The organism is Streptomyces sp. NPDC096013 (assembly GCF_044763565.1).
In the GTDB taxonomy this organism is placed as follows: Bacteria; Actinomycetota; Actinomycetes; order Streptomycetales; family Streptomycetaceae; genus Streptomyces.
The window spans coordinates 1-57,421 of sequence record NZ_JBIWGK010000025.1; the positions used below are offsets into that span (position 1 = coordinate 1).

Sequence of the window (57,421 nt, forward strand, 5' to 3'; positions counted from 1 at the left end):
CGACGCTGTATGCGTACTTCTCGGTGTCGAGCCGCATCTCGTCGATGAACTCGTACTTGCTTGCTACCGGGGATCCTTCGCGAAGTACGCTGCGGCTTTTTTCAGGAAGGTAACTTCCATCTCCAGCTCGTGGTTGCGTCGTTCGAGTTCCTTCAGGCGCGCTCGCTCGTTCACCGTCAGTTCCGCATCCGGGGCCGGTTCCTGCTGCTTCTGGTACTTCTTCACCCAGCCGCGTAGCGTCTCCGAGTTCAGCTCAAGCTCCCGGGCGACTTCGGAGATCGTCTTGCTTGACCTCAACGCGATCTGGACTGCTTCCTCGCGAAACTCCGGAGAGTACTTACTGGGTGGCGCCACTTCTTCCTCGTTTCCTTGTTCAGGACAACCCTATTGGGTGCCTGTCCGGAAACTTCGTGGCCCCTCACCATGGCGGTTGCTCCTTGTTCGTGTGGCGCGCTGCCCTCGCGCACGATTCCTATGCTCTTGCACGCTAGAGGTGACCTGCTCGATCGCACAAAGGGATTGGCAGGTGGACCAGCCGCCTTCGGCGAGAGTGCGCCGAATCTATCCACGTCATTTGCCGGTACGCCTCCGCCTGTCTGGATCACACCCGGTTGGCGGCTGCTGTCAAACCATGGCTGCGGCCCGGCGATGCCTTCTACGCGCTGCTGGATGTGCGTTACGGCACCGGGTCTGTGGGAGGGCGTCGGCGGCCAGGGGTGTTCGAGATCGAGCTGGTTCCGGGATGACTGGACGCTGTCGGCTCCGACTGGCCCCACAGGGCCGTGCACCAACTGAGCCCGACCAGAGTGGCGATCGTCCTGCACCCCCGTCGAAGTCGCGTCTGAGGAAGGAATCGTCGCTCCCTCGGTGCCTTTCCCAGGGTCGCCAATCTGCTGCCGGACGAAATGGTGAGCGACGGCAGCGAAGTTTCGGGTCATGTGATGCCGAACAGTTCCCCTGCGTTGTGCCGGTCTTGCCCTATGGACAGCTCACGCGCGTGCTTCGGTGCAACGTGATGCCATGCTCGATGCGTGACCACGGCTTGGTGGCGAGAGCCTTGACGATCCAGCGTCGAGCCTCGACGGCGCCCTCACCTTCGGCGCCGTACAGCCTTGAACTCGGGTTGTCGTCATGAGCAATTCGGGGTGGAAGGTGAGTTCCATTTCTGCGGCCGTCGAAGAGTGCTGGACGGTACCGGGTCCTGCGGGTCCCGGCGGACGGTGGCCACATCGGACGAGAATTCTGCGTTCAGGCCAGTGCTGAGCACAGTCTGTGGCGGTGGTCCGGAGCGAAATACGTACCAGCGCCTCACCGGATACGTGGACGTATCCACTGTGGCCACCTCGGTCTGGAGCACATCGGCACACATTGAGGCGGGCGCTCGCTTCTTGCCGAGGGGCACTGGCTTGTTCTCCCCTCGGAGGTGACGTGGGCCAGCGCTGAGACAGTCTGCGCGCGGGCGCATCTCGGTATGCCGATCTTGCTGTGGAATCGGGCCCCCGGCTGCTGAAGGTGCTGCACAATCTGTGAACGTGAAGAAGCGCAGTGAAGTGCACCAAGGTGGCCTGTCGCGCACGGGATTTTGTCACGTGGCCCCCGCAATTCGTATGCACCGCAAGGGAGTTGGACTTGGCGAGGTCGGCGCCGGTGTGCGCGTGCATGCGTCACGCCCCGAGGCGGAGGACGCCCCGAGCCGAGGACTTTCCTGTTCTGTGAAGGCTTCGCCTCTCTCTTTCGAGGGCGCCCATCTGCCGGTGCGGGACATGGTGGCTTCACCGGTTGTAGGCCCCACTAGGCCAAGCCGTCGTCCTTTGTCCTCACGTAGGCAGTCCCCCGGGCTCGCTCACTTTGAGGGAACACGAAGTCACGTACTTCGTCGCGGGAGCCTCACCCACTGCGAGATCTCCGAACACCCCGTCAACTTTGAACAGACGGCTGACATCGACGTGGAGCGCATCCTGTCCAAACTTGGGTTCACCGCCAGAAGTCATGCGATCGTCGACCGCGCCGAGCCTTTTGTCCTGGCATTGAGCAGAACGCGCGTCGAGCGTTCTCCCATGAAAGGTCGACTGGCAGAGGGGAGTGGTGTGCGCCGGCCCTACGGAACAGATGCAGAGTTGGAGAGATTCGGATTAGGAATTAGAAGAAAGGTTTCTTCATCCGACGCCTTGTGCCGTGCAGCCACGCCCAAGTTCGCCTGTTGCGGCCCGACCCACTTCGTCCGGTCAGCGCTCGTCGTCAATGCGTGCCTGCGCCCGGGGCAGACGTCCTGCCGCACCTGCCGTTCACACCGACATGTGTTCCTCGGCCGAACCGGAGGGTTGCCGCTGTGCCGGCAGTTTTTGAGCGTGGCTCAGGACGACAGCTTCAGTGACACTGCCTGGGAGATCCGCCTGCCCCGCGCCTCGGCCCCACTGGCTGCCCCTCGCAGTTGTGGAGGGCCTTCGCCGAACACGACGTGCTGGTGAAGCCGGCACTTTCCCCGGACGCCACGAACCTCGTCGCCCTGGAGGCTCAGGTCTGCGGACTGCCCGTCCTCTACCAGCCGACTGCGGCCTGTGCGAAGCCCTGGGAGCCTCCGCGATGACGACCGACTTCACCCACACCGCCGCCTTCGCGCGCGACATCGAACGACTGCGGACCGCCCCCGGACTGCTGTCTGCCCTGCGCAGCGCCGGGTACGCCAACGCCGCCCGTTACCCCCGCTCGACAACCGCCCGGATCCTGGACGAGCTCGGCCGCGAGTTTGCCTGAATCGATCCACTGGTACGCCGCAGGCGACCGCACGGCCTCATGCACAGCAACCAGGACCAACGCCCGCCTCCCCCCCCCCGCCGGATGTGTCTGGGCAGCCATGCCACACGCAGACCACGAGACCGAACGACCTGGCCCAACTCGCGTCCTGTACTCACCGATGGGCTGCCGACAGTCAACAGGAAGCCGTAAACAGCCAGGAACAACCGTCTGACACAAGGGACCTCGCGCCCCCGGCAGGCCGCGGATGCTCAATCCCTCACGCCTGACCCTTGCGGGCGGCGACAAGAAGACCAAAGGGCGCCGCACCCTGCGCCGAAGCCCGTCTTCACGGAACTCGTCGGCCAGCGGAAAACCGTCGGCCGACAGGTCCCTGTGCGGGCCGACACAGCGCAGATCTTCCGCAGCCGAGGCGGTCGAGGCCGGTTTCGACAGCCCCGCTCAGCCGAGCGCCTCGGACTGTTCCGGTGACAGAGCCAGTCATCGTCGGGTCCCCAGCCACCGAGCGCAACGCAGTTGTCCTGCTCGACAAACTGCCACACCACCAAGCCACAACTGCCACACCACCAAGCCGGAGTCCCCGACTGCGGCATGGGGCAAGAGCGAAACCAAGGAGAGACAGCCCGTGGCCCGACCGCTTCGCATGCTCGGAACGACCAGTGAGGAAGGCAAATGCCCCACACTCTACGAGGACCTCGACACCGGGGACATCATCGTGCAGGGCTATACCGTCACCGACCCAGACGACGTCGCCCAACTGGTCAATGTCCTCGACGGCGAGTCCTTCGTCATTGTGCCCCGTGACCTACTGACCCGCTACGCCCCCAAGGAATAGCAGCGGCAGTGGTGTTGACCCGCGACGCGGGCAGAGGTTCATGCCTCAGCCCGCGTCGCGCGGAGGCCGGATGCGGCGAAGGCTTCCTGCGCCCCGGGTCAGCCACCGGTTCACTCACATTCATGGACCAGCTTGATCCGTGGCGCACCGTCGGCGCCTCACCGGTAGCTTCGGATACGTGAGTACCGACTTCCAGCAGGCCCGAGAAGCCCTTGGCGTTCGACTGCGTGAGCTGCGCGTCGAGGCCGGCCTCAACGGCAAGGAATTCGCCGCCAGGATCGGCTGGCAGCCCTCCAAGGTGTCGCGCCTGGAGAAGGGCCGACAGACCGCAACGGCGGCTGACGTCGAAGCGTGGTCCCAAGCCGCCGGGGCCGTGGCTGTTGCCGACGAACTCGTGGGACGGGTTCGCGGTCTGGAGACCTCGCAGCGCAGTTGGAAGCGACAACTCGCGGCCGGACACCGGGCTGTGCAGGAAGGGCATGGCTTCCAGGAGCAGCACGCCAAGGTCATTCACATCTTCGAGGTCGGCATCATCCCTGGCATCTTCCAGATCCCCGAGTACGCACGGGGCGTGCTCACCGACGTTGCTGATCGCTACGGAATGCCCAGGGACATCGAGGACGGCGTGCGGGCGCGTATGAAGCGCCAAGAGGTCCTGTACCAATCACACCGTCACTTCCACGCACTCCTTTGGGAAGGCGCCCTCAATGTCGTGCGCTGTGCCCCGCACGCCATGGCCGCGCAACTGGATCGCCTCGGCTCTGTCATCGGCCTGGACACTGTGACGCTCGGCGTCATTCCGTTCGGCGTCCGCACCCCCTTCGCGCCGAAGCACGGCTTCTGGATCATCGATGAACGGCTCGTCATCGCCGACACGTGGAACGCGGAACTGTGGCTCGATTGCGACGAGGACATCACCTGCTACCGGGCGATGTGGCAGACGCTGAAGGAGTCGGCTGTCTTCGGCCAGCCGGCGTACAACGTCATCATGAGGGCGAGAGCACAGCTCGGAACCCTATGAGCAACCGGCATCAACTCACCGACCCGCGCGCGCAATCCGGCGCAATCGGCGAGCGTTGCCGCAACCACGCCTCTATGGTCTTCGCCATGGGCACCCGCACACGCCCGGGCGCCGTGCCGCGTGCACGCAGTGACTGGCCCGGCCCCGTGATGATCACCTACGACGATGCATGTCTTCCGAAGGGTTCGACAGCCTCTCTCACCCAAGCCAGCACTCGCTCCATCCGTGCCCGGTGCGCACCGCACGTCATCACGGCAAGTGACTTCAGAGACGTGACCGGATACACGGCGCAGGTATCTGTTTGCGGCTCGCCTGCCGACTGCCGCGGGAGCGCCCGCGGATGACGATCGACCCCGCCTGCCAAGTCCCCCGTACCCCTGAGCCGCAAGCCATCCCATTCGACGCCACAAGCGCCAACCGCCGCCCGACTGTCACCCAGTGGCCCGCGGCCGCAACGGAGGACCCGGACACGGCCTACCTGGAGCTGGCCGAGCAGGACATTGCTCCCCTCGGCTGCGCCACCCTCTGGAGGGCCATTCGTCTCGCCGACATATCGGTGCGTGCCGTTGCTTCGCTCGGCGAGTTCACGCTCCGTCCGATCGGCGTGGACGCCGATGTCCCCGCGAGTGCGCACTGAGGGTTCTGCATCTCGAAGGCGCCGTCACCGGCTGCCTGCCTCCTCCGGCAGACGGCCGGGATTCCTGCGGGTTCTTGTGGGCGCTGGGAGCGAGCCTGCGGCACGGAACAATCCGAAGGGGCCGCTTCCCGGAGGAACTGAACGTGGATTGCATTACTTAATTCAGGGAATTCAACAGACCTTTTACGCCTAACGGTCGACCGTTTGTCTGGACGTTGCGGATGGCTCGTTCGTGTGGATCAGTCGCGCGCGTGCTTCGAAATTCCTTTTCGACCCCTGCGGTTACGTCGAATTGGAGGCATCGAATAGAATCCCTTGCTGAATCTATGGAAGGCGAGTATGAATCGTAGGCGAATAGATCGCAAAATCGCGCGATTGATTTCCAGATCAAACTAGAGCGGCGGGAACTGGGGCAAGGCGCCAGTCGTCGCCGTAACAAGATCACTAGAGGCGCTGCAAATTCAGATGGACCGGTACGACGACAAAGAGTTCCGCACCCCGCAGTACCTCGCGGGCTCCGCGCACGCGACGGGGGATCCGTACGGAAGGGGGCCCGCCGCTGTCCATCAGGCCCAGGACGGGCGTTTCTGGGACGGCAAGGTGGTGGGCGCCACGCTGAGCCATGAAGACCTGGAGAAGGAACTGGCTCGGATGATCTCTGCGGAATCAGGGGAGAGGCCGCCTCTCGGCTCCGATGGTCAGCCGGCATCCAGGATCGACAGGCGGCGTGTGCGGCCGAAGTCGCCATTCCGTTCCGCTTATGAGCGCATCACCCAGGTGACGGTCCTCTTCGCTGTGATCACGGTGGGCGTGGCCTGCATGCTGGCTTGGTCAATCACTTACACATACCGCCAGCTCTGCACTGTCGCTGCTTCTGTCCTGCCCGTGAATGTCGCACACTTCTGGCCGCTCGCGGTGTACGGTCCGTGGTTCGTCGCAGCCCTGTCGATTCTGCGGGCCACCGCGCAGCGTCAGCCCGCGAATCGGTCATGGTGTGTCCTTCTTGCAACCTCGGCCACTGCCGTAGCACTGTGCGTAAGTAACTCGTCCCATTCAGTGCTGGCCTTCGTGACGCTCGGAGTCCCGCCCGTTACGTCTTTGGTGTGTTTCTGGGAATTCGTCGGCCAGTTTTCCGCCAAACACCACACCGTAAAGGGGGCCCATGCCCAGCGACGTTCCCAACCGTGACGCACCGAGGACCACGATCGACTGTGCGGCCACCACAGGGAGACTCTTCCTCCCGAGCGAGCATCGACTGGCCCGGCATGAGGCCTTCACCGTGGCGGCAGAGCGACACCCACCCATCTATGCCGCGCTCGTCATTGAGTGGCAAGCTCGTGACCGGATGGTCCCTGGCGCAGGGGATGCCCAATGGGACGCCCTCCTTTCACCCGGCCCGACGCCCAGTGGCCGAGGACCTCTGCGGACGGCCGCGGCCCCTCCAGGGCAGTGGGAGCGCGTGGTTGATCTGCCCACAGTGCGGCTGGCGCATCGAGCACCCTCCGTGGACGGACCTCGTGCGGTCGCCCTCCCGACACGCAGCTCCTTCACGAGGGGCTCGCTGGCGACGGCGGGGCCTGCCCTCATCGAGGACCCCCAGCCGGGGCCGACGGGCCCCACGTATCGGACGACGTTCTGGCCGGTTCGCCTGCGCCACGAGTTCGGCCGGACCACGAGGCAGGGCCAGGGCTTCACGTTTCTGGCAGGGACAACGCCACACGGGCCCTTCGGCTCCCGGCCACGCTTCCATCAGGTGGTGCTGTGACCGTACAGGCTCGCAGGGCCGACAGTTGTGGCGGTTGGATGCGCGCTGACATCCTGTCCGGCCGCTGGAGGCGCGGAGATCGAGCCTGTCCATGTGCCGGACTGACCGACCAGGAGGGGCCGCGGCGCAGCAGATCGTGCGCCGGGGCGGCACGAGTTCGGTGGGCTACCGGCGAGCGATGGTGCTGCTTGCCACGGCAGGCGGGAACCGAGTGCCGGTGACCGCCAAACTGGTCCAGGTCGACGAGGACACCGTCCGGGACGTGATGCACCGCCGCGGAACCGAGCACGGCTCCGGCCTGGGCAAGCAACAGTGGCTCGTGGAGCGCATGTTCGCCCGCCTGCACTGGTTCCGTCGACTGCGGATCCGCTGGGAGATCCGCCACGACATCCACGGGGCTTACCTCACCCTCGGATGCGCACCCATCTCCCGGCGGCGACTGCGCGTTCTGGCGAGCGATACGGGGTTAGTGCCGCAACAGGCACCGTTCCCCCTGTCGATGGCTACTCTGACGACGTGGCCGATGAGAAGGACAGTGGGAGTGGTTCGATCCGACGCCCCTCGTGGGACCACCCGGTAGTGGCCACCGTGGTGCTGGAACTGGGCGGCCTTGCTTGCTCCGGGTTGGTCGCTCTGGTGGGGTGGCCGTTCGGGTGGCTGCCCGACGCCGAGTTCGTCCTCGTCGTGACGGGCGTGTTTGCGATCGGGCCTGCGGCTGAGTTGTATCGCGAGGCGGGCCCGCCGCGTCGGCTTGCTGCTGTTGCCGCTCTCCTTGCGCTGGCCGCGGTGAGACTGCTCGTGGGTGCGGCAGTGAACTGGGCTTTTCCCGCGCTGGCTGATCCGGGCGTCGGTAGCCTCGTCGGCTACCTCGTTGCGATACCCATCGGCGTGGCTGTGTTGGCCTGGCTCCTCACCAGGGCGAAGGTTGCCTGATGCCGAACTCGTCAGCCGCCGTTGGCCGGTTGAGGTTTTCTTGGAGGTGAAGCTCCAGCCGACCAGGCGCGGACCGCTCCAGTTGATGCCGATCACGAACCCATCCTGGGCGGCATCAGGCAGCACGCGATCACACCAGCTGCCTATGGACACGGCCTCAACGCGAAGTCCAGGCCCCAACTCTCCGCCGCCTGCTGCCTGCTGCCTGCTGGACGCGGGGTGAAGTCGACCGGAACGGGAAAGCCACCACTCAATTCGTCAGGATTTCTCAGGCAGTTCACGATCGCCAACTCGAATTCCCCAGCCAGGCGTGCAGACGCGGGCCCCGCACGCCTATCTCCGCTGGCGCGACGCCAACACCCGCCGCTGCGACGTTCTGGCCGACGGACGCAAGGAACGCGCCCGTATCCGCAGCGAGAGGGGCATTCGCTGGGGCGGCCGATCCGCTCTCGCCGCATGTTCATGAGACATGGCGAAGGTTCAGGCCGCAGCGCGAACTCCGCCGCGGATCTGTCCGGCTACTTGACTAGGAGCTGTCCGGCCGATCACGGTGGTCGGCGGTCCGGCATGATGCTCGGGTGAGCATCACCATCGAGTTCTTCGTGGCTCCCGATGACGCGTCAGCGGCTCTGGTTCTCGAGACCGGGCCGCGACGCACATACGAGTCGCTTTCCCTCGGCAACTTCGATCCCGAAGAGGCTGTGGTCGAGTGGGAGTGCCTTTTCTCCGGCGGAAGTTTCGAGGAACTCGTCGGAGCCGGCGAGCCTCGTATCGTCGCCGACCAGGGCGACGACGGGCGCATCGTGTTCGCGATCTCGCATCGCCTGTCCGCAGCACTCGCCGAGGCTGAACGGCCCGAGTTGAAAGATGCCGCTGTCGCTTGGTCCTTGCAGCGCGCGGAGGGCGGTGAGGTTATCGACACGGAGATCGCCTTCGTGATCCTTAGTGATCTGGCCGTTCTCGTCAGCACCGCCCGGCGCCTGGGTCAAGATGTCTACTGCTGGGTCGCATAGGGTTCATGTTCGGAGCCAGATCGCGACGGACGCCGCTGTAGCGGTACCGAGGAAGACATAGCCGCGCTTGTCGTAACGCGTGGCGACCGCTCGGGACTGCTTCAGACGGTTGATCGCGCGTTCGACGGTGTTGCGTTTCTTGTAGCGGTCCTCGTCGAACCCGGGCGGTCATCCGCCCCGCGACCCTTTGCGCAGACGGGCGGCCTGACTGTCGCTCTTCTCCGGGATCGTGTGGCGGATGCCCCGCCGTCTCAGGTACTCGCGAATAGGGCCGTTGCTGTATGCCTTGTCGGCCGCGAGACTGTCCCGCTTCACGCGTGGCCTTCCCACGCCGGATCTCGGGACACGGATCTTCTCCAGCACGGCGATGAACTGAGTGCAGTCCGCCCGCTGGCCTGGAGTGACGATCAGGGACAGGGGACGGCAACAGCCGTCTGCGCTCAGGTGGAGCTTGCTGGTGAACCCGCCCCTCGAACGACCCAGGCCCTCACCTCCAGCACCACCTCCACCAGGCGGGCGACGAGGCTCTGCCACGGCGTCTCGCCCTGGTGTTCCCTCTCTTGGCCCCCCTTTGAACCGGGTTCCGACGGTGGATCGGTGGGGGCGCCGGCCGCATGCTGGTGCGCGCGGACGATGGTGGAGTCGACCGAGATGTCCCAGTCGATCTCACCAGCCGCGTCGGCCTCGGCCTGAACCCGCTGAAGCAGACGTTCCCAGGTGCCGTCGCCCGACCACAGCCGATGTCGCTCATAAACGGTCTTCCACGGTCCGAACCGTTCGGGCAGGTCACGCCACTGAACCCCGGTCCGCACCCGATGCAGAATCCCGTTGATCACCTGCCGGTGATCCCGCCACCGGCCACAGCGCCCGTTACTAACCGGCAGGAACGGCCGCAGCCGTTCCCACTCGGCATCCGTCAGATCACCCCGCCCCATGTCCACATCAACGACCCGGACAAGCAGCAGTCACATGATCGGCTGGACAAGTCCTAGCCGGAAGGCGGGGTTCTCAACCCAGGCCCGCAGGAACTCCGCCGTTCCCAGTGCCGTCCAGGCCTCGTCCGCGATCCCCGACACCCCTGGAGGGCCGGCGACGACCGACGCCTGTCCGTCCAGCAACTCGGCTTTGGCCACGCCCCCGATGACATCCATGACAGCCGCGGTCAGCAGGGCCGTGGTCACGTGGTCGATGCCGCGATTGCAACAGGCACTGACATTGACGGCATGAGTCGGCCTGAAGCCGAGAATGGCCTCCACCTCGAACTTGTCCGCGTGCTCAGCCTCGAAGAGGCTCTCGTCGCCGACACCCGGCCCCATCAAGTAGACCAGGAAAGGTCGACGCCAGTCCTCGCGCTGCGGATTGAATCCCACCAGGGCCGTGAGCTCCTCGTCCGCGACGGAGTTGCCGAGGAGTGGAAACGGGAACGGCGTCCGCCAGTCCTCCTCTCGCCTGTCCTTGACGCCCAGTCGCTCTGCGGGCACGTTGACGTCGAAGAACCCAGGCCGCTTCTCGTCGAAGTGGGAGGACAAGCCCCACCATCAATGTGCGGAACTCCCTCACCGAGTCCGGTGGTACGGGCACCGACCCCACCCGCCCGGCGAACCTGTGCGGTCAGTGCACAAGAGACTCCGCGGAGAGCGTTGTCACCGGACTACGCCCTTGTCCGTAAGAGCCCCCATCCGCTGGGACGAGCATCGCGCGGCCGGTAGTTCAGCGCGACCGCGTCGTGTAGCGCTCCGCGGAGTGGCACGGGCCGACGGACGCGGGGTGTCGCCGCCGGGCTGTTGCGGGGAGGGCGACTGCGCGGTGGAGACATCTGCCCCCCGCCGGGCCCTTCCGCGTCAGCTGCCCGCGCGGCCGTCATGACCGTACGGGCGATGGGCAGGCGCAGAGGCCTGGCAACTGCCGACGGCCGAGGCTCCCGCGTCCCGGCGAACCGGCTCAGCGAGCCGCATCACCTCCGGGCCGCCTCAGCGGTCGTACCGAAGGCGCTTCACGAGGCGTATTCGTTCGAAATCTCGGTGGCGTAGTTCTTCCAGAGCGGTTGCATGGTCTCGGCGTTGACCGGCTGTCCGGAATCGATCATGGCCTTGAAGTCGCGGAAGTACTGCACGTACAGGTCCGGCGTGAAGGTGTTCAGCATGACCGCGTTCTCGTCGCCGACGTTGGCGAACGTGTGCGGCGCCCCGGTCGGCACGATGACCCAGGTGCCCGGCCCGGCGTCGTATTGCTCCTCGCCGACGGTGAATCGGAAAGTTCCCGCCAGCACGTAGAAGCCCTCGTCGTGCTGGGCGTGGCGATGCTGCAACGGGCTCGGGGTGCCCGGCGGAATGGTGACCTCGGCGAACCCCAGCCGGTGGTCGGTGTGCTCGCCGTTCTCCAGGATGCGGATCTGCTGCGCCCCGCTGCCGAGAATCTCGCCCTCACCGGGGCGGACGATGTTTACCTTCGCCACGACTTCTCCTCTTGCTCTTGCCTGCCTTGGTCACCTCCATCCTTGTCCGGGCCGACTGTGCGCGTCCTGGTCGTCTGTGCACGGTTGCTGGTAACCAGCGCACGGGCGTTGTAGCCGTACGTCGCCTTGAAGAGCTTGCTGAAATGGGTGGGGTCGGAGAATCCCCACCGGGCGGCCACTGCGGTGACCGTACGTCCGCTTCCGGTCAGTTCGGCCCGGCAGCGCTCCAGTCGGCGACGGCGGATCAGGGCCGCGACGGTCAGCGGCTGGTCCTCGAACAGCTTGTGCAGTCGGCGTACGGAGATGTTGTGGGCGGCGGCGATGCCCGGCGGGGACAGATCGGGATCGGCCAGCCGGGCCTCGATATAGCCGGCGATCCGGCTCCGCAGCCACTCGTCCGGGGCCGGTTGTTCGTCGCCGAGCCGGGCCTCCAGCGCGACCGCGATCAGCTCGACGACGGCCGCCGCCGACCGCAGCGCCTCCGCCTCGCGGAAGCCGGTCGCCGACCGCGCCGACTCCCGGGCCAGCACGGAGACGAGAGCGCCCGGGCCGTGGCTGCCGTCGATGCGTACGCCGACGAGCCGGTCGATCTGTGCGGGCCGTATCCGAAGCTCCCGGCGCGGAACCAGGATCGTGACGTGCGTCGCGGCGGTGCTCTCGAACCGGAGCGTACGCGTGGGATCGAGCAGGACCAGGTCGGTCGGCCCGAGTTCGGCGTCGCCGCGCCCTTGCTCGATTCGCGTCCGGCCCCGGGTCATCACCTTGACCGCCAGGTTCTCGCCGTCGGAGGCGTCGCGCTCCCGCCCGACGCAGGCGCTCTCGGGCGTGTCGAGGGAGAACAGCCGCAGCGGCCCGAGGTCACGGGTGACGATCCCACCCCGGAAGCCGGCCCCGGCCTGCTTGTTGACCAACGGCGGAAACCCGCTGGCGGCCAACTCGTCCTGGAACGACTCAAGGTTGCCGATCACCGGTCAATGGTAAGGCGACACTTCTGCTCAGGCACGGTGTTCGGCGGGGGTCACCGCGGCGTCGGCCAACATCGGCTCCACCGGGCTCTGGTGCACGCGGTGGACGGTCGGTGCGTCACAGGCGGACGGTTCGACTTCCGCACTGCCCTACGTTGTCGTCGCCCCGGTTTCCCCGGTCAGTGCCGCCCGCCCAGGATGATCTTCCAGACGCGGGTGGCGACCTGCAGATTGAGCCGGGTGTCCACATCTGTCAGGTCGCGGTCGCTGATCTCACGGATGCGTTGGAGCCGGTAGCGCAGGGTGCTGCGGTGGACGCTCAGTGCGGCGGCCGCGTCGTCGTAGTTGCCTCCGCAGTCGAAGTAGCGCGAGAGCGTTTCCACCAACTCCGATTCGTGCTCCGCGTCGTAGTCGATCAGTTGGCCGAGCCACTCCCGTACGAAGCCTTCGAGCTCGCCGAGATCGTTTCCGGGCCCCAGGATCCGGTACAGCCCGAGGTCGTCGAAGAACGTCGTCCCGCTGCGCTCGCGGGAGTTCTGCCGTACTTCCAGGGCTCGCAGCGCCTCCTGATAACAGCGGGGAATGCCCTCCGGGGAGTCACAGCGGGTGCTCACCCCGATCGCTCCGCCGGGTGTCCCCAGCTCATGGGCCACCGCCGAGTGGACGGCATCGTCGTCGGGCTTCGCTTCGGTCAGCACGACCACGCGGTCGCCGCGACGGGTGATCAGCGGACGGGTCGCCGCGGTGGCTGTGGCCTGCTGGACGGCGCGGGTGAAGACATTGTTCGCGGCGGTGCCCGGCCAGTGCACCACGACCACGTAGTGAGGCCGTCGCAGGTCGTGGCCGACGGCCTCGGCCCGGGCGTAGGCGCTCGTCTCGTCAGTGCCCTCCAGCAGGTCGTCGATCAGCTGGCGGCGCAGCTGCATTTCGACCTCGGTGAGTTCGCGCATATGCACGAGCTCCTGGGCAAGCGACCGCTGGGCGTGATCCAAGGTGAACATGGTGTGCTCGTCGGCCGTCGACCCGGGGTCCTCGATGGCCAGTACACCGAGGATGTCGCCGCGCGGCCGGACCAGGGCGATCAGCCGGTCCTTGATTCTGACCGGGCCCGCTTCGCGCGCCACCTGGCTCAGCATCTCCTCCTGGGAGGTCGCGGACCGCACCGGATAGGGGACGGGCCGGTCGGGGCCGGCCCATGACCTCAGGTTGCCGAACCGGTCCTCGATGAGCGCCGACAGGCCGGTGAGCTCGTACAGCGCTTGGGTGATGGCGTCCTCGCCGCCGCCCCGGGCAGCGACACGGGCGAGGGTCTCGTGCACGGTCTTCTGCCGGTGCAGTTCGGATCGGACCGCGTCCAGTTGCCGCAGCGCGGTGTCCCGTTCGGTGCGGAGGCGGTCGAGCTCGGCGGCGTTGTCGTGCCGCGGGGTGCGCATGACCGTCAGCGACAGGGCCGCGGACGTCAGCCCCACGAGGGTGGAGAGGAGGAAGTCCCCACGCTCATCGGGCTCGGAGGGAGAGGAGACCACGATGTAGCCGAGCAGACCGCCGGCCTCGCGCAGGCCGAACGCCCAGTTCCAGGACCGCTCCGGAGAGGCTACGGAGCCGTCCGCCTCGCCCAGCTCCATCATGCCCGCGTCGTCGACCGTCGGCGCCCCCGCGTCGTGGCCGGGGACGCGGGACAAACCATCGTTCGTCGAGAGGTACCCGGCCTCGGCGCAGTAGGGGCCAAGGGCGCTGACGTGCCGCATGGCCAACCGCACGATCTCACTCTGCTCCGCGCAGGAGAACAGGGCCTGGGACAGCACCAGCAGTCCGTGCGGGTCCAGTGCCGCGGGCGGACGGAGGCCGTGCCGTTCGGAGCTCGCGGCGTTGCTCGGACTTGTGTGGCGGGTCGCCGTCTCTTCGGAGACCTGAGGGGAAAGCCTCCGTGAGGGATGGGAGGCCATGGTCACTCCGTTCTCCTCCGGGCATCGGAGGCGATCGAGCACGCCGTGGACCCACGCCTGGGCGTGCCATGAGCACCCAGCCTAGGCATGGCGATCCGACTTGTCCGGATGTGAGCCTTGTTCTCGTGGACCGACCGGCCGCGCCGATGTCTGACCTACCGGGTGCAAGCGGAGCGCGCTGTCTCTTGCAACGCTGGGTCTGCCAGGGATCGCCGGGCGTACCGGTGCCCGTGGCAGGTAGGACCGACTGATGAGCGAGCAGGCCCGCAGGATCGTCTTCCCGCAGGGGAGGTGGCCATCGGGCGAGGGTGGCCATCGGGCAAGACGTGCGTCCGGTTGAGCAGGTCCGGTGACCGGACGCAGAGGACAGCGGGGCCGCGCTGCGTGGCGTGCCCTGGCCGGCGTACTGATCGCGTGGATCTTCCGGCCGCTGATCTGACCGGACCCGGGCGTGTCGGGACCGCTCCTCGCCCTGTACGGGCCGGCTGTCGGAAGACCCGTCGGTGCTCGCCCGCGCCCGCCGGCGCACACGGCACGGTCGCCGAGGGCGGTGCGGCTGCCGGCCGAACTGCCCAGCGGGCCCTCAACCAGCACTGACAGCGGGGCCAGAAAGAGCAGCCGCCCGCGGAGCGGTCCCGCCGTCACCCGAGCGAGTGCGGAAGACCGGGCGTGCCTGCGAGGACGAACGAGGCCACCCGTCCCGGAAGGAGTTCCTCATGGCCAAGGCAGTAGGCATCGACCTGGGCACCACGAACTCGGTGATCGCCGTCTGGGAGGGCGGCGAGTCGACGGTCGTACCCAACAGCGAGGGCAACCGCACGACACCGTCCGTGGTGGCCTTCACCGACACCGGCGAGCGTCTGGTGGGCCAGCTGGCCCGCCGCCAGGCGATCCTCAACCCCAAGGGCACCATCTACTCGGCCAAGCGGTTCATCGGCCGGCACTTCGACGAGGTCTCCGAAGAGGCCAAGGCCGTCACGTACGACGTGGTGGAGGGAGACGGCGGCGCCGCCCGCTTCAAGGTGCGCGACAAGCTCTACGCTCCCGAGGAGATCAGCGCACAGGTGCTGCGCAAGCTGGCCGACGACGCCTCCAAACAGCTGGGCGAGAAGGTCACCGAGGCCGTCATCACGGTGCCCGCGTACTTCAACGACGCCCAGCGGACCGCCACCAAGGACGCCGGACGGATCGCCGGCCTCGAAGTGCTGCGGATCATCAACGAGCCGACCGCGGCCGCCCTCGCCTACGGCATGGACAAGAAGGAGCACGAGACGGTGCTCGTCTTCGACCTCGGGGGCGGAACCTTCGACGTCAGCATCCTCGACGTCGGCGACGGCGTGGTGGAGGTACGGTCCACGGCGGGCGACAGCCATCTGGGCGGCGACGACTTCGACCGCCGCCTGGTCGACCAGCTCGCCGACGGGTTCCAGCAGGAGAACGGCATCGACCTGCGGCAGGACCCCCAGGCGCTGCAACGCCTGTTCGAGGCCGCCGAGAAGGCCAAGACCGAGCTCAGTTCGGTGACCCAGACGCAGATCAGCCTGCCGTTCATCACCGCCGACGCCTCCGGGCCCAAGCATCTGACGACGACGATCATGCGGTCCACGTTCGAGCAGATCACCGGCGACCTGGTGGAGCGCTGCCTAGGCCCGGTGCGGCAGGCGATGGACGACGCCAAGGTCAGTGACAACGACATCGACGAGGTCATCCTCGTCGGCGGCTCCACCCGCATCCCCGCCGTCCAGGCCCTGGTGCGCAGGCTGACCGGCGGCAAGGACCCCAACATGAGCGTCAACCCCGACGAGGTCGTGGCGAAGGGCGCCGCGATCCAGGCCGGAGTCCTCAAGGGCGAGGTCAAGGATGTCCTGCTGCTCGACGTCACCCCGTTGTCGCTGGGCGTGGAGACACGCGGCGGCGTGATGACGAAGATCATCGAGCGGAACACCACCATCCCGGTGCGCCGTACCGAGACCTTCTCCACCGCCGAGGACAACCAGCCCGCCGTCGACGTCGTCGTCCTTCAGGGCGAGCGTGAGCTGGCTGCCGACAACCGGGTCCTGGGCCGCTTCCAGCTGGCCGACATCCGTCCCGCGCCGCGCGGCGAGACGCAGATCGAGGTCACCTTCGACGTCGACGCCAACGGCATCCTCAACGTCACCGCGCGGGACAAGGACACCGGAAAGGAACAGAGCATCACCATCAGCGAGAGCTCCAACCTCGACGGCAGCGAAGTCGAGCGGATGGTCGAGGAGGCCGAACGCAACCGCGGCCAGGACCAGTCCCTGCGCGAGGCGGTCGACGCGCGCAACGAACTCGACGCCATCGCCTACCAGGTCGAAAAGCGCCTCGGCGAGCTCGGCGACGCCGCGCCCGCACACGAGAAGGCGCGCGCCGAGATGCTGGTGGCCGAGGCCCGTGACGCGGTCAAGAACGAGGCCGGGGTGGACAAGGTCCGGCCGCTGGCCTCCGAACTCCAGCAGGTCTTCGCCGGCCTCGCGGCCCATCAGACGGGAGCCGCCGCGGGTGGTCCCACGGGCACCGGCTCACCGGACGGTTCCGGCCCCGGCCAGGCCGCGCCCAACGGCGCCGGAGGCGACGACGACGTGATCGACGCCGAGTTCGACAAGGGCTGAGGTGGCCGCCATGTCCATCCCACCCCGGGACCGAGAGCCCGACTCACCGCCGGAAGGGGCCGTACAGCCGCCGCGCGGGGACCTTGAGCAGCCTGGACCGCGGACCGACGAGGCCGAGGCCGAGCCCGGGCCTGACGCCGCAGCCGGCGCCGCCGCACCCGACGACGCCTACGCCGCCCTGCTGCGAGAGGCCGAGGACCGCTGGCGGCGCGCCCTGGCCGACCTCGACAACCTGCGCAAACGCCATGCCAGGGAGCTGGAGGGGGTGGCCGCGGTCGAACGCGCCCGCACGGCCGCGGCCTTCCTGCCCGTCATCGACAACCTGGAACTGGCCCTGAGCCACGCGGGGGCCGCCGACCCCGATGCGATCGTCGAAGGTGTCCGCGCCGTGCGCGACCAGGCCGTGCACGTCCTGGAGCGGCTGGGCTACCCGCGCCACGCGGAGACAGGCGTGGCGTTCGACCCGGCCCGGCACGAGGTGGTCGGAGTGGTCCAGGACCCCGACGCCGAACCGAACACCGTGGTCCAGGTGCTGCGACCCGGTTACGGGGAGGCCGACCGGCAGCTGCGGCCGGCCGCCGTGACCGTCGCCAAGCGGGAGTGACCGCCCATGGCACGCGACTTCTACGAGGTGCTCGGAGTACCGCGCACCGCCGACCGGGACGAGATCCAGCGCGCCTACCGCACCCTGGCCCGCCGGTACCACCCCGACGTCAACAAGGACCCACAGGCCGAGGAACGTTTCAAGGAGATCAACGAGGCCTTCAGCGTCCTGTCCGATCCGGAGCAGCGGACCCGGTACGACCGCTTCGGCGAGGACTTCCGGAAGGTTCCGGATGACTGGGAGGAGCAGGTCGCCGCCGCCGGTGCCGGCAGTGGCGCCCGGTGGAGCGGCGGCGGAGGTCCCCGGGTGCGGTACTCCACGGCAGGCTTCGGGGACGAGGGCGTCGACGTCGAGGATCTGTTCGGTTCGCTGTTCGGCGGCGCCGGGCGGATGCGCGTGCCCGGCGCCGACCAGGAGGCCGAACTGCCGCTCACGGTCGAGGAGGCGTATCGGGGAGGCCGTCGTACGGTCACCCTCGCCGGGCCGGGCGGGCAGCGGCGCTACCAGGTCGACGTGCCGCCCGGCACCGTTGACGGGCAGCGCATCCGGCTGGCCGGAGAGGGCGGGCGGGGGAGCGGCGACGATGCACCCGCCGGCGACCTGTACCTGAGGGTGCGGATCCAGCCGCACCCCGAGTTCCGTCTCGAAGGCCGGGACGTCCATGTGAGGCTTCCGGTCACCCCGTGGGAGGCGGCGCTGGGCGCGACCGTGCCCGTGCGCACGCCGAGCGGCGCCACGGCGAAGGTGACCGTGCCCGCCGGGTCCTCCAGCGGACGGCGTCTGCGGCTGCGCGGCGAAGGCATGCCGGGCCCCCGTGACGTCAACGGAGACCTGTACGCGGAGCTGCGGATCATGGTGCCGCCCCGGCTGAGCGACCGGGAGCGCGAGCTGCTGGAGGAACTTGCCGCTGTCTCCTCGTTCGACCCCAGGAGGTCCTGATGTCCGACCGACCGGCCAAGGCCCGTCCGCCGCAGGCACGCTCGACCGAGATGGGCGTGCAGTACGCGATCGTGCCCGTGCCCGGGCTCTCCCTGGAGACCGTGGCCCGCCGCTCGGGCCTCCATCCCGACGTGATCCGTCGGTTCGTCGCCCTCGGACTGGTGGACGCCGTGACCGATGCCTCCGGGCGGCTGGTGTTCGCCCCCACGGCCCCGGGCGCCGTGGCCCGCATTCAGCGGCTGCGCACCGGGCTGTGCCTGAACTACGCGTCCCTCGGTCTGGTGCTCGACCTGCTCGACCGCATCAGCCTGCTCGAAGCCGCGCTGCGGCGTGCAGGCATGAGGAGTGATCTACCACCATGGACATGAACCGCCTGACCCAGAAGTCGCAGGAAGCCCTGCAAGAGGCCCAGAGCGCCGCCGGCCGCCTGGGCCACACCGAGGTCGACGGCGAACATCTGCTGCTCGCCCTCCTCGACCAGGAGGAGGGCCTGATCCCGCGGCTGCTCCAGCAGGCGGGCATGGAGCCCAAGGAGCTGCGCGCGGCCGTACGCGAGGAGCTGTCCCACCGGCCCAAGGTGACCGGCCCGGGCGCGGCGCCGGGGCAGGTCTTCGTCACCCAGCGCCTGGCCCGGCTGCTGGACGAGGCGGAGCGGGAGGCCAAACGCCTCAAGGACGAGTACGTGTCCGTGGAACACCTGCTGCTGGCGCTGGCCGAGGAGGGTTCGGCGACCACCGCCGGACGCCTGCTGAAGGAGCACGGCGTGACCCGGGACTCCTTCCTCGGCGCGCTCACCCAGGTCCGCGGCAACCAGCGCGTCACCTCCGCCAACCCCGAGGTGGCCTACGAGGCCCTGGAGAAGTACGGCCGTGACCTGGTCGCCGAGGCCAGGGCCGGGCGGCTGGACCCCGTCATCGGACGGGACGCCGAGATCCGCCGCGTGACCCAGATCCTCAGCCGCAAGACCAAGAACAACCCCGTCCTGATCGGTGACCCCGGCGTCGGCAAGACCGCCATCGTGGAGGGTCTGGCCCAGCGCATCGTGCGCGGTGACGTGCCTGAAGGACTGCGCGACAGGACGGTGTTCGCCCTCGACATGGGCTCGCTCGTGGCGGGCGCCAAGTACCGCGGCGAGTTCGAGGAACGCCTCAAGGCCGTGCTGAGCGAGGTCAAGGCCGCCGGCGGGCGGATCCTGCTCTTCGTCGACGAGCTGCACACGGTCGTCGGCGCGGGCGCCGCCGAAGGAGCCATGGACGCGGGCAACATGCTCAAGCCCATGCTGGCACGCGGCGAACTCCACATGATCGGCGCGACCACCCTGGACGAGTACCGCAAGCACATCGAGAAGGACGCCGCACTCGAACGCCGCTTCCAGCAGGTCGTGGTCGACGAACCGAGCGTGGAGGACACCATCTCGATCCTGCGCGGTCTGCGTGAACGCCTGGAAGTCTTCCACGGCGTCAAGATCCAGGACACCTCACTGGTCGCGGCGGCCACCCTCAGCCACCGCTACATCACCGACCGATTCCTGCCCGACAAGGCCATCGACCTCGTCGACGAGGCATGCGCCCGGCTGCGCACCGAGATCGACTCCATGCCCGCCGAACTCGACGAGATCACCCGCCGGGTGACCCGCCTGGAGATCGAGGACGCCGCCCTCTCCAAGGAGACGGACCCCGCCAGCAAGGCCCGCCTGGAGGAACTCCGCAGGGAACTGGCCGACCTGCGCGGCGAGGCCGACGCCAAACACGCCCAGTGGGAGGCCGAACGGCAGGCGATCCGCCGCGTACAGGAGCTGCGCCAGGAACTGGAGCAGGTCCGCCACGAGGCCGAGGAGGCCGAACGCGCCTACGACCTCAACCGCGCCGCCGAACTCCGCTACGGCCGCCTCCAGGAGCTGGAGCGCCGACTCGCCGCGGAGGAGGAACAACTGGCCGCCAAACAAGGGCAGAACCGGCTGCTGCGCGAGGTCGTCACCGAGGAGGAGATCGCCGAGATCGTCGCCGCCTGGACCGGCATCCCCGTCTCCCGCCTCCAGGAGGGCGAACGCGAGAAACTGCTGCGCCTCGACGAGATCCTGCGCGAACGCGTCATCGGCCAGGACGAGGCCGTCAAGCTCGTCGCCGACGCCATCATCCGCGCCCGCTCCGGCATCCGCGACCCCCGCCGCCCCATCGGCTCGTTCATCTTCCTCGGCCCCACCGGCGTCGGGAAGACCGAGCTGGCCAAGACCCTCGCGCGGGCCCTGTTCGACTCCGAGGAGAACATGATCCGCCTCGACATGAGTGAGTACCAGGAGCGGCACACCGTCAGCCGGCTCATGGGAGCCCCTCCCGGATACGTCGGCTACGAGGAAGGCGGCCAGCTGACCGAGGCCGTACGCCGCAAGCCGTACTCGGTGGTGCTGTTCGACGAGATCGAGAAGGCGCATACGGACGTCTTCAACACCCTGCTCCAAGTCCTCGACGACGGACGCATCACCGATGCTCAGGGCCGCACGGTCGACTTCCGCAACACCGTGATCATCATGACGTCCAACATCGGCTCCGAGCACCTTCTCGACGGCGCCACCGCCGAGGGCGACATCAAGCCGGACGCCCGCGCCCTGGTGATGGGCGAGCTGCGCGGGCACTTCCGCCCGGAGTTCCTCAACCGTGTCGACGACATCGTGCTCTTCAAGCCGCTCGGCGAGCGCCAGATCGAGCGGATCGTGGAACTCCAGTTCGACGAACTGCGCAGCCGCCTCGCCGAACGCCGCATCACCGTCGAACTCACCGACGCCGCACGTGAGTTGATCGCCCACCAGGGCTACGACCCGGTCTACGGGGCCCGCCCCCTGCGGCGTTACATCTCCCACGAGGTCGAGACGCTGGTGGGACGGATGCTGCTGCGCGGCGACGTCCGGGACGGCGCGAAGGTCCGCGTCGACGCCGAGCACGGAGAGCTGCTGGTCACCTACGACCAGCCCGAGGACGTGAGGGGAGCGGACGCGGCATGAGTACCGTGCGGGCCACCAACATCACCTGCCCGCACTGCGGGCGCACCAACCGGGTGCCCGCGGCCGCCGAGGGCCGCCCCAGGTGCGGCAACTGCAAGCAGCCTCTGCCGTGGATGGCCGACGCGGGCGACGACGACTTCACCGAGGTCGTCGAGCAGGCCACCGTGCCCGTCGTCGTCGACCTGTGGGCCACCTGGTGCGGCCCCTGCCGCATGGTCAGCCCCGCACTGGAGAAGGTCGCCACCGATCTCGCGGGAAAGATCAAGCTGGTCAAGGTCGACATCGACGAGAACCCGCGCCTGGCGCAGCGGTTCGAGGTCCAGGCGGTGCCGACGCTGCTGGTCCTCGACAGAGGACAGACCGTCGCCCGGCAGGCGGGTGCCGCACCTGCCCCCGTCCTGCGGCGGTGGGTCGAGCAGTCGATCGCCGGCCGTGCGTCTGCCGAGAAAGGATGATCGGCCATGACCATAGGAACCGACCCGCACCTCGCCCTCGTACGCCCCGTCACCCCGCGCGCCCAGGGGTGCGAGGAGTGCCTGGCCATGGGTTCCCCCTGGGTCCACCTCAGGCTCTGCCTGACCTGCGGGCACGTAGGCTGCTGCGATTCCTCGCCGAACCGGCACGCCCGCCGCCACGCCGCCGCCGACGGCCATCCGGTCGTGGCGTCGCTGGAGCCCGGCGAGGACTGGCGATGGTGCTACGTCCACGAGGCGTTCGTCTGATGTCCGGCGACGAGACACGGCCGGACGAGGCGGAGGACAGGGTCCCCTTCGAGACCCCCGACATCTACGGCGCCTATCCCCGCCTGTCGGACGACCAGGTGGCCCGCCTGGCGCAACACGGCCAACGGCGCGCCACCGCGGCAGGTGACGTGCTGATCCGGGAGGGCGAGCGATGCGACACGTTCTACGTCGTCCTCAGCGGCTCGATCGCCGTCGTCGAGGGCTACGGCACACCCGATGAACGCCTGTTGCGGGTGCACGGTCCTGGGCGCTTCATCGGAGAACTCGGCCTCCTGAACGGCCAAGTGGCCTTCTACACCGCCCAGGTCAGGGACCCCGGCGAGATCCTCGCCCTCTCCATGGATCAGCTGCGTGACCTGGTGAGCCGGGACTCCACTCTCGCTGATGTGGTGCTGCGCGCCTGCCTGGGCCGCCGCGCTCTGCTCGTCGGGCAGGGCGCCGGCTTCCGCATCATCGGCTCGCGCTACTCGCCCGACACCCGTCGGCTGCGCGAGTTCGCCGCCCGCAACCGGCTGCCGCACCGCTGGATCGACCTGGAGACGGACCAGGAGGCCGAGGCTCTGCTGAGCCGCTTCGGGGTCGGCCCGGAGGAGACGCCGCTGGTGATCTGGCGGGACACCACCCTGCTGCGCAACCCGAGTAACGCCGAACTGGCCCGCTTGATGGGCCTGCCGCACCTGGAATCGGGCAACGGCCGCGGCGATCTCCTCGTCGTCGGCTCCGGCCCGGCCGGTCTCGCCGCCGCGGTGAACGCCGCCTCGGAGGGCCTCGGCACGACCGTGGTCGAGGTGCTGGCCACCGGCGGCCAGGCCGGGACCTCCTCCCGCATCGAGAACTGCTTCGGCTTCCCCTCCGGCATCTCCGGCGCCGAACTCACCGAGCGCGCCGTGCTCCAGGCGGACAAGTTCGGCGCCCGGATCAGCCTCCCGGCGGAAGCGGCCCGGCTCGAACGGCGGGACGGCCACTACGCCGTCGGATTCACAGACGGCACCGAGATCACCGCCCGGACCGTCGTCCTGGCCACCGGCGCCCGCTACCGCCGCCTCCACGCGCCGGGCATCGAGCCGTTGGAGGGCACGAGCGTCCACTACTCGGCGACCGTCTACGAGGCCCAGCAGTGCGGTGCCGATCCCGTGGCGGTGGTCGGCGGCGGCAACTCCGCGGGGCAGGCCGTGCTCTTCCTGGCCGGGTACGCACCACAGGTGTATCTGCTCGTCCGGGGCCCGAGCCTCGACGCGCACATGTCCCGCTACCTGATCGATCAGATCGAGCGCCACCCGCGGGTGCGCGTCCTGCTGCACACTGAGGTGACCGAGGCACACGGTGACAAGGCGCTGGAGGCCGTCACCGTGGTCGACCACCGTACGGGCGAGCACCGCGACCTCGCGGTACGGGCCCTGTTCGTCTTCACCGGCGCCGACCCTCACACCCAGTGGCTGTCCGGCGCGCTCGCCCTCGACGCGCGCGGCTACGTACTCACCGGCGCGGAGGCGCAGGCGTGTTCCGTCCCCGAACTGTGGCAGAGCCAGGGCCGCGACTGTCTGACGCTGGAGACCAGCCTGCCGGGCGTGTTCGCCGCCGGCGACGTCCGCAGCGGCTCGGTGAAGCGTGTGGCCTCGGCGGTCGGCGAAGGCTCGATGAGCATCCACTTCGTTCACCGCTACCTGGGCCACACGGCCGCACCCGGCAGCACCGACAGCTCCCCGCACACCCGTCCGAAGGAGTCCGCCTGGCTCGCCTGACGCCCAGCGGGCGACGAGACTCACGAGTAGGAGCAGGAGCCGATGAGGCCCATGGGTCCCGCCATACGCACGCGTTCGCGCCCCGCCGTCGGCCAGGCTGGTTGCGAAGCCCGACGTCCCTTCGGCGCATCTGGGGGCGCTGGGGGACTGAGGGCAGCCACGAGGAGGTCCATTCATGCGGATGTCGCCCCCGGGCGCTACGGTCGTGGCTCTCCTGGCGGACCCGGACGCGCCGACGGAAATCGCGCAGCGCATGGCCGAGACACTTCCTGCTCGGCTCGCCGACAAGTCGGGCCGGCAGCTACGGTTCACCATCGAGGTGATCAGTGAGCCCTTCACCGCGGCGGCCGAGGACCCGCCCACCTTGATGCGCCGGATCAAGGACCGCGGAAGTGCCGAGAACTGGGACATCGTCGTGGCCCTCACGGACCTTCCGCTCCACTTGCACGGGCGCAAGCTCGCCGTGAATCTCAGTCACGAACACGGCCTGGCGCTGCTGTCCCTTCCCTCCCTGGGCGGCCTGCGGCTCCAGACGAGGGCCCGGCAGGCCGTGGAAGAAGCCGTGCTCGGCCTGGCGGGGCTGCCGGCCACCGGGACCGGCGAACCTCCGCAGAAGCAGCGGCTGCTGGGGCCTCTCACCCGTCGTCTCTCGCCCGTCCGCCCCGGTCCGGACGGTGAGACGGACACCCCCGACCTTCGATACGTCGCCAGCGGGCCGCGCGGTTACCTGCGCGTATTGCTAGGCATGGTCCGCGCCAACCGGCCGTGGCGGTTGGTGCCTGGCTTGTCCAAGGCCCTGGCGGCCGCACTCGGCACGGGAGTGGTTGCCACCGTCAACTCCACCATCTGGGTCCTGGCTCAGGCGCTGAGCGTGCCACGCCTCGTCATCGCCACGGTCGGATCGGTCTGCATCATGATCGGCTGGCTGATCATCGACGCGCAGCTGTGGCATCGATCGGCGGAGGACTCGCTGGAGGCGAGACAGAGGGCACGGCTCTACAACACCTCGACGGTCGTGACCGTGGCGATCGGAGTGCTCGTCTGCTATGCGGGTCTGATCGTGATCAACTTGGTGTGGGCGCTGTTCATCCTCAACGACCGAGTGTTCGGCTCCACGACCCGAACCCCGCTGAACGCCGCCCAGTACTGGACGTTGTGCTGGTTCGTCGCCTCGGTCGCCACCGTGGGCGGCGCACTGGGCTCAGGTCTGGAGAGCGACGAGGCCATCCGGGCAGCCGCCTATTCCAAGCGCGAACAGGAGCGTCGTCAGACCCTCCAGGACAACCAGAGCAACCAGAGCAACCAGAACAACCAGAACAAACAGAACAACGAGGACGACGGGAGCGCGAAGTGAACCAGCCGCTTCGCGACCTCCGTCGGCGATCATGGATCGGCCCCGAGGACGACGTCGAGCGGACGGGGCTGAGCAGCCGGCCCTCGGGGTGTGGTCGTCGATCGCCATTGCGGGAAAGGGAGCCCGTCCATCAGTGGAGACGGGCACGGGGGCGCGCCCGCCGAGCGCGGTGCCGTCAGGAAGCGGTGACGCGTCCGACGCGCCCCGCCGGGGTCTTCCGGCTGGGTTCACAGCCGTGAGATGGCTGCGGGCCTTCGGTGAGGTCGTGCGATCCGGGCTCACGATCGAGGAGACGCGGCTGGAGCCTCTGCTCGCGCTGCGCACGGCTGCCGGGGTGGCGATCGTCCTCGGGTCGGTGCTGTGGCTGGGGTCCCCCGCGTACGCGGCGTCCGCCGCCCTCGGTGCCTACTCCGCAGGCGGCGCCACCTTCCAGCGCACCTGGCGCCCGCGCAAGGTGATCGCGCTCGGCGCGAGCGCGGGTCTGGCACTCAGCACCTTCGTGGGCTACCTGGCCGCGGGGCGGCTCGTGACGTTCCTCCCCCTGCTGGCCGTATGGGCCTTTGTGACGGGGATGGCCTGGGCCGTCGGACCGACCGCCGGGATCGTCGCGGCGACGACGGTCGGCAGCATGCTGGTGACCGTCACCCTGCCGACCAGCGTCGGGCAAGCCCTGGAGCACGCCGGGGTGATCGCGCTCGGGGGCGTGGTACAGGCTGCGCTGATCCTGCTGTTCCCGATCCGCCGCTGGGCGGCGCACCGGGACGCGCTCGCCGACGCCCTGGCCGCCGTGGCGGACTACGCCCGCCGATTGCGGCACGACCCGACCGCCCCATTCGACCCGGAACCGTTGATGACGGCCCGGGACGCGGCGGCCGTGACACCATCGCAGGCCCGCACTCGTCCGCCCGCCCTTCACGGCCCCCGAGGCCTCGCCGAACGCATCCGGCCGGTCGTCGCCGCGCTCGCCGACCCGGACATCGGCGCACCGGCGGAGGGGCCCGAGCGAGACCGCGCGCGAGAGCTGCTCGACGCGGCCGCCGACGTCCTGGACGCGGCCGCCCGTTCGATCCGCCGCGGCACGCCCGCCGAAGTGCCGGCCGAAAGCGCGGACGTCCTGCACGTCGACGAGGAGCACGAGGTGTTGCAGGGCCCCGCGCGGCAAGCCGCCGAACGGCTCGTCGAACTGCTCGGCGAGACCCTGGAAATCGCCGAGAGCTGCGACGCGCGCCGGGAGGCGCCCACGCCCCCAGACCCCGCGCGGGCCCAGTTCCTGGTCCGCCCGACACTGCTCCGGCTGGTCCCGGTCGTCCTCCAGGCGGTTCGCCGTGAACTCCGCCGGGACTCGCCCGTATTCCGGCACGCCGTCCGCCTGGCGGCGGTGTCCACGCTCGGCTATCTGATCGCCGCCCGGCTGCCCCTCAGCCACGGCTACTGGGCGCCCATCGCCTCAGTGATGGTGATGCGGCCCGACTTCCACCGGACGTACGCGCGTGCGGTGGCCCGTTTCGTCGGAACCCTCGTGGGAGTCGCGCTCGCCACCGCGACGGTGCGGGCCCTGGGCCCGGACGCCCATGTGTTCGGCGCGCTGACGGTGGTCTCGGCGGGCCTGTCCTACACCCTGATCCGTACCGGCTACGCCTACTCCCAGTGCTTCACCGCCGCATACGTCGTCTTCCTGCTTGGTATGGGCGGGCAGGGATTGGATCAGACGGTCCCGGAGCGGGTGGTGCTCACCCTGCTGGGCGGGGCCCTGGCCATGCTGGCGTACGTGCTGTTCCCCGCATGGGAGACACCCCAGCTGCCGGGCCGGCTCGCGGACTGGCTCGCCGCCAACGGCCGTTACGCGGCCGCGGTGCTCCGCAGCTACGCCGAACCCACCCGGGAGCATCGCACCGACATGCGCAGCGCCCTGCTGGCCAGCAGAGAGGCACGTGCCGCCTGGCAGGGTGCCTACGAGCAGGCGAAGCATGAACCGGTCCGTCCCCGTGGTCTGACGTCGCGCGAGGCGGAGGAAGCGCAGGAGGCGCTCCAGGGGTTCGGCCGGGCGGCGATGCTCATGGAGAGCCACGTCCCGCAGGACGCCGGCCGTTTCGCCCCCGAGGCGGAGCGGCTCGCCGAAGCCCTGGAGGCGGACACCGCGCAGGCGGCAGAAGACGTGCGCGAGCACAGGAACCCGGACTGGCGGCGCGTGGAGGAGGCGCTCCACGCGTGGGAGGGCGTCGCCGACCGGGAACGGAGCCCGGTGCTGCGACGCGGGGCGGAAATGCAGAAACGCGCTCTCGACGACCTCACGACGGCCGTGAGCCGCAGCCCCCTGGAACGGGACGTCGGCTCCGCACGCGAGGAGCAACGGGTACGGGGGGCCGTGGCTGCGGACGGTGCCGTGCCTTCCTGAACAGGCAGACGGAGTGTCCGGCGACTGCAACGGCCCCGGTAGCCGGAGGTCCGTCCTGTCAGTCCATCTGCCTGGCCGGTCGCCGTCATCACCTGGGTTGCGGATCCGTCACAGCGAGCGGGTGCCGGGCGGACAAGGTTTCCGCCAGGTCGGGACAAGGTCGGCCCTCCACTATCGGCGCACCCACCGCCAAGGGGCCGGCCGGAGACGTGTTCCTGGCCGGAAGGATCACTTACGGGAAGGGACCATGAATGAACGTCACAACACGCACCGTCCGCAGGACTCTGAGCGCGAGCGTCGTCGCCGCCACGGTGGCGGCTCTGGGCCTGTTGGCACCGGGTTCGGCCGAAGCCGCCGCGAGTTGCCCCTCCGGCAGCCTGTGTGTCTGGGACCAGATCAACTACACGGGAAACCGGTGCAGTTGGAGCAACGCCGACAACGACTGGACCAGCGGGACCGTGACGTGTTCCTGGGCGGATGACCGCAACGTCAAGTCGGTCTACAACAACGGGACTTCCTCCTCGTACGAGGGAGTCGGTCTCTATTCCGGAACGGGCTATTCGGGGTATCTCGGCTGCATAGGACAGGGCGTGAAGGGCCCTGGCGTCAGCGGCGGCCCCGGCCTGAAGGTGCTGTCCCACAAGTGGCTCACCAGCTGCTGAGTCCGGACACCGCAGTGGGTCAGCACGGCAGGGGCCGCCTGGTGGGGCTGTCACAGGGGAGTGGCCCCACCAGCGCCGACGCGGGTCATGACGGCCACGGGCACCGGGCCGTAGCTCCCGGGCCGACTCACTGTCCCCCGCGCCTCGGCTCCGCGACGCGGGCCGGGGTGCGGTGACGGGACGCCGAAGGCGACCAGCAGCAGGACGACAGCTCACGCCTCGAAAAGCCGAGCCTGCGCCACCGCGAGCTGATCAGTCCTTGCCCTCCCCGGCAGTCGCTTCCACGTCGTGCCGTGTCAGGTCGGCTGCCGAGGGATCGAGTTCGTCGGCGGTACGGGCCTTCCGCGCGCGAGAAAACGCCAGCACGAGGGCCTGGGCGACTGCTCCCGACAGCCCGACCCACAGGGCGAAGCGATAACCGACCTGGTCGGCGAGTACTCCGCCAAGGGGTGCGCCCACCGCGACCATGCCCCAGTTCATCGAGCGGATCGTCGCGTTCATCCGCCCGCGTAACCGGTCGGGCGTCACCGCCTGGCGGTAACTCATCTCCACCGGGCTCGCGATGCCGATGGCCAGGGACACGAGGAAGCAGGCGAGCGACACGGAGGCGAGCGCCCACGGTCCGCGCACGGCCACGACCAAGGGCAGCCAGCCGACAGCCGCGAGCAGGCGGAAGGCGATCAGCGTGGCGCCCACGTCCAACCTTCTTGCCACGCGCCCGGAGAGCGCACCGCCGAGGAGCGCGCCGACACTCGCGCAGGTGTAGGAGATCCCCAATCCGAATGCCCCGATCTTCAGGCTGTGCAGGGCGAAGACCACGAAGACCGTGCTCACCACGCTGTTGAAGAGGACCATCACATGCGAGGTCAGAGCGATCGACGCCAGCGTGCGATGCCGGTAGACCCAGGCCACGCCCTCCCGCAATTCGCTGCCCAGCCCACGCCGTTCGCCTCGATCGGGGACGGGGTCGGGCGCCCGCACCGAAGCGAGCAGCACGCCGGATATCAGATAGGTGAGAGCATCCACCAGCACGGCGAACGGCGCTCCCATGATCTTGATGAGCACCCCGGCAATCAGCGGACCGCCCGAGCCCGCCACCGCGTCGGCCTGTTGCACACGGGCGTATCCCGAGTTGAGCAGCTCCTTGGGTACCAACTGGGGCACGTACGACTGGTTCGCCGCCTCGAACAGCAATGACAGCACCCCGAACGCGAAGACGAACACGCACAGCGCGGGGATGCCGAGCCGATCCAGCGCGTACAACACCGGTATCGCACCAAGCAGGACGCCCCTGCCGAGATCCGTGGCGACCATCATCGGCTTGCGGCGCCAGCGGTCCACCAAGACCCCGGCCATGAGCCCGAAGAGCAGATACGGAACCCAGCGGGCGGCGTTGACGATGCCGACCTCGGTGGCGGAGGCGTTCAGCGTCACAGCCGTGAGGATCTGCAAGGCCAGCCCCGTGACCTGCGAGCCGAAGGCCGACACCGCCGAGGCGGTCCAGAAACGTACGTACCCAGGTACTTCCACCAGGCGCGGCATGACCGGACCGTACCAGCGAAGATCACCGACAGGCGATGCCGGAACAGGTCACTCAACGCCGGCCGGATGCGCCAGTGGGGTCCGCTCTCATCGACATGTGTGCAGAGCGGTCCGGCGGCGGCTCCATCGCCAACATCGGCTCGGTCGGCGGCATCACGGCCAACTTCTCCACCGGCTACTCCGCCTCCGCATGGGCCGTGGAAGCAGCCACCCGGCGCCGAGAACGAACACCGCGCACCCCGCTACGACGTTGGCAAAGCCTTCCAACGTCCCGAGACCTCAAGGCAAGGCCATCTGCCAAGTCTGGAAAGTCTTGGCAGATAAAGAACACGGTCAGTCGGGCTCGTAGACGCTGTTGAGGGCGGTACGGCGGATGGCGAATCCCATCGATTCGTACAGGCCGACCGCACTGGTGTTGGTGGTGAGGACGTGCAGGAACGGGCGCTCGCCGCGGCCGGTGATGATGTCGATCATCTGCTGGGTGCAAGCCCTGGCCAGCCCCTTGCCGCGGTAGTCGGGGTGGGTGCAGATCGCGCTGATCTCGGTCCATCCCCCGGGTCGCATGCGTTCGCCGGCCATGGCGATCAGCGTGCCGTCGCCGTTGCGGGCGCCGATGAAGGTTCCGAGTTGCGGGGTGCGAAGTTCGAACGGGCCGGGCTCCGCGATGCGTGCGAGCTCGCGCAACTCACCAGCATCACTGGGCCCGAGTATGTCGATGGGGAAGGCAGCGGTGCGCCGTTTGCCGGGTTGGGTGGCGGCGTCGGTGGCGACCATCTGGTAGATCGGGACGGCGCGCGTCAGCTTCCACGACGCCGGTGCGTTGGCCGGTGCGTCCATGATCAGGACCGGGTCCGGACCGGCTATCCGTGCCAGTGCCTCCCAGTCCCGTTGCGTCGCGTCGTCGGGCAGAGCCATGAACGGTGACACATCGGCCGGGTAACGGGCGGCCCGGCCACGGTCGTCGGTCAGTGCGAGAGCTCGGTGAACACCCTTCAGTGATCGCCAGACGGGGTTGTCCAGCATGCGCATGTCTCCGCCTGCGCTGGTGCTGGGGCGGTTGATGTCCTGGGGCATGTAGCGTCCTTGTGTCTCAGGTACGGGGGGCGTGGCCGGTGAGGGTGGGCTGGGATGTCAGGCCGAAACCGACCCCGGGCTGCCAGCCGTCCAGTAGCGGTAAGCCGTTGTCGCGGAACTGTTCCTGGTCGGCTCCGTGGGTGTGACCGGGTCTGGCGAGTGCTGTTGCCGCGGCGGCCGGGATCAGCCTGACCACCAGGCAGGGTGTGGCTGGCAGCGCGTGTCGCAGGTTCACAACGACGCTGGGCAGGGCCGCCTTCGCCGCCGTAGAGCGGCGCAAACGGCTGGGGGACATGTGCCTCGCCGGAAGTGACATTGGCCGACACGCTGGGGCGGCCGTGTGCCAGCAGTCGCGGCAGGAGCAGACGTCCCACGTGGACCGGGCCAGCCGGGAGGACGTCGAGCGCGTTCTGGGCGACGGCCTTCGGTGCGTCGTCGGCCGCGATGGTGATCCGTCGCTGGATTCTCGCGTTGTCGATCAAGACGTTGAGCTCTGGCATCGAAGGTCCGACCGAAGATGGCGGCGAGCCGGTCGGGGCTGCCGCCGATGCCCACGACCCGGTGGCTTTCCTGCCGATAGCGCGTGGCCGGGCCGCAGTCGACGCTTAAGTTGCTGCCGGTGATGAGGACCCGACGATACGCCTGTGTTGCCATGTAAACAGCATGCACCTTGATGCGTTTACATGGCAACACGTGGCTGGCCGGGTTTCGTGACAGAGCCGCTCGATGCCGCCGAAGCGGCACAGCGGATCGCCGGGGAGCACGCGCCAAGGAGGCCATCTCCGCAGTGGTCGCGGAGGCGATCGAGACTGCGGTGGGCCTCTCCGTGGCGGACTTCTCAGCCCTGTCCGGAGTTATCGAGAACGGCGGCGGCCGCATGGCGCGGAATGAGCTGGCAGCCATGCTCCTCTGGCACCGGCCCCAATTCCCCCCGACACCCTCGTATGAGCGTGGACTCCTTTTCGGAGAGACGGCCCTGCCGGTCGGCGCCTGATCACCCCTACGGGAGCTGGCCGCGACGCGTTGACAGCCGCAAGGCCGACCCACGCCAGGACCGACATCACGAGTTTCCGTGTCCACAATTGTGAGCACAGTCAGCACAGCAATTCCCGCCGCAGCCCGAGCGTGACCCATGACCATGAGGAGTGCAGCAGATGCGAGGCTTGGGCCAGCAGCGCAAGTGCCGGGACTACGCCTGGACGGCGGACTCAAGTCGTGCGTGCGGCGATCGCCTCGGTGACGTTCTCGACGCCTGACCCGCAGGGACGGCCGTACTCACCCGGTACCGGTGTGGTGCACTCGCTCAACATGGTGATGCCCGGGTCGTTGAGCCACGCGGTGGCCGGAGGCCCTCATGCGAGTTTCATGTGAGTCTCCGGGCCGTCCGCTGCCGCCTGCGGGGTTTACCCAGGTCAGAGGCTCGCCGTTCCCATGAAACGCTCATGTTCGCCCAGACTGGCCCACGTCGGCGGCAGACAGTGAGTGGGTGTACGCGACGGTCGCGTGCACCATCACCGGCCTGGAGTCTCGATGATCGAAGTACGTGGCCTGTCAAAACGCTATGGCGAGGTCCTGGCCGTGGACGATCTGACGTTCGCGGTCCGGCCCGGTGAGGTGACGGGGTTTCTGGGGCCCAACGGCGCCGGCAAGTCGACCACGATGCGCATGATCCTGGGCCTGGACGCTGCCAGTTCTGGGATGGCGACAGTGGGCGGGCGGTCGTACGCCGCGCAGCCCGCGCCGCTGAAGGCGGTCGGGGCCCTCCTGGATCCGGGAGCGGTGCTGCCCAGTCGCACTGCCTATCATCATTTGTTGGCGTTGGCGGCCGGCAATGGGATTCCGCGCAGCCGGACGGACGAGGTGCTGGCAGAGGTCGGCCTGGAGAGGGTGAGTCGTCGGCGTGCGGGGACCTTCTCCCTCGGTATGCGCCAGCGGCTGGGCATCGCCGCGGCCCTGCTGGGGGATCCTCCGGTGCTTGTCCTGGACGAGCCGCTCAACGGGCTGGATCCGGAGGGCATCGTGTGGATCCGCTCCCTGATGCGGAGGATGGCGGCCGAAGGACGCGCGGTTTTGATGTCCAGCCATCTGATGAGCGAGATGGAGCTGACCGCCGACCACCTCATCGTCATCGGCTGCGGAAAGCTGATCGCCGACACGACGATGAAGGACTTCATCGGGGCGCACTCCGAGCGCGAGGTCTTTGTCCGCTCCCCTCAGGCCCAGGCGTTGCGCGGCATGCTCACCGCGGCCGTTCAGGTGCGCACCGAGGGCAAGGACGCTTTGGTGGTGACCGGCCTGGAAGCCGCCGAGATCGGCGCCCTTGCCTCGCTCGGCGGAGTGGAGCTGCACGAGCTCGCTCCGCGCCAAGTGTCGCTGGAAAAGGCGTTCATGGAGCTGACCCGCGATGCGGTGGAGTACCAGTCGGAGAAGGAGACGAGTCGATGACACACGCCACCACGACGCACCTTCCCGCCGAACCGACGAACGGCCGACGGCGCCCGCTCATGTTCCGCCTCAAGCCGGAGCTGCGTCGAGCACGGCGCGAAAAGGTGGCCTTCTGGCACTGCCTGCATGCCGAGTGGATCAAGATCCGCACCATGCGGTCGACGTTGTACGTGATCCTGGGCACCCTGGCGTTCTGCATGGGACTCGCCGCGCTGAACAGCTCGTCCGCAGGCAGCGAGTACGCGGACCTGAGCCTCGCGGACCAGGCATCGTTCGATCCGCTGGCCACCAGCCTGCGCGGGTACCTGCTCGCGCAGATCGCGCTCGGACTGTTGGGTGGCCTGGTCATCACCTCGGAGTACGGCGCGCGCACGATCGTCCCCACCCTGATCGCCGTTCCGCACCGGGCGCGGGTGCTGGCGTCCAAGGCCGTGGTGCTGGTGGGCGTGGCGCTCCCGGTCGGGGTTGCCGTGTCGCTGGCCGGGTTTCTCGTCGGGCAGGCGTCGCTGTCCGGGGCGGGCGCTCCGCACCTGGCGCTCTCCGACGGCGTGGCACTGCGCGGCATCGTTGGCGGTGGCCTGTATCTGGCACTGGCCGGGCTCTTCGGACTGGCTCTGGGCACGGTGATCCGGTCCACCACGGCAACGGTGACCTCACTGTTCGGTGTGATGCTGATCGTCCAGGCCTTCGCCCCGGCCCTGCCCGGCGGACTCGGAGACTGGGTGTCGAAGTACTGGCCGCCGATCGCCGGCGGGCAGATCATCACCAGCTATCAGGACCCCACGTTGCTTGGCCCCTGGGCGGGAGTAGGCGTCATGGCCGGGTGCGTGGCGGCACTGATGACGGCGGCGTTCGTCGTCTTCCGCAAGCGTGACGCCTAGCAGGGCGGGACAGTGAAGACTGAGGATCATCAGCCGGGGACGGGTGCCATGACGACGACACAACGACTGCTACTGGTGGAGGACGAGCCCACGCTGCGTGAGCTGCTGTCCGCCAGCCTGAAGCTGGCCGGCTTCGAAGTGATTCCCGCCGAGGCGGGTGGCCAGGCACTGGAAGCGGTCCGCGACAAGCGCCCCGATCTGATTGTCCTGGACGTGATGCTGCCCGACTTCGATGGCTTCGAGGTCGCGCGCCGCCTGCGCGAGCACCCCTCCGGTCCCGGCGGCGGGCATCCGCCGATCCTCTTCCTGACCGCCCGGGACGCGGCCGAGGACCGCATCAGCGGTCTGCGGGCCGGCGGGGACGACTACGTCACCAAGCCCTTCAATCTCGAGGAACTCATCCTGCGCATCCAGGCCGTACTGCGCCGCACCAGCGGCCGGCGGCCGGATGGACTCCTGGTCGTCGACGATCTGGAACTCGATCCCGACAGCCACCAGGTGACCCGGGACGGTGAGCCGGTGCAACTGTCTCCGACCGAGTTCAGCCTGCTGCGCGTGCTGATGGAAAACGCGGGGCAGGTCCTGTCCAGGAACCAACTCCTGGACCAGGTCTGGCACTACGACTTCGACGGTGACGATTCCATCGTCGCTTCCTACATCAGCTACCTGCGCCGCAAGATCGACACGGGGGAGCCGAAGCTGATCCACACGGTGCGCGGCACCGGCTACGTCCTGCGCAGGCCCCGCGCATGAGTTCGGCTGCCCTGCGCGGGGCCATCAGCCGTCTGTCGCTGCGCGGTCGGGTCGTGGCCCTCACCCTGCTCCTGGTCGTCGCCGCCCTGCTGGCCAGCAACGCCCTCCTCGTCACGCTGCTGGAACGGCAACTGGTACGTCAGCTGGACGACAGGCTGCGCGCCGCTGCAACGACGGCGGCACAGCTGTCGAATGGGGAGGGCGTGCCCGGCGAGCCGGCACCGGAGATGCGCGACGCGGCGGAGCGCGACCTGACGGGTGACGTCTACGTCGCCTACCTCGATGCTGACGGGCAGCTGCGCCATACGCTGCGCCCGGCCAGCCGTGGCGTCCCACGGCTTCCGGTCCTCGACACCGCAGCGGTCGCGGGCCGCGACCAGCGCTCCTTCCAGGTCCCGGGCAAGGGCGACAGCGATGAATGGCGTGTCATCGCCGCCCCGTTGGCCCCCGGCCACGATGAGGACGGCAGCGTCGTCGTGGCCGGTTCTCTGGCTCCGGTCCATACGACGATCCGGCACCTGGGCGTGTGGATGCTGCTGATCGACTCCCTGGTGCTCGTCTGCTTGGGCGTCATCGCCTGGTTCGCGGTGCGGGCCGGCCTGCGGCCGCTGCGGCGCATCGAGACGACGGCAGCGGCCATCGCGGGTGGGGATCTGTCCAGCCGTGTCCCGCAGCCGGCCACGACCCTCACCGAACTGGGTCGGCTGTCCGCCGTGCTCAACGGCATGCTGGACCGCATCGAAGCCGGCGACGCCGCCCGCGCGGCCACCAACGGGCGCATGCGCACCTTCATCGCGGACGCCAGCCACGAACTGCGCACCCCGCTGTTCGGGATCAAAGGCTTCACCGAGCTGTACCGGATGGGCGGCATGCCCCAGCGCGCCGATGTCGATGTCGCCATGAGCCGTATCGAACGCGAAGCAGCCCGCCTCGTCCGCATTGTCGAGGACCTGCTGCTGCTTGCCAGGCTCGACGAAGATGCCACGGCTGATGAGCAGTTGACCCTTCGTCTTACTCCCATGGACCTGCGCACGCTGGCCGCCGACGCCCTGCACGACCTGCGGGCTCTGGCCCCCGAACGTCCCATCACCCTGACCGGCCCGGGCGGCGGTTCGCCCGGCGGCGCCCCCGTCCTGGGGGACGAGTCCCGACTGCGACAGGTCACCTCCAATCTCGTCGGCAACGCCATCGCCCACACCCCGCCCGGCACGCCGGTACGCATCGGGGTCGGCACGCTGGAGGACCAGGCAGTTCTTGAACTGAGCGATCAGGGGCCGGGAATCGCGGCCGAGCAGGCCGCGCACATCTTCGACCGCTTCTACCGCGCCGACACCGCGCGCGGCCGCACACAGACCGGCGGTGCCGGTCTCGGACTGTCCATCGTCCGCTCCCTGGTAACCGCTCACCGCGGCCGTGTCGAGGTCCGCTCCGGGCCAGGGGAGGGCACCACGTTCCGCGTCCTGCTGCCGTTGCATCCCGGCAACTCCGTCAGCAATTCCTGAGGAACGCCCGATAACCCCTCGGCCGACAGTTGCGGACAGTCGGCCGTAACCGACGCGTATTCGATTCCCGAGAACAACCGACGGCGTGCTCCACCCAGGTGTGCCGCCGTTCTGTTCGCGTGCCTCCTGCCCTTCGCGGCAGGGCGACTACCAGCGGGAGATGACACACCCGCCGAGTCCTACTTGTTTTTCAGTACAGGGGACTGTCGATACGGCTGACGACATGGAAAGGCCGGACCGCGAGGGTGAGAGACGTTCCCGATATCCAGATTTGGAGATGTCCTTTCATGGCGACTTTCTTGCATCGGGTGGGCCAATGGGCCTTCCGGAGGCGGCGCACAGTGGTGCTGGCCTGGGTGGTGGTGCTGGCCGCCTTGTTCCTCGGAGCCTCCAGCGCATCCGAGGCACCGGACGACTCGTCTTCCATGCCCGGCATCGAGTCCCAGCAGGCGTTCGACCTGATCAACAACCGGTTCCCGGGAGCCGAAGCGGACGGCGCGCAGGCCCGCATCGTGTTCGTCGCGGAACACGGTCAGCACGTCACCGCCGTCACCTATCGCTCGACCATCGACAAACTCGTTGCCGCGGTGGCCGACGGGCCACAGGTCGCCGGCGCGACCAGCCCCTTCGACACGGACGCGGTCAGCAAGGACAAGTCGACGGCGTACGCCACCGTCACCTACAAGGTCGAGAGTGACGATCTCACCGACGCCAGCAAAACGGCCCTGACCGAGGCAGTGGACCAGGCCCGTGACGCGGGCCTGACCGTCGAGGTCGGCGGCTCCGCGCTGGAGACCGACGCAGGGCAGGGCCTGGGAGAGGCACTCGGCGTTCTCGTCGCCGCGGTGGTGCTGCTGATCACCTTCGGTTCACTCGCTGCCGCCGGCTTGCCACTGCTCACCGCCATCCTCGGCGTCTGTGTCAGCCTGGCCGGGATCACCGCCGTGAGCAGCGCCTTCGGATTTTCCTCGACGGTCGGTGAACTGGCGATGATGCTCGGCCTCGCCGTCGGCATCGACTACTCCCTGTTCGTGGTCTCCCGCTACCGGGAAGAGCGGGCCAACGGACACCAGCCGCAGGAGGCGGCCGCCCTGGCCGCAGGCACGGCCGGGAGCGCGGTCGTCTTCGCCGGGCTCACCGTCGTCATCGCTCTGCTGGGCCTCTCCGTGGTCGGCGTCCCGATGCTCACCAAGATGGGTATCGGCTCGGCGGGCGCAGTCCTGGTCGGAGTCCTGGTCGCCCTGACCGCAGTACCGGCGCTCCTGGGCTTCTGGCCCAACGCGGTGCTCTCTCGCCGGGACCGCAAGGGCGGACGCCGCACCCCCACAAGGTTCTTCAACCGCATCACCCGGACCAGGACGGCCGGCACACATACGAAAGCGGCCCGGGGTGTTCGCTGGGCGCAGTTCGTGGTGCGCCGGCCGCTGCCGGTACTGCTCCTGTCGGTGATCGGCCTCGGGGCGCTCGCGGTGCCGTCGCTGGACCTGCGGATGGGCATGCCCGGCGACGAGGCCAAGTCGACCTCGACCACGGAGCGCCGCGCCTACGACGCGCTCGCCGAGGGCTTCGGACCGGGCTTCAACGGCCCCCTGACCGTGGTCGTCGACGCCAGGACGGCCGATGATCCGGAGGCGGCCGTGACAGCGGTCTCCGCACAGCTCGCCGGCACCAAGGGGATCGTCTCCGTCTCACCGGCACGCTTCAACGAGGCGAAGGACACGGCAGTGATCTCCGCCGTACCGTCGACCGCGCCCACCAGCCGGCAGACACAGGATCTGGTGCACACCATCCGCGGCGAGCGCGGCGCGGTGGAGTCGGCCACCGGCGCCGACTTCAAGGTCACCGGCACCACCGCCCTGAATATCGACGTGGGCCAGAAGATGCAGGACGCCCTCGTTCCCTATCTCGCGGTCGTCGTCGGTCTCGCCTTTCTCCTCCTGATGCTGGTCTTCCGTTCGATCCTGGTGCCGCTCAAGGCCGCGTTCGGCTTCTTGCTGTCGGTCGGCGCGGCCCTCGGCGCGATCGTCACGGTCTTCCAGCAGGGCCACGGGGCCGGCTTCTTCGGCGTCGACGAGACCGGTCCGATCATGAGCACCATGCCCATCTTCCTGGTGGGTATCGTCTTCGGCCTCGCCATGGACTATCAGGTCTTCCTGGTCTCCCGGATCCGCGAGGCGCACATCCACGGAGAGCAGCCCCGTCAGGCCGTCGTCACCGGATTCCGGCACAGCGCCCACGTCGTAGGGGCAGCGGCGTTGATCATGATGGCGGTGTTCGGCGGGTTCATGACGGGCGGCGAATCCATGGTCAAGATGGTCGGCTTCGGGCTGGCCAGCGCCGTCTTCTTCGACGCCTTCGTCGTCCGTATGGCATTCGTGCCCGCGGTCCTGGCGCTCCTCGGCAAGCGCGCTTGGTGGCTGCCGACGTGGCTGGACCGGCTGCTGCCCCGCGTCGACATCGAGGGCGAAGCCCTCACCAAGGAGGCCCACATACCGCGTGACTCGGTCGACAACCACGATCGTGAGACGCCCATGAGGGTTGTCTGACGCACGCGCTGACCGGGCCGCTCGCCCGCACCAGCCCGCGAGCGGCCCGGATCGGTCCGCGAACTCCGCCCACTTCCTCAAGGCGCCGGTGACGGCACGACGTGGAGAGAGCCCATGGTCATCCAGCTGCGACGGCACGCCGACCGGTTCCCTCGCCTCGTCGAAGCGGCCTTCCTCCTGCTGATCTACGCCGCCAGCAGTAACCAGTACCGCCGGACCGACGGCACCGACACCATGTGGTGGCCCGGCTTCGCGCTTGCAGCCATCGCCTGTACAAGCCTGCTGGCACGCCGCCGCCGTCCGGGCACCGTCGTCGTCCTCACCACCCTCGCTACGGCCGTCGCGGGCGCCCGGGGCAGCACCTTCGGCCCCCTCCTGCTGCTCCCGGTCATCGTCGCGCTGTACGAACTGACTCTGCAGGCCTCACAGCGAACCGTCCGTACGCACTGCCTCGTGGTTGCCGTCATCCTCCTGCCCACCGCACTGCTCCGGGATCCGGAGGGCGACCCGTGGCCGAACAAGGTGGTGAGCCTGGCCTTCTGGATTCTGCTGCCCATCTTGTACGGATCGGCAGTGCGCGGGCGCCGCGCCTATCTGGACACCGTCCGCGCACGCGCCGAGGACGCCGAACGCACCCGCTACGAGGAAGCACAACGCCGCGTCACCGAAGAACGCATCCGCATCGCCCGGGAACTGCACGACGTGGTCGCCCACCATATGGCCCTCGCCAACGCCCAAGCCGGCACAGCCGCCCACCTGTTCTCCACCCGCCCCGCGCAGGCCCGCCGAATCCTCACCGAACTGACCGGCACCACCACAGCAGCGCTACGTGAACTGGAGGCGACTGTGGGTCTGTTGCGCCAGTCCGAGAACGCCGAGGAATCGTTGCATCCCGCACCGGGACTTGAGCGGTTGCCTGACCTGGTCGCTGCCTTCGCCGCCGCCGCGTTGAACATCACCATCACGGTCGACGGCCCCGTGAGCCCCCTGGCGGCCGGGGTGGACCTGACCGCCTTCCGCATTGTGCAGGAGGCCCTGACCAACGTCGCCAAACACGCCGCGGTGAACATCGCACATGTCCACCTCGCCTACGCCCAAGAGCAGTTGACGATCACCGTGAGCGATGACGGCGGCCCGATCACACCTCCGCGCGCAACCGGAGGCGGCTTCGGCCTCATCGGCATGCGCGAGCGCGCTCAGTCCGCCGGGGGCCGCCTACGCGCGGGCCGCCGTCCGGAAGGCGGCTTCGCTGTCACGGCCGAACTCCCCATCAACGTCCGACCAGAGAGCAGGTCCCATGACGATCCGCGTCCTGATTGCCGACGACCAGGCCCTGCTGCGAGCAACCTTCCGGGTACTGATCGACTCCTGTGACGACCTGGAAGTCGTCGACGAGGCTCACGACGGACAGCAGGCCATTACGCTCGCCGGCATCCACCGCCCGGACGTCGTCCTCATGGACATCCGTATGCCCAGCACCGACGGGCTGGCCGCGACCGCCGCGATCTGCGCCCAACCCGAACTGCAGGCCACACGCGTGCTCATCCTCACCACGTTCCAGACCGACGAGCACGTCGCCCAGGCGCTGCGCCTGGGTGCGAGCGGCTTCCTCGGAAAGAACACCACCGCCGAGGCCTTCCTCGACGGCATCCGCACGGTCGCTTCCGGCGACGCCCTGCTGTCACCGCTGGCCACCCGGTCGCTGATCACGCGCTTCCTCGCCACAGCAGCCCCCAGCGACGGCGCCCCCGATCCCGAGCGGTTCGGCAGCCTCACCCCGCGAGAGCGCGAGGTGGTGGCCCTGGTGGCGGAGGGCAGATCCAACGACGAGATAGCCTCCGCGCTGTTCCTCAGCCCCCTGACCGTCCGCACTCACGTCCAGCGGGCCAAAACCAAGACGGACGCCCGCGATCGGGCACAACTCGTCGCTTTCGCCTACCAGGCGGGTCTTGTGGAACCGCCGCGGTGACCGGCAACGCCGGTCGGCAAGTGCACCCTCGACGCCCGGAGGGCGCCGCCAAGCCGCCTCAGCGACCCCTCACCACATCGCGAGGGACTGAGTCACCACGGGCGGGAGGAGCGCTAGACAGAGTTGCTGCCGAGGTCCTGTGCAATCCAGCCCGGTGCATCCAGGCGTACGGGCTGGGCGCCGACCAGCGCCGCCAGGTGCGTCTCCAGGCTCGCGAGTTCGGCGGAACCGATCTGCCGCTCCCATTGGTCGCGCAACTCGTCGAAGATCGATTCGCCTTGTCGTAGTACTTCGAAGCCGAGTGCGGTGACCTGAAGGCGTTTGCGGCGAGCGTCGAGAGGGTCCGCGTCGCGTGCCACGTATCCGCGCTCCTGCAGTACCGCGATGGTTTTCGCCGCTGCCTGCTTGGAGACCGACAAACGCCGGCCCAGTTCTGAAGCATTGTCCGCGCCGGCGGCGACGGCCCGCATGGCGAAGTCGTGGACGGGACGCACATCCTCGTAGCCGCGGCGGGCCAGTTCGGCGGTCGCGGCGTCCACCAGTGAGCGGAAGCCTCCGAGCAGGAGCAGTGCGAGATCAGCGCCGGATCGTGACATGGAAGAAGACTACGCACGGCCACGGGCCTGGACAACGACAACCTCGTTGTCTAACGTCATGGACAACAAGGTTGTCGAATTGGGGGAGTGACTCATGAACGCCGCGCCAAAGGGTGGTCCCGCACTCTCGGGGATCACGCACCACCGAGCAGAGGTCAACGGAACCCAGCTGCATTACGTAGCGGCGGGAAGCACCGGCTCCCCCGTCCTCCTGGTCCACGGATTTCCCGAGACCTGGTGGACATTCCACAAGCTCATCCCGCTCCTCGCGGAGACTCACCGAGTCTTCGCCGTTGACCTGCGCGGCTTCGGCGACTCCGGCAACGGGCCGGGCGAGTACGACAGCAAGACCTCGGCCGAGGATCTGCACCTCCTCATCGACCATCTTGGCGTCGGCCCGGTCCACCTCACCGGGCAGGACATCAGCGGGGCAACCGTCTTCCGCGTGGCGAGCACCCACCCGCAGGACGTACTCAGTCTCACCGCGATCGAGATGGGCCTGCCCGGGTTCGGCCTCGAAATGCTGGCCGACCCCGCCCACGGCGGCGCCTGGCACATCGGCGTCCTCGCCGCGCCCGGCATCCCGCAGATGCTGCTGGTCGGCCGGGAGCGCGAGTTCCTGGGACAGTTCGCATTCCCCGCCATGAGCGCGACCCCGGGAGCGATCACCGACGCCGACATCGAGGAGTTCGTCCGCACCTACTCGCGCCCCGACGGGTGGCGCGGAGCGGTCGGCCTCTACCAGTCGATGCTGCGGGAGGGCCCCGAAATCAAGGCTCTCGCCGACACGCACGGCCTGACCGTACCCGTACTCGCGGTCGGCGCGGGCGGAGGCCCCTTCACCGCCGACACCATGTCCCAGGTCGCGGCAACCGACATACGCTCGGTGTCACTCGACGGCGTCGGTCACTACGCCGCGATGGAGGCCCCCGACAAGTTGGCGAAGGCCATCCTCCGATTCGTCGGAGACATCGACGCCGTCTAACGGTTCCCGGGCACCTGCCCAAAGCATCACCCCGGCGTCTGCGGGGCCTCGCGTCGCGACGCGGCGGCCGTCGGTGCGAATCGCGCCGCGCAGGGACTTGCCGTCCACCGCGACCGCTGGCCGCATCGGACGGGCCGGCGGGTGTCTCTCCTGATCGGCGGTGGGGGAGGCCACACGAGAGGCGAGCCGGCAGCAGATCGCGACGGCCAGGACGTACGGCACCGGGTGACGGTGGCCCTGGCCCTGGCGGTGGCGCGGGGCGAGCACGCGGGATAGCCGCGCCGGCAGGTCGGGTGGTTCGTCCGGGCAGGCCGGATCACGGCCCGCGAGTTGCCCCGGCCCGTTGGGACCGGGCGATGACGACACGCCAGGCATGGTCTTCCGTTGTGCTGGTCAGTCAACTCAACACTCAAGGATCACCGGACGCCGTGCTCAGGCGTACCCGCCGCCCGCCACGAATGGCCCACCTCCGCCGACTCGGGGTATCAGGCTCGAACCGGCGGCTTTGGACCGACCGCGAGAACGTCGGAGCCGTGGGGGCGCGACCTGTTGAATTCGGTCCTGTGGAAGGCCGCGTACGTTCCGGTGCTCAGGCGGACCCTGGTCGCCTGACGGCTCCGTTTTTCCGGAACGCTGCGCTGCGGGCGAGTCAATACCTGTGTTTGCGGGATCAGAGTTTGACGGTCCATACGGCGAGAGTTTTTGCCGCATTGGGCGGAGTCGAATTGTTTGACGTACGCGGGCAGTGGAGGCATGCTACGGTTCATCTCAGTTGCAGTTTTGGTTCCCGAGACTTCAAGTGCTCCCGCTCGACTTCGGTCGGGGAGAGTGCTTTTGTATTTCCGGTCTTTTCCCGGAGGGGCAATCATTGCGGCGACGCGGTGTCCGTGCAGTGCGGATTCCGATGTACTGCCCCGAAGGAGATATGACATGGCTGCTGGTACCGTGAAGTGGTTCAATGCGGAAAAGGGCTTCGGCTTCATCGAGCAGGATGGTGGCGGCGCTGACGTGTTCGCCCACTACTCGAACATCGCCGCCCAGGGTTTCCGCGAGCTGCTGGAGGGCCAGAAGGTGACCTTCGACATCGCGCAGGGCCAGAAGGGCCCGACGGCTGAGAACATCGTTCCGGCCTGACGCTGACGCGCACTTTGTAGCTGGGGCCCGCATCCTTCGGGGTGCGGGCCCCAGCTATGTGTTTCCCGTAGCGGCTCCACCTGCCGGACGTCGCGAAGGCGTCCGCGGCCGCATCATATGCGGCCCATCATCAGGGATTCCGGCGCATCCCGAAAAAACGCACAGAAGTAGACGCACGCATTCTGCGCCCCTGTCGCGTCACCAATTTTAGCGCCCGTGTCTGCGTGAATTTCCGTGGACCAGATCTGCTTTCTTTTACCATCGGCCCATACTTGTGGTTCTCCGTGCTCAACACTGTGGGAATTCCTTGATATGTGCCACATCGAGGAAGGTTCCGCATGAACCGCACACGTACGAACGACCGCTTTGCCCGCACCCGTAACGGCAGCGCCGGCGCTGGCGCCGGGAAGGATGGCAGCCGCTTCGGCTCTCCGACGCCGCGCCGTTCCGGCGGGCCTGTCCGGTCCGGTGGTTACGGCCGTCGGCCCGCCGCGGTGCAGGGGGAGTTCGCGCTCCCCGAGACGATCACCCCGGCGCTGCCCGCCGTCGAGAGTTTCGCCGATCTCGACATGCCCGAGCAGTTGCTGGCGGAACTCGGCAGGCAGGGTGTGAGTGCGCCGTTCCCGATCCAGGGTGCGACGCTGCCGAACACGCTGGCGGGCCGTGACGTCCTGGGCCGTGGGCGCACCGGTTCCGGCAAGACCCTCGCCTTCGGCCTTGCCCTGCTGGCCCGCATGGCCGGACAGCGTGCTGAGCCCCGCCAGCCGCTGGGGCTGATCCTTGTACCGACGCGTGAGCTGGCGCAGCAGGTGACCGACGCGCTCACTCCGTACGCCCGCTCGGTCAGGTTGCGGCTGGCCACCGTGGTGGGCGGGATGTCGATCGGCCGGCAGGCTGCCGCGCTGCGAGGCGGTGCGGAGATCGTCGTCGCGACCCCGGGCCGGCTCAAGGATCTCATCGACCGCGGTGACTGCCGTCTGAACCAGGTGGGCATCACGGTGCTGGACGAGGCCGACCAGATGGCCGACATGGGGTTCATGCCGCAGGTCACCGCGCTGCTCGACCAGGTGCGTCCGGAGGGGCAGAGGATGCTGTTCTCCGCCACCTTGGACCGTAACGTCGACCTGCTGGTGCGCCGCTACCTGACCGACCCGGTCGTGCATTCGGTCGACCCGTCGGCCGGTGCGGTCACGACGATGGAGCACCACATCCTGCACGTCCACGGCGCCGACAAGCACGCCGCCACGACCGAGATCGCCGCCCGCGAGGGCCGGGTGATCATGTTCCTGGACACCAAGCACGCCGTCGACCGGCTGACCCAGGACCTGCTCAACAGCGGGGTACGGGCCGCCGCGCTGCACGGCGGCAAGTCGCAGCCGCAGCGCACGCGCACACTGGCGCAGTTCAAGACGGGCCACGTCAGCGTGCTGGTGGCGACCAACGTGGCGGCGCGGGGCATCCACGTCGACAACCTCGACCTCGTCGTCAACGTCGACCCGCCGACCGACCACAAGGACTACCTCCACCGCGGTGGCCGTACCGCCCGTGCCGGTGAGTCCGTCCGCGTCGTCACCCTGGTCACACCCAGCCAGCGTCGCGGCATGGTCCGCCTCATGACGGACGCCGGGATCCGGCCGCAGACCACCCAGATCCGCTCGGGTGACGAAGTCCTGCACCGGATCACCGGCGCCCAGGCCCCGTCCGGCATCCCGGTCGTCATCACCGCACCGGTGACCGAACGCCCCAAGCGCGGCGCCACCTCCCGGGGCCGGCGCCGCTCTTCTTCGACTCCCCGCCGCGCGCCCGCACGTCGGACCGCCTTCGATACGGCGGTGTAGAGCCTTCGTGATCAGGACGCTGACCCATCTCTGCAGGAGGCACCTTTTGACGCTGGTTCAGATGCAGCTCCACCCGGTGAACGCCGGCCCCTTGCCCACGACGGTGACCGACGTCGTGGATGCGGACGGACCGCAGGTCTGGGACGACATGAGCGTCGAGGTGGCGCTGTCCGTCATGGCCGCCGCCCGCACGGACCGGCTGGTCGTCTGCGATCAGGACGGCCAGTGCACCGGCCTGGTCACCCGGACCGAACTCGCCGCTGTGCGCGACAGCTCCGCCTACACGGACCGCGTCCGCCTGCGCGACATCCTCGGTGACTACCGCTCCTTCACGTCGCCCGTGATGACGATGGCCGAAGCCATGCACGCGATGCGCTCCCGTCGGCTCGGTGCCCTGCCGGCGGCCGACGGACAAAGCGGCGCCCGAGGCGTCCTCGCGCTCTCCCGCTGATCCGCCTTAGGTCGGCCCGTTCTCCCCTTCTCGAGTCCCGCCTCGGGGGAGGGCGCGGCAGGTGAAGCCGAGCTTGGCCATGGCGCGGACGACTTCGTGGGCGCTGAAGTCGCGGCGGTCCTGGCGGGTGAGGAGTAGGTATCCACGAGCCGCTCCGGCACGCTTCAGCGACGCTCGGCACTCCCGTGTCTGTCTGACCGACGCAACAGGTACGAGTCGACCTCTGAACAGCAGTGGGCCCGGCCGGTGGAAGCTGGCCGGGCCCACGCTGCGTTCCTCTACGACGGGTCCGTGTGACCCGGTGCATCCCGCCCATTTCAGGGATTCCCACGGGGCCCTGGAGAATCCGGGCGACGTGGAGATAGCTACCTTTGCCCGCCGGTCGGCTGTTTCAGCGGCGGCGTCGCCGGGCGAGGAGCGCCTTGACAGTCTTGCCGCGCAAGATCCGGCGGGCGACAGCACACAGACCAGACCGGCACCCACCATGACCGCGTCCCACCGCCGAGATGTCCGCCCACCGGTCAATCCCGGCCGAGCGTCCGCCGCGTTCACGCGGACGACTCGGGACCGCGCAGGCGGTGGCTTCTCGACGACCCATACGGCGTGTTGCCATGCCGGGCACCTGTCTTGTGCACCGCGTGTGTTTGATACCGGACCCCCGTCGCGAAGGCGTGTCGCATCCGGCGATGCGGAGCCCCGGGTTCAGCGGCGACTTGTGTCTGAAAAAACCCCCAACGGGATGATTCGTTATGTATGCGGCGTGGTCGTGCATCCGTCGGCGCGTATCGGTGCGAAGACCCAGTGCGGTGCGGGCGAAGAGGACCTGCCGGCGGAGTGAGGAGGGTCCATGCCTGACGGTGCGGTGCGCGAGGCGCCTGTCTTCGGAGGGAGATCCTCCGAAGTGCCCGATACCGGGTGGGCGACGGGCGCGGAGGGTGTCGAGGGTGTGGATGGTGAGCTGACCTGGCACGGGTTGGGCCTGGAGACGGTGGCCTCCATGCTGGTCGTCTCACTGTCCCGGCAGGGAGACCGTTTCTTCGAGGCGCGGTGTCAGTGGCCGCGGATGCATCCGCTGAACGAGCGCGTCAATGTCGTGGAACATCACCCCCTGATCGTCGTTGAGTCCACCCGGCAGATCGCCGCGGCCGTCCAGCGCGGGCATCTCCGCGCCGCCGGAAACCAGCAGTTCGAGGCGGTGACTGTGAGCCTGGGACTGCATCCGGGTCTACAGCCGTCGGAGAGCGGTAGCGTCACCCATGTGCGGGTCCGGGTCACGCTGAGCGACCTCGTAGCGTGTGCCGGTGCGTTGGCGTCGTTCCGCGTCACGGCCGAGTACCTCCACGCGGGGCAGGTGTTCGCGACCTGCACGATGATCTGCGCGCCGCCCGTACCGGACGAGGAGGAGCCTTCCGTCGCGGCGCCGGGGTTCGGGCTGCTTCATCCCAGTGCGGCTGCGGTGGGCGCGGTCGCCGACGCGGACGTGCTGCTCGCCCGTGGACCACAGGGCCGCTTGGTGGTCGTTCCGCGTGACCCGGCCCATCCCGTTCTCCTGCCGGGCCGACCGAGCTTTCTGACCACATTGGCCGTACTGGAGGCCGGACGGCAGGCCGTCCTGCTCTCGTCCGGCATGACGTCTCGCGCCGTGGCGGGGCTGCGTGTGGACATCCGGTCGGCGGTACCGGTCCTGGGAGCGACCGTCGCCGTCGTCTCGGATCACCTGGGAGCACATTTCGCCATGACCGCCGTCGACCGGACCGTGGCGACGGGCACGGTGAGTCTGCGGCGGTCGTGACGCGCGGAGTCCGGCTCGTGGGGCCGGTCCGGGGCAGGTCCGGGGCCGGCTCGCTGCGTTCCGATCCGCGGTGCGACGCGGCCGATGCGCCGTCCGGTCGAAATTCCGAAGGAGCGCAACCGTATGGCCGTTTTGCCACGAATAGCCCTTTGCGTGGTCGGCTCGGAGGCTGCTCCACGGAAGCCCGCGACGCGTTCGCGCATCGGAAAGGATTCGCCATGAAACTGAGCGACGAGCTGCCAGTGGACCATCACCTGACCACGGTCTACCGGTACGGCGCCGCACTCTGCGGACTCACCCTGCTTGTCTTCGGCGTCCTCGGATTCGCCGATGAGCTCAGCCCGTTCGACACCCACGGGCACCACATCGCAGGCATGTCGACCAACGGCCTGCTGAGCGCGATCTCCGTCGTCGTGGGCCTCGCGCTCATCGCCGGCGGCGTAGTCGGCGGGAACTTCGCCTCGACACTCAACATGGTGGTCGGCACGCTCTTCCTGCTGAGCGGGTTCGTCCACATCTTCATCCTGGACCGGTCGGCCAACATCCTGGACTTCGGGATGACCAACGTCCTGTTCAGCTTCGTCATGGGGCTGATCATTCTGACGTTCGGCATGTACGGGCGCGTATCGAGCAAGCTGCCGCACGACAATCCGTACTGGCGCCGTCGGCACGCCCGTGAGGCCGCCCGCGAATCCCTCGCCGTCCGACGCCGGGCCCAGGAGGAGAAGCCGGCGCTGTCCACGGGCGGCGCGAGTGCGAGCCCGGTGCTTCCCGCGGCGAACACACAGCGCGAGAGCTGACGGCGTGAGAGACCCGGCCGGTTCGTCGTCCCCGCCGCGCGGGATGGGGACGAGTTACCGGCCGGGTCGTGCCGTGTACAGGACCGCTCCCGGGGGCGGTCAGCCAGCGGGTCAGGGGGCGGCCGACGACCAAGTAGGTCAGGGGGTGGGCGACGACATGAGGTGTTCTCCATCGAGCATGAGCAGGGCTTCATGCAGCCCCTGCGGGCGCAGCAGACCGGAGTGCTGCGCCCGCCGCCAGCCGGGGCCCGTGAGCAGCACCCGGCTCTGCGTGCGCGCCCCGCGGACGCCCCAGCGGGTGGCGGCCACAAGGTGGGCCAGCGGGAGACTCGCCGTAGACGTGGACTGTGACCACAGAACCACGGCACTGGGACCGACCCGCTGCACCGCGGCCACCAGAGCCTCCGCCGGGACGGCCCCACCGAGCATCAGGGTGGCGACACCCCGCTCCGCGAGAACGGCCGTGAGTGCCTCCAGCGGCAGGGTGTGCTGCTCGCCGGGCAGACAGGCCAGAATCACGGGCGCTGAGTGCGGCGCCTTCTGCGTGGCCACCGCACTCACGTAGAGGTGACGGAGGGTCGCGGAGATGTGCCAGGACAGCAGGTGCTCCACCTCCACATAGCGCTCGCCCGCGGACTGCCACTTGCGCCCCACCGCCTGGAGCGCCGGAGCCAGGATCTCCTCCCACGTCACGACCAGTCCGTGCCTGCGCACCGCCGAGTTGAGCTGTTCCTGCACGGCCGCGCCGTCCAGCCGTACGGCCGCGCGGGCGAGTCCCTTGCACTCCTGCCGCACATTTCCCAGCGGCAGGCCGCTGCCGGACCGTGAGGCGTACGGGGACGGGGAGCCGGTCTCCGGCGGAGTGGGGACAGGCTCCGGGAGCCCGGCGGTGGCGGAGGAGGCGACTCCGTTCCCGGCGTCGCGCCCTGTCTTGTGGCCCTTGGCCACCTTCGCCGCCTCGCCCGGCGGGATGCCGGCGGCCGTCAGGCGGCACATCTCCAGGACCATGGCGACATCGTCGGTGGACCATCTGCGGTGGCGTCCCTCCGCCCTGGTCGCGGGTCCGAGGCCGTAGCGGCGGTCCCAGGAACGGAGGGTGGTGGGCGACACGCCCACCCGTCTCGCGAGGGAACCGGTACTCACCCCGGCCTCCGGCGGCACCACCGCGTCCGTCTCGGTCACGTCCATGTCGCTGGTCACTGGGGATGCCCCCCGCCCGAGGGCGGAACGCGCAGGGCACGGTCCACCGCCTGGGGTAGCCGCACGCACACCTCGTCCCCGAGTCGCTCGAACTCGCGCTTGAGAAGGGGAGTGGCCAGCCGGGCCACTCCGTGGAACTCGACGCGCGCCCGGTAGGTCAGCCGTGTCCGGCCGTCACGTTCCCCGAATCGCATGTCGTCCGTCGACGTGGCGGTCTTGTTGTGTCCTACGAAGGTCAGGTGATCGGCGTCGAAACGGTCCAACCGGTAGCGCAGTTCGGTACGACGGCCCCGGAACTCGGAGACGTTGTGCCACTCGGCTCCCACCGCCGGACCGCCGGTCCCGATCCGGTCGCAGGTGATGGTTCCCGGATCCCACAGCTCAGCGTTCGCGAAGTCCGCGAGGAAGCCCACCACGTCGGGCAACGGATGGTCCAGTGTCATGACACGCTCGACTTCGATCACAACTGCCTCCGCTCTCGACATCCGGCCGCCTGAACGCACGCTGGTCCCGGCATCTTCCTTTCTGTGCTGCCGCAGCCGACGGATGCATCTGTGCGCGATCGTTCGAAATCCGTCAACCCAAGTCGCACCGGTCGTCGGATCTCCGTGGCAGGTCTTCGTGGCAGGTCTTCCTGGCGCCCCGCTGACCTGCGCCCTCGCGTCCCGCCCGCTGCATCCGACGGACGGCCGACCGGCGAACCAGACACGTAGCACCAGAACGGCGGTGGATCAGGGAGGCGAGGCATGGACCTACGAGGCGCACGGATCCTCTTTCCCGGCGCCACCGGCGAGATCGGTCGAGCACTCGCCGTGTGGTCGAGCACTCGCCGTGTGGAGGCCATGTCCTCGGGGGCGACGATGATGCCCGGCGCCGATGGGGCGCTCGAAGTGGTGCGGTAGGGCGGCCATGGAGAGAAGACGCCCCGGCCCCGGCCCCGGCCCTTCGGTCCACCGGCCCCGGCCCGTGGAAGCGCTGACACCGTTGGCTCCCCGTCCGGTGCGGCGCGTGCTCTTCCGGCAGAGCTGGCGGGACCTGGTGTTCCTGCACTGGGCAGCCGATCCGTTCGAGGTGGCCCGGCTGCTGCCCGCCGGCACCGTGCCCGACCTTCACCAGGGACGGGCGTATGTCGGCCTGGTCTTCTTCCGCATGGACGACCTCGCGTTCGGCCGGACGCCGGCGCTGCCCTATCTGGGGAGCTTCGGCGAGGTCAACGTCCGCCTGTACAGCCGTGATGCCGCGGGTCGGCGCGGTGTCGTGTTCCGCTCCCTGGACTGCGACCGCCTGTTGCCGGTGCTGACGGCGCGATGGGCTTTCGGCCTGCCCTATCGATGGTCCCGCATCAGCGGCAAGTGGTTCGACAGCCGGTTGCTCTACAGCACGACGCGGCACGGTGGCGGCAGCCCGGGGGCACGGGTGTGGATCGACGTGGGGGACAGGCCCGTGGCGGCCGGTCCGCTGGAGGAGTTCCTCACCCAGCGGTGGGGACTGCACGAGCGATTCCTTGGCCGTACCTACTACCTGCCCAACGCACACCCCGCATGGTCCTTCCGTGAGTGCGCCCTACTGGGGTGGGAGGACGGCCTGATCCCGGCCGCGGGTCTGTCGAAACCGCAGGGGGAGCCCGTCAGCGTTCTGTACGCTCCTGGCGTTCCGGTGCGGTTCGGGCCACCTGTGCCCGTGCTCGGCTCCGGCCCGGCGCCGAGCTGACCTGTCATGGGGCCCGCGGCGGCGCGACGACAGCCGGATCAGGTCCGCGAGGCCCGAGCGCCCATGGCCGCCAGCAGTTCACCCGCCGCCCATCGGGGACCGCGCCGTCCCACCGACTCGGCCAGACCGGAGACACGTGGCTCCACGGTGGCCCACACGGCTTCCAGAGCTGCCGGGACGTCGGCCGGCGACAGGCTGTTCGGGTCGAGCACCACACCGGCGCCCGAGCGCTCCACGTCCCGCGCCACGGAGAACTGGTCGCTGGAGAACGGCAGTACCACCGCGGGTACGCCCGCCCGCAGGCACTCGGTGAAGGAATTGCTGCCGCCGTGATGCACCATGGCGTCCACGTGGTCGAGCAGCGCACGCTGCGGTACCGAGCGCGCCACCTCGACCCGGTCACCCGCGAGATCGGCCAGTGCCGCGGCCCGCTCGCCGGCCGCCACTACGACAGACACGTCCCGCGTTCCCTCCAGCAGTCCGGTGACGATGGTGCGCAGGACGTCGTCACGCGCGGACAGGAACGTGCCGAGCGCGACGAGGACGAGCCGCCGACCGTGGCCGCGCAGGCGGCGGAGGCACGCGTCCCATCCCGCGTCGAGGGGGTCCGGGTCGGCGGCCATGTGCCCGGCGAACAGGCGCACCGGTCCTTCCGGAGGCTTCGGCAGCCACGGGAAGGGCGGGTAGGCGTAGACGACCGCGTGCGGCGAGCTGAGCGCGAAGGCCCTGCCCGGGGCCGGCCGGGAAGGCGCGTGCCGCCGGGCGAAAGCGTCGAAGAGGGCGGTGAAGGCCTCGTCGTTCCGCCGCGCTGCGGTACGCAACTCCCGCAGCCGCCGGGGGTCGGGTCGCAGCACGCCGGGCCAGTCGTAGGGCACGCCGAAGCAGGCGTCGGGGCCTGCGAGCACGTAGCTGGGGTGGCCCGGGCAGAAACTCGCGTAGGGCAGACCCAGGCAGTGCAGCGCCAGGGTGACCGGGTAGCTGAGCTGGTCCACCACGTACCAGTCGGGACGCAGCTCCCGGTCGATCGAGCGCAGCGCGTCGAGCACGCCGTCCGGGTCCGCGAGCATGTCCGCGCGCCGGTGACGCGCCTGGGCCAGGAGCGCGGACACGGCACCCTCCCTGGTGGCGTCGAGGAACTCCCGTAGCCGGGCCGCCTCCTGAGCGTCCTGCTCCGTCGCCTCGGCCACCCCGGTGTTGGCGTTGCGTGTCACGGACAGCGGCACGAAGCCCACCGCTGCCTGCCGGGCCAGGTCCTCGAACGGCGGCGCACAGGCGAAATGGACGTCCGCCCCTTGTGGACCCAGTGCGCCGGCCAGGACCGACAAAGGCCGGGCGTGGGACATGAACGGGGGGCTGACGACAACGACACGCGGCATGGGCATCCTTCGGCCAGACGTCTTCCGACCCCGACCGGTCAGGGCGAGGCGAGCGCATCGTAGGCGACGTTCGGCCAGGTCGTGCCCTGTATCGATGATCACCGGGGGAGGCGCATCCGTAGGGCCGGCACTCCTGGAACCACATGGGTCAGAGCCGTCCCCGAGACAGGAGAGCCCATGGCCGGCACCGCCTTCGCACCCGCCTCGGTGCCCCAGGACCCCGGACGTCCGGCACACGCGGGCCACGGGGACCGCGACGCCCTGGTGGCCGCCCGCGCCGCGTTCTTCGACGGCTCCGGACGGACCGGGCACGCGCCCTCCACCGAAGGGCGGGCCCCACTCCCCGTCCCGGACGAGCTGACGCGGCTGTTGGACGCCGAATACGGAACAGGGCCACGGGCAGTACCGCCCGGGAACGGCCGCGGCGCGACCCGCGACGACCCGGCCGTGGCGGCGCTGCGTCGCGCGGCCCGGCTCGGTACGCCGCCGACCCCCGAGGCACTCCTCGCCCACCGCGACGGCGGCCCGAGGCTCATTACCGCCCTCACCGAGCTGTGGCCGCAAGCGGTCCGCCGACATGGCCGCCGGCGCGCGGAGAAGGCGCTGCGCACGCGACTCACCGACCCGGTCGACGCACCGGCCGTGGGCTGCCTGCTGGACCTCGCGGTGGCTGCCGCGCTGCACCCTCTCACTCCGGCCGAGGGCGCCGCGCTCGGGCAGCGCACCGCCCATCGAGCGGTGCGCCATTCCGCCTGGCGGTATCTGCACCAGATCCCAGGAGGCTCGGCCCACCTGCCCGATCCGAGCCGAGCCTCAGACGCCTACGAGCGGCTTCTGCTGACGCCGCCGGTGCCCGTGCTCGGGCCGGACAAGGACGGACGGTCGGGCTTGGTGGTCGCCCAGTCCATGCTGCTGGGACGGCTGGACTCTCCCGGGCAGGGCATGAGCGGAGGACTGGCGGTGCTGCTCGGAGATCTGGGCGATCGGCTCGCCGAGACCCACGGGATCGCCGGCGTGATCACGGTCGTCACGGCCGAGCACGACGACTTGGCGGAGGACCCGGAGCTCGTCCGCCAACGAGGTCCGGGCCACTGGGTGATGCGGCTGCCCGTGGACGCCCCCACGCCCCCGCCCCAGCCGGACATGCACCACCACCGCGCCGCGCTCACCTGGTGGGCGACCCGCCTGCTCGGCGGGATGGCGCGGCCCCTGGACGTCCTGCATGTCAGATACGCCGACGACGGCAGCCTGGCACTCGCGGAGGCCACCGAACGACTGGGCGCCGCGCTGATCTTCACGGCCACCCCCGATCCGCACCGCGACCTTGCCGCGCGTCACGCCGCGCGCGACCCGGCCGACCCGACGGCGGGGGAGGAGCTCCGGCACGATCTGCACCGGGTGTTCGTGGCCGATCGCCTCGTGGCACGTGCCGGCACGGTCGTCGGCATCCCCGGACGTGGCGGTACGGAGGAACTCGTCCGCCATTTCCCCGGCCTGGCCCGGCTCAACGCGGGAGCGGGACCGAGCGCACCACCCGAGGGCATAGCCGCGTACCGGCCCGCGCCCGACGAGGACGACCGCAGGCACCAGGCGCTCGCCACGCTCTACCGGGACGGAGCGCGCCCCGACTCCCTGGACCCGCGGGACCGCGGCCTGCCGCTGCTGCTGTGCGTGGGTCGGCTTCACCCGGTGAAGCAGCAGGACCTCCTGGTCCGGGCCTGGCTGGAGACAGGCGGTTACCGCAGCAGCACCCTTGTCCTGGTCGGCGGCAGCCCCGGCGCAGGCACGGCCGCCGAGGCCGGGATCCGCCACCGCATCGACGCGCTGCTGGCCGGCCACCCTCGGGCGAGCGCCCGTCTGGCGCTGATGCCCGCTCTCCCGAACACCGAGGTGCGCCGCCTCCAGCGTGCTCTTGCCCAGCGAACGGCGGACGCGTGCTCGTGGTACGTGTGCCCCAGCGCGAAGGAGGAGTTCGGGCTCGCCGTACTGGAGGCGATGGACGCGGGCCTTCCCGTGGCCGGGCCCCGGCGCGGCGGCGTCACGCACTACCTCCGTGACCGGGTCAACGGGCTCCTGATCGACACGTCCGACCAGGGGGGACTGGTGCGAGGTCTGCGGCGCATCGCGACCACATCCGTCGACGACCGGCGCCGTTACGCCGCCGCAGGCAGGAAACTGGTCACCGAACGATTCTCCGTCGCACGCATGGCGGACGAGCTGGCCGACGAATACATCGCTCTGCGCGGCCGTTGAGGGGCGGGTCGCGTCGTCGGTAGCTTGGCGTCCCGGCTCGCGTGGCGATACCTCCGTACGGTCAGGGGGTCACGCCCAAGGCCACCCGACACGCGCCTGGAACGCCGCCGCATGCGGAGACGCGAACGCCCGGGGGTGTGGACGCGCGGGGTGTGGACGCGCGGACAGGCTTGTGCTGCCCGACTCCGCACCCGCATCCGGCGTTCGTCATCACACCGATCATGACTCCTGTCGGCGGCAACCCTGGCTTTCGCCGTCTGCTTCGCCACTTCGGCCATTTCGATGCAAAGACGATGCGAGTTGTCCATCTTGCATCGAATGCGCACCGTGGAGAAGACACAGTCACTCTCGGCGACCGGCGGGTCCAGCGAGGAGCAAGCCATGACGACCGCAGTGCGCATCGACGCGGAGATCGACGACGGTGCCCTCGTGGACGGGTTCCTGAGCGGCGACGAGGCCTGCCTCGAAGTCCTGCACCGGCGTTGGGGTCCTCTCGTGTACGCCCATGCCCGACGGTCGACGGGGGATGCGCGGGAAGCCGAGGACATCACCCAACTGGTGTTCTTCGCCGCCTGGCGCGGACGAGCCGGATTCGCGCCCGAACGCGGAACTCTTCCCGGGTGGCTCCTGGGTATCACCCGCCGGAAGATCGCCGACGCCCTGGCGGCCCGCACCCGGCGTACCGAACTGGTCGACGCGGCGGCAGCCCAGCTGCTGCTGACGGCGGCCGACGAGGCCGTGCAACCGGAGTCCGCGCTCGACCGCGTTCTGCTGGCCGACGAGTTGTCCCGCCTTCCCCAGCCTCAACGCCAGGTGCTCAACCTGGCCTTCTACGACGACCTCACCCAGACCCAGATCGCCGAACTCACCGGGTGGCCCCTGGGTACGGTCAAGAGCCACGCGCGCCGCGGGATGCACCGCCTGGCGTCACGCCTCCGATCGGACACCGGCCGTGAACGCGCTGCATGAGGACATCGGGTTGGCGGTCATCCGCCCCGAATCGGAACGCCTCGTACCAGTGGTCTTCCGGCCCTTCGCCGATGACCTGAGGGCCCGGGTGGCGGTCAGGCGTCGAGGGGTTCGGCGAAGTGCCTGAAGCCGGTGCGCTCGCGGTGGAGGTCGAACAGCAGGCCGGCCAGGACATCGGGGTCCTTGCGGTCGTCACCGGGGGTGATGGCGCCGGGGATGATCAGTTGGGCGACGTGGATGCCGTCAGGCGCGAGCTGGTCGTGGAGCAGGCGGGCGTAGGCGCTCTCGGCGGCGAACGCGATCGAGGTGCCGGCCCGGTCGGGGTGGGGTCGGACGGCGGAGCCGCCGTTGACGAACAGCAGCAGCAGCGTGCCCCGGCCCAGGTCGCGCATGCCGGGCAGGACGTTGCGCACCGCGGTGACGGGACCGCCGACGGAGAACGCGAAGGGGCCTTGCAGGTCGGCTGCGGTGGTCTCCAGGACGGGCTTCATGAAGTCCTTGTGCGGGACGGGGCTGTACTGCAAGACCTCGATCGGGCCCAGGGTGCTGGTCGCGGCGTCCAGCGCCGCGTTCAGCGCGTCGGGATCGCGGACGTCGGCGGCGAATCCGCGGGCGGTGACGCCGTCCTCGCCGAGCTGGGCGGCGAGAGTGTCCAGGTGGGGCTGGGAGCGGGAGATCAGGGCGATGTCGAAGCCGTGGCGGCCGAAGCGGCGGGCGACGGCGGCACCGAGTCCGGGGCCGGCACCGATCAGGGCGAACGTGGTCACAACGTGCTCCTTGCGGGGGAGAGGAAGTCAGCGGGGGGTGAGCTTGAGGGTGGTGGCGCGGGCGCCGTCGGCGGTCATCGGGGGGACGTAGGCGCTCGCGGTCGCGTACTTGGTGCGGTAGGCGTCGTCGATACGGTCGTTCAGGGCCGGGTCGGTGACGGGGGTGAAGGTGACGTCCTGCTCGACGGCGCCGCAGCGGATGTGCCCGGCGCCATTGGCCTTCGCGGCCCGCCACCACGCACCGCCCGGGCCGTTGTAGGAGCGGACGAACAGGTCGTCGCCGTCGCGTACCACCCAGATGGTGGTGGGTGTGCGCAGCCGGCCGTCGGGGCGCCGGGGCTGGATGTGCAGTTCGTCGGCGCGCTCAATGCTGTCGAGCTGGTCGCTGGTCCAGTGCGTCATCGTGGTGTGTCTTCCTTCTCGCACCGCGTTTCCTGGAGGGGC

General features: G+C 69.1%; 47 protein-coding genes and 4 pseudogenes. 37 read left to right on the plus strand and 14 right to left on the minus strand.

Features of this window, described 5'->3' with window-relative positions:
* Window positions 1-63: 63 nt before the first annotated feature.
* Entirely contained in the window at window positions 64-354 is a 291-nt protein-coding gene (locus tag ACIRB1_RS43770) for a transposase (protein ID WP_403469568.1), read from the minus strand.
* Window positions 355-2,428: 2,074 nt separating this feature from the next.
* Here ACIRB1_RS43770 and ACIRB1_RS43775 point away from each other — a divergent pair.
* From ACIRB1_RS43775 to ACIRB1_RS43815, 9 genes and pseudogenes are all read left to right on the plus strand, one after another.
* Window positions 2,429-2,754, plus strand: a pseudogene (locus tag ACIRB1_RS43775) (glycosyltransferase); the annotation flags it as partial.
* Window positions 2,755-3,397: 643 nt separating this feature from the next.
* A complete protein-coding gene (locus tag ACIRB1_RS43780; protein WP_352178964.1) occupies window positions 3,398-3,589 on the plus strand; it encodes a hypothetical protein in 192 nt (63 codons plus the stop codon).
* 178 nt (window positions 3,590-3,767) lie between these two features.
* A complete protein-coding gene (locus tag ACIRB1_RS43785) occupies window positions 3,768-4,610 on the plus strand; it encodes a helix-turn-helix domain-containing protein (RefSeq protein ID WP_403469569.1) in 843 nt (280 codons plus the stop codon).
* Between the two features lie 340 nt (window positions 4,611-4,950).
* Entirely contained in the window at window positions 4,951-5,247 is a 297-nt protein-coding gene (locus ACIRB1_RS43790; RefSeq protein ID WP_403469570.1) for a hypothetical protein, read from the plus strand.
* 465 nt (window positions 5,248-5,712) lie between these two features.
* Window positions 5,713-6,435: a DUF2637 domain-containing protein gene (locus tag ACIRB1_RS43795; protein ID WP_403469571.1), complete on the plus strand. Its 723-nt coding sequence runs from the start codon at window positions 5,713-5,715 to the stop codon at window positions 6,433-6,435.
* A gap of 839 nt (window positions 6,436-7,274) precedes the next feature.
* Window positions 7,275-7,433: pseudogene (locus ACIRB1_RS43800) on the plus strand (IS5/IS1182 family transposase); the annotation flags it as partial.
* Window positions 7,434-7,528: 95 nt separating this feature from the next.
* Window positions 7,529-7,945: a hypothetical protein gene (locus tag ACIRB1_RS43805; protein WP_403469572.1), complete on the plus strand. Its 417-nt coding sequence runs from the start codon at window positions 7,529-7,531 to the stop codon at window positions 7,943-7,945.
* 261 nt (window positions 7,946-8,206) lie between these two features.
* Window positions 8,207-8,411 (plus strand): annotated as a pseudogene (locus ACIRB1_RS43810) (IS630 family transposase); the annotation flags it as partial.
* A gap of 112 nt (window positions 8,412-8,523) precedes the next feature.
* The gene (locus tag ACIRB1_RS43815) at window positions 8,524-8,958 is read left to right on the plus strand and encodes a hypothetical protein (protein ID WP_403469573.1); all 435 of its coding nucleotides are present in this window, start codon (window positions 8,524-8,526) and stop codon (window positions 8,956-8,958) included.
* Between the two features lie 3 nt (window positions 8,959-8,961).
* On the opposite strand, the pseudogene ACIRB1_RS43820 reads toward ACIRB1_RS43815, so the two are convergent.
* The 5 genes and pseudogenes from ACIRB1_RS43820 to ACIRB1_RS43840 form a co-directional block, all read right to left on the minus strand.
* Window positions 8,962-9,893 (minus strand): annotated as a pseudogene (locus ACIRB1_RS43820) (IS5 family transposase).
* Between the two features lie 30 nt (window positions 9,894-9,923).
* Window positions 9,924-10,487 (minus strand): DUF6368 family protein, encoded by a 564-nt coding sequence (locus tag ACIRB1_RS43825; protein ID WP_403469574.1) that lies wholly within the window; start codon window positions 10,485-10,487, stop codon window positions 9,924-9,926.
* A 464-nt stretch (window positions 10,488-10,951) separates the two neighbouring features.
* Window positions 10,952-11,413, minus strand: coding sequence for a cupin domain-containing protein (locus tag ACIRB1_RS43830; protein WP_352178807.1), 462 nt, complete (start codon window positions 11,411-11,413; stop codon window positions 10,952-10,954).
* The gene (locus ACIRB1_RS43835) at window positions 11,401-12,381 is read right to left on the minus strand and encodes a helix-turn-helix domain-containing protein (RefSeq protein ID WP_403469575.1); all 981 of its coding nucleotides are present in this window, start codon (window positions 12,379-12,381) and stop codon (window positions 11,401-11,403) included. Before ACIRB1_RS43835 ends, ACIRB1_RS43830 begins: the two co-directional genes overlap by 13 nt.
* Before the next feature lie 176 nt (window positions 12,382-12,557).
* Window positions 12,558-14,324 carry a PucR family transcriptional regulator gene (locus tag ACIRB1_RS43840; RefSeq protein ID WP_403469651.1) on the minus strand — a complete coding sequence of 589 codons (1,767 nt, stop codon included), beginning with the start codon at window positions 14,322-14,324 and terminating at the stop codon, window positions 12,558-12,560.
* A 716-nt stretch (window positions 14,325-15,040) separates the two neighbouring features.
* Between ACIRB1_RS43840 and dnaK the strand changes: the two genes are divergently transcribed.
* From dnaK to ACIRB1_RS43895, 11 genes are all read left to right on the plus strand, one after another.
* Window positions 15,041-16,957 (plus strand): molecular chaperone DnaK, encoded by a 1,917-nt coding sequence (gene dnaK, locus ACIRB1_RS43845; RefSeq protein ID WP_403469576.1) that lies wholly within the window; start codon window positions 15,041-15,043, stop codon window positions 16,955-16,957.
* 10 nt (window positions 16,958-16,967) lie between these two features.
* Complete coding sequence (locus ACIRB1_RS43850) at window positions 16,968-17,561, plus strand: nucleotide exchange factor GrpE (RefSeq protein WP_403469577.1); 594 nt, start codon at window positions 16,968-16,970, stop codon at window positions 17,559-17,561.
* 6 nt (window positions 17,562-17,567) lie between these two features.
* Window positions 17,568-18,500: a J domain-containing protein gene (locus ACIRB1_RS43855; RefSeq protein ID WP_352178812.1), complete on the plus strand. Its 933-nt coding sequence runs from the start codon at window positions 17,568-17,570 to the stop codon at window positions 18,498-18,500.
* Window positions 18,500-18,868 carry a chaperone modulator CbpM gene (locus tag ACIRB1_RS43860; RefSeq protein WP_403469578.1) on the plus strand — a complete coding sequence of 123 codons (369 nt, stop codon included), beginning with the start codon at window positions 18,500-18,502 and terminating at the stop codon, window positions 18,866-18,868. The genes ACIRB1_RS43855 and ACIRB1_RS43860 overlap by 1 nt, the downstream gene beginning before the upstream one ends.
* Entirely contained in the window at window positions 18,859-21,498 is a 2,640-nt protein-coding gene (gene clpB / locus ACIRB1_RS43865) for an ATP-dependent chaperone ClpB (protein ID WP_403469579.1), read from the plus strand. The genes ACIRB1_RS43860 and clpB overlap by 10 nt, the downstream gene beginning before the upstream one ends.
* A complete protein-coding gene (gene trxA, locus ACIRB1_RS43870) occupies window positions 21,495-21,953 on the plus strand; it encodes a thioredoxin (RefSeq protein ID WP_403469580.1) in 459 nt (152 codons plus the stop codon). Before clpB ends, trxA begins: the two co-directional genes overlap by 4 nt.
* 6 nt (window positions 21,954-21,959) lie before the next feature.
* Window positions 21,960-22,220 carry a UBP-type zinc finger domain-containing protein gene (locus ACIRB1_RS43875; RefSeq protein WP_403469581.1) on the plus strand — a complete coding sequence of 87 codons (261 nt, stop codon included), beginning with the start codon at window positions 21,960-21,962 and terminating at the stop codon, window positions 22,218-22,220.
* Complete coding sequence (locus ACIRB1_RS43880; protein WP_403469582.1) at window positions 22,220-23,983, plus strand: FAD-dependent oxidoreductase; 1,764 nt, start codon at window positions 22,220-22,222, stop codon at window positions 23,981-23,983. Before ACIRB1_RS43875 ends, ACIRB1_RS43880 begins: the two co-directional genes overlap by 1 nt.
* A gap of 175 nt (window positions 23,984-24,158) precedes the next feature.
* Window positions 24,159-25,337, plus strand: a complete 1,179-nt coding sequence (locus ACIRB1_RS43885) for a hypothetical protein (RefSeq protein ID WP_403469583.1) — start codon at window positions 24,159-24,161, stop codon at window positions 25,335-25,337.
* Window positions 25,338-25,572: 235 nt separating this feature from the next.
* A complete protein-coding gene (locus ACIRB1_RS43890; protein ID WP_403469584.1) occupies window positions 25,573-27,732 on the plus strand; it encodes an FUSC family protein in 2,160 nt (719 codons plus the stop codon).
* A gap of 251 nt (window positions 27,733-27,983) precedes the next feature.
* Window positions 27,984-28,394, plus strand: a complete 411-nt coding sequence (locus tag ACIRB1_RS43895) for a peptidase inhibitor family I36 protein (protein ID WP_403469585.1) — start codon at window positions 27,984-27,986, stop codon at window positions 28,392-28,394.
* A 252-nt stretch (window positions 28,395-28,646) separates the two neighbouring features.
* Here ACIRB1_RS43895 and ACIRB1_RS43900 read toward each other — a convergent pair whose 3' ends face one another.
* Together ACIRB1_RS43900 and ACIRB1_RS43905 are read right to left on the minus strand one after the other, a co-directional pair.
* A complete protein-coding gene (locus tag ACIRB1_RS43900; protein WP_403469586.1) occupies window positions 28,647-29,936 on the minus strand; it encodes an MFS transporter in 1,290 nt (429 codons plus the stop codon).
* A 333-nt stretch (window positions 29,937-30,269) separates the two neighbouring features.
* A complete protein-coding gene (locus tag ACIRB1_RS43905; protein WP_403469587.1) occupies window positions 30,270-31,010 on the minus strand; it encodes a GNAT family N-acetyltransferase in 741 nt (246 codons plus the stop codon).
* 1,530 nt (window positions 31,011-32,540) lie between these two features.
* On the opposite strand from ACIRB1_RS43905, the gene ACIRB1_RS43910 reads away from it, so the two are divergent.
* The 7 genes from ACIRB1_RS43910 to ACIRB1_RS43940 all read left to right on the plus strand — a co-directional run bounded on the left by ACIRB1_RS43910 (window position 32,541) and on the right by ACIRB1_RS43940 (window position 41,106).
* Window positions 32,541-33,455 carry an ABC transporter ATP-binding protein gene (locus ACIRB1_RS43910; RefSeq protein ID WP_403469588.1) on the plus strand — a complete coding sequence of 305 codons (915 nt, stop codon included), beginning with the start codon at window positions 32,541-32,543 and terminating at the stop codon, window positions 33,453-33,455.
* The gene (locus ACIRB1_RS43915) at window positions 33,452-34,336 is read left to right on the plus strand and encodes an ABC transporter permease (RefSeq protein WP_403469589.1); all 885 of its coding nucleotides are present in this window, start codon (window positions 33,452-33,454) and stop codon (window positions 34,334-34,336) included. Before ACIRB1_RS43910 ends, ACIRB1_RS43915 begins: the two co-directional genes overlap by 4 nt.
* Before the next feature lie 48 nt (window positions 34,337-34,384).
* The gene (locus ACIRB1_RS43920; protein WP_403469590.1) at window positions 34,385-35,089 is read left to right on the plus strand and encodes a response regulator transcription factor; all 705 of its coding nucleotides are present in this window, start codon (window positions 34,385-34,387) and stop codon (window positions 35,087-35,089) included.
* Entirely contained in the window at window positions 35,086-36,591 is a 1,506-nt protein-coding gene (locus ACIRB1_RS43925; protein WP_403469591.1) for an ATP-binding protein, read from the plus strand. The genes ACIRB1_RS43920 and ACIRB1_RS43925 overlap by 4 nt, the downstream gene beginning before the upstream one ends.
* Window positions 36,592-36,878: 287 nt before the next feature.
* A complete protein-coding gene (locus tag ACIRB1_RS43930) occupies window positions 36,879-39,137 on the plus strand; it encodes an MMPL family transporter (protein ID WP_403469592.1) in 2,259 nt (752 codons plus the stop codon).
* Between the two features lie 114 nt (window positions 39,138-39,251).
* Complete coding sequence (locus ACIRB1_RS43935) at window positions 39,252-40,511, plus strand: sensor histidine kinase (protein ID WP_403469593.1); 1,260 nt, start codon at window positions 39,252-39,254, stop codon at window positions 40,509-40,511.
* Window positions 40,435-41,106, plus strand: coding sequence for a response regulator (locus ACIRB1_RS43940; RefSeq protein ID WP_403469594.1), 672 nt, complete (start codon window positions 40,435-40,437; stop codon window positions 41,104-41,106). Before ACIRB1_RS43935 ends, ACIRB1_RS43940 begins: the two co-directional genes overlap by 77 nt.
* A 113-nt stretch (window positions 41,107-41,219) precedes the next feature.
* Here the strand turns inward: ACIRB1_RS43940 and ACIRB1_RS43945 are convergent, their stop codons facing one another.
* Window positions 41,220-41,702 (minus strand): MarR family winged helix-turn-helix transcriptional regulator, encoded by a 483-nt coding sequence (locus ACIRB1_RS43945; protein WP_403469595.1) that lies wholly within the window; start codon window positions 41,700-41,702, stop codon window positions 41,220-41,222.
* A gap of 94 nt (window positions 41,703-41,796) precedes the next feature.
* Here ACIRB1_RS43945 and ACIRB1_RS43950 point away from each other — a divergent pair, with 94 nt between their 5' ends.
* From ACIRB1_RS43950 to ACIRB1_RS43975, 6 genes are all read left to right on the plus strand, one after another.
* Window positions 41,797-42,687: an alpha/beta fold hydrolase gene (locus tag ACIRB1_RS43950; RefSeq protein WP_403469596.1), complete on the plus strand. Its 891-nt coding sequence runs from the start codon at window positions 41,797-41,799 to the stop codon at window positions 42,685-42,687.
* 930 nt (window positions 42,688-43,617) lie between these two features.
* Complete coding sequence (locus tag ACIRB1_RS43955; protein ID WP_023586116.1) at window positions 43,618-43,821, plus strand: cold-shock protein; 204 nt, start codon at window positions 43,618-43,620, stop codon at window positions 43,819-43,821.
* 338 nt (window positions 43,822-44,159) lie between these two features.
* Window positions 44,160-45,659: a DEAD/DEAH box helicase gene (locus ACIRB1_RS43960; protein ID WP_403469597.1), complete on the plus strand. Its 1,500-nt coding sequence runs from the start codon at window positions 44,160-44,162 to the stop codon at window positions 45,657-45,659.
* 46 nt (window positions 45,660-45,705) lie between these two features.
* Window positions 45,706-46,110: a CBS domain-containing protein gene (locus tag ACIRB1_RS43965; protein ID WP_403469598.1), complete on the plus strand. Its 405-nt coding sequence runs from the start codon at window positions 45,706-45,708 to the stop codon at window positions 46,108-46,110.
* Window positions 46,111-47,011: 901 nt separating this feature from the next.
* The gene (locus ACIRB1_RS43970) at window positions 47,012-47,902 is read left to right on the plus strand and encodes an AfsA-related hotdog domain-containing protein (RefSeq protein ID WP_403469599.1); all 891 of its coding nucleotides are present in this window, start codon (window positions 47,012-47,014) and stop codon (window positions 47,900-47,902) included.
* Between the two features lie 218 nt (window positions 47,903-48,120).
* Complete coding sequence (locus ACIRB1_RS43975; RefSeq protein ID WP_403469600.1) at window positions 48,121-48,702, plus strand: DUF4383 domain-containing protein; 582 nt, start codon at window positions 48,121-48,123, stop codon at window positions 48,700-48,702.
* Window positions 48,703-48,840: 138 nt separating this feature from the next.
* On the opposite strand, the gene ACIRB1_RS43980 is transcribed toward ACIRB1_RS43975, so the two are convergent.
* On the minus strand, window positions 48,841-49,890 hold the full coding sequence (locus tag ACIRB1_RS43980) for a MerR family transcriptional regulator (protein ID WP_403469652.1): 1,050 nt from the start codon (window positions 49,888-49,890) through the stop codon (window positions 48,841-48,843).
* Window positions 49,891-49,898: 8 nt separating this feature from the next.
* Entirely contained in the window at window positions 49,899-50,366 is a 468-nt protein-coding gene (locus ACIRB1_RS43985; protein WP_403469601.1) for an SRPBCC family protein, read from the minus strand.
* A 282-nt stretch (window positions 50,367-50,648) separates the two neighbouring features.
* Here ACIRB1_RS43985 and ACIRB1_RS43990 point away from each other — a divergent pair, with 282 nt between their 5' ends.
* Window positions 50,649-50,804, plus strand: coding sequence for a hypothetical protein (locus ACIRB1_RS43990; RefSeq protein WP_403469602.1), 156 nt, complete (start codon window positions 50,649-50,651; stop codon window positions 50,802-50,804).
* Window positions 50,805-50,910: 106 nt separating this feature from the next.
* Window positions 50,911-51,612 (plus strand): YqjF family protein, encoded by a 702-nt coding sequence (locus ACIRB1_RS43995; RefSeq protein WP_403469603.1) that lies wholly within the window; start codon window positions 50,911-50,913, stop codon window positions 51,610-51,612.
* A 38-nt stretch (window positions 51,613-51,650) separates the two neighbouring features.
* Here ACIRB1_RS43995 and ACIRB1_RS44000 read toward each other — a convergent pair whose 3' ends face one another.
* Entirely contained in the window at window positions 51,651-52,988 is a 1,338-nt protein-coding gene (locus tag ACIRB1_RS44000; protein ID WP_403469604.1) for a glycosyltransferase, read from the minus strand.
* 177 nt (window positions 52,989-53,165) lie between these two features.
* Here ACIRB1_RS44000 and ACIRB1_RS44005 point away from each other — a divergent pair, with 177 nt between their 5' ends.
* The gene (locus ACIRB1_RS44005; protein ID WP_403469605.1) at window positions 53,166-55,241 is read left to right on the plus strand and encodes a glycosyltransferase family 4 protein; all 2,076 of its coding nucleotides are present in this window, start codon (window positions 53,166-53,168) and stop codon (window positions 55,239-55,241) included.
* 381 nt (window positions 55,242-55,622) lie between these two features.
* Window positions 55,623-56,210 carry an RNA polymerase sigma factor gene (locus ACIRB1_RS44010; protein ID WP_403469606.1) on the plus strand — a complete coding sequence of 196 codons (588 nt, stop codon included), beginning with the start codon at window positions 55,623-55,625 and terminating at the stop codon, window positions 56,208-56,210.
* A 95-nt stretch (window positions 56,211-56,305) separates the two neighbouring features.
* On the opposite strand, the gene ACIRB1_RS44015 is transcribed toward ACIRB1_RS44010, so the two are convergent.
* Together ACIRB1_RS44015 and ACIRB1_RS44020 are read right to left on the minus strand one after the other, a co-directional pair.
* The gene (locus ACIRB1_RS44015) at window positions 56,306-56,977 is read right to left on the minus strand and encodes an SDR family NAD(P)-dependent oxidoreductase (protein ID WP_403469607.1); all 672 of its coding nucleotides are present in this window, start codon (window positions 56,975-56,977) and stop codon (window positions 56,306-56,308) included.
* Between the two features lie 27 nt (window positions 56,978-57,004).
* The gene (locus ACIRB1_RS44020) at window positions 57,005-57,379 is read right to left on the minus strand and encodes a DUF2255 family protein (protein WP_403469608.1); all 375 of its coding nucleotides are present in this window, start codon (window positions 57,377-57,379) and stop codon (window positions 57,005-57,007) included.
* Between the last annotated feature and the right edge of the window lie 42 nt (window positions 57,380-57,421).

What these genes read in the sequence shown, in the direction of transcription:
- ACIRB1_RS43855 (WP_352178812.1), top strand. Translation starts at nt 17,568, where the DNA reads ATGGCACGCGACTTCTACGAGGTGCTCGGAGTACCGCGCACCGCCGAC.
- clpB (WP_403469579.1), top strand. Translation starts at nt 18,859, where the DNA reads ATGGACATGAACCGCCTGACCCAGAAGTCGCAGGAAGCCCTGCAAGAG.
- ACIRB1_RS44005 (WP_403469605.1), top strand. Translation starts at nt 53,166, where the DNA reads ATGGCCGGCACCGCCTTCGCACCCGCCTCGGTGCCCCAGGACCCCGGA.
- ACIRB1_RS43910 (WP_403469588.1), top strand. Translation starts at nt 32,541, where the DNA reads ATGATCGAAGTACGTGGCCTGTCAAAACGCTATGGCGAGGTCCTGGCC.
- trxA (WP_403469580.1), top strand. Translation starts at nt 21,495, where the DNA reads ATGAGTACCGTGCGGGCCACCAACATCACCTGCCCGCACTGCGGGCGC.
- ACIRB1_RS43945 (WP_403469595.1), bottom strand. Translation starts at nt 41,702, where the DNA reads ATGTCACGATCCGGCGCTGATCTCGCACTGCTCCTGCTCGGAGGCTTC.
- ACIRB1_RS43940 (WP_403469594.1), top strand. Translation starts at nt 40,435, where the DNA reads ATGACGATCCGCGTCCTGATTGCCGACGACCAGGCCCTGCTGCGAGCA.
- ACIRB1_RS44020 (WP_403469608.1), bottom strand. Translation starts at nt 57,379, where the DNA reads ATGACGCACTGGACCAGCGACCAGCTCGACAGCATTGAGCGCGCCGAC.
- ACIRB1_RS43875 (WP_403469581.1), top strand. Translation starts at nt 21,960, where the DNA reads ATGACCATAGGAACCGACCCGCACCTCGCCCTCGTACGCCCCGTCACC.
- ACIRB1_RS43850 (WP_403469577.1), top strand. Translation starts at nt 16,968, where the DNA reads ATGTCCATCCCACCCCGGGACCGAGAGCCCGACTCACCGCCGGAAGGG.
- ACIRB1_RS43950 (WP_403469596.1), top strand. Translation starts at nt 41,797, where the DNA reads ATGAACGCCGCGCCAAAGGGTGGTCCCGCACTCTCGGGGATCACGCAC.
- ACIRB1_RS43990 (WP_403469602.1), top strand. Translation starts at nt 50,649, where the DNA reads ATGGACCTACGAGGCGCACGGATCCTCTTTCCCGGCGCCACCGGCGAG.
- ACIRB1_RS44000 (WP_403469604.1), bottom strand. Translation starts at nt 52,988, where the DNA reads ATGCCGCGTGTCGTTGTCGTCAGCCCCCCGTTCATGTCCCACGCCCGG.
- ACIRB1_RS43920 (WP_403469590.1), top strand. Translation starts at nt 34,385, where the DNA reads ATGACGACGACACAACGACTGCTACTGGTGGAGGACGAGCCCACGCTG.
- dnaK (WP_403469576.1), top strand. Translation starts at nt 15,041, where the DNA reads ATGGCCAAGGCAGTAGGCATCGACCTGGGCACCACGAACTCGGTGATC.
- ACIRB1_RS43860 (WP_403469578.1), top strand. Translation starts at nt 18,500, where the DNA reads ATGTCCGACCGACCGGCCAAGGCCCGTCCGCCGCAGGCACGCTCGACC.
- ACIRB1_RS43935 (WP_403469593.1), top strand. Translation starts at nt 39,252, where the DNA reads ATGGTCATCCAGCTGCGACGGCACGCCGACCGGTTCCCTCGCCTCGTC.
- ACIRB1_RS43880 (WP_403469582.1), top strand. Translation starts at nt 22,220, where the DNA reads ATGTCCGGCGACGAGACACGGCCGGACGAGGCGGAGGACAGGGTCCCC.
- ACIRB1_RS43840 (WP_403469651.1), bottom strand. Translation starts at nt 14,324, where the DNA reads ATGGCCTCCCATCCCTCACGGAGGCTTTCCCCTCAGGTCTCCGAAGAG.
- ACIRB1_RS43955 (WP_023586116.1), top strand. Translation starts at nt 43,618, where the DNA reads ATGGCTGCTGGTACCGTGAAGTGGTTCAATGCGGAAAAGGGCTTCGGC.
- ACIRB1_RS43975 (WP_403469600.1), top strand. Translation starts at nt 48,121, where the DNA reads ATGAAACTGAGCGACGAGCTGCCAGTGGACCATCACCTGACCACGGTC.
- ACIRB1_RS43930 (WP_403469592.1), top strand. Translation starts at nt 36,879, where the DNA reads ATGGCGACTTTCTTGCATCGGGTGGGCCAATGGGCCTTCCGGAGGCGG.
- ACIRB1_RS43795 (WP_403469571.1), top strand. Translation starts at nt 5,713, where the DNA reads ATGGACCGGTACGACGACAAAGAGTTCCGCACCCCGCAGTACCTCGCG.
- ACIRB1_RS43925 (WP_403469591.1), top strand. Translation starts at nt 35,086, where the DNA reads ATGAGTTCGGCTGCCCTGCGCGGGGCCATCAGCCGTCTGTCGCTGCGC.
- ACIRB1_RS43885 (WP_403469583.1), top strand. Translation starts at nt 24,159, where the DNA reads ATGCGGATGTCGCCCCCGGGCGCTACGGTCGTGGCTCTCCTGGCGGAC.
- ACIRB1_RS44010 (WP_403469606.1), top strand. Translation starts at nt 55,623, where the DNA reads ATGACGACCGCAGTGCGCATCGACGCGGAGATCGACGACGGTGCCCTC.
- ACIRB1_RS43780 (WP_352178964.1), top strand. Translation starts at nt 3,398, where the DNA reads ATGCTCGGAACGACCAGTGAGGAAGGCAAATGCCCCACACTCTACGAG.
- ACIRB1_RS43905 (WP_403469587.1), bottom strand. Translation starts at nt 31,010, where the DNA reads ATGCCCCAGGACATCAACCGCCCCAGCACCAGCGCAGGCGGAGACATG.
- ACIRB1_RS43980 (WP_403469652.1), bottom strand. Translation starts at nt 49,890, where the DNA reads ATGGACGTGACCGAGACGGACGCGGTGGTGCCGCCGGAGGCCGGGGTG.
- ACIRB1_RS43895 (WP_403469585.1), top strand. Translation starts at nt 27,984, where the DNA reads ATGAACGTCACAACACGCACCGTCCGCAGGACTCTGAGCGCGAGCGTC.
- ACIRB1_RS43790 (WP_403469570.1), top strand. Translation starts at nt 4,951, where the DNA reads ATGACGATCGACCCCGCCTGCCAAGTCCCCCGTACCCCTGAGCCGCAA.
- ACIRB1_RS43900 (WP_403469586.1), bottom strand. Translation starts at nt 29,936, where the DNA reads ATGCCGCGCCTGGTGGAAGTACCTGGGTACGTACGTTTCTGGACCGCC.
- ACIRB1_RS43915 (WP_403469589.1), top strand. Translation starts at nt 33,452, where the DNA reads ATGACACACGCCACCACGACGCACCTTCCCGCCGAACCGACGAACGGC.
- ACIRB1_RS43960 (WP_403469597.1), top strand. Translation starts at nt 44,160, where the DNA reads ATGAACCGCACACGTACGAACGACCGCTTTGCCCGCACCCGTAACGGC.